The 56570-nt window shown below is 65.7% G+C and carries 54 protein-coding genes (2 of these 54 running past the window's edge); 25 read left to right on the top strand and 29 right to left on the bottom strand.

The features are described 5' to 3' along the window. From ACUN9Y_RS17500 to ACUN9Y_RS17480, 5 genes are all read left to right on the top strand, one after another. Window positions 1-388 carry the 3' portion of a dipeptidase gene (locus ACUN9Y_RS17500; protein ID WP_445462004.1) on the top strand. The gene continues 620 nt to the left of window position 1, outside the view, so only the last 388 of its 1008 coding nucleotides appear in the window; its start codon lies off the left edge, out of view; its stop codon occupies window positions 386-388. Window positions 389-493: 105 nt separating this feature from the next. Continuing rightward, a complete protein-coding gene (locus ACUN9Y_RS17495) occupies window positions 494-2095 on the top strand; it encodes a BCCT family transporter (protein ID WP_445462003.1) in 1602 nt (533 codons plus the stop codon). 1 nt (window position 2096) lies between these two features. Continuing rightward, window positions 2097-3878, top strand: coding sequence for a hypothetical protein (locus ACUN9Y_RS17490; RefSeq protein WP_445462002.1), 1782 nt, complete (start codon window positions 2097-2099; stop codon window positions 3876-3878). After that, window positions 3875-4690 (top strand): DUF3726 domain-containing protein, encoded by an 816-nt coding sequence (locus ACUN9Y_RS17485; RefSeq protein ID WP_445462001.1) that lies wholly within the window; start codon window positions 3875-3877, stop codon window positions 4688-4690. The genes ACUN9Y_RS17490 and ACUN9Y_RS17485 overlap by 4 nt, the downstream gene beginning before the upstream one ends. 147 nt (window positions 4691-4837) lie before the next feature. Then, the gene (locus ACUN9Y_RS17480; RefSeq protein WP_445462000.1) at window positions 4838-5218 is read left to right on the top strand and encodes a RidA family protein; all 381 of its coding nucleotides are present in this window, start codon (window positions 4838-4840) and stop codon (window positions 5216-5218) included. A 60-nt stretch (window positions 5219-5278) separates the two neighbouring features. Here the strand turns inward: ACUN9Y_RS17480 and ACUN9Y_RS17475 are convergent, their stop codons facing one another. The 4 genes from ACUN9Y_RS17475 to ACUN9Y_RS17460 are packed head-to-tail and all read right to left on the bottom strand — an operon-like array spanning window position 5279 to window position 9171. Further along, entirely contained in the window at window positions 5279-6043 is a 765-nt protein-coding gene (locus ACUN9Y_RS17475) for a transporter substrate-binding domain-containing protein (protein WP_445461999.1), read from the bottom strand. Window positions 6044-6100: 57 nt separating this feature from the next. After that, on the bottom strand, window positions 6101-7741 hold the full coding sequence (locus tag ACUN9Y_RS17470) for an FAD-dependent oxidoreductase (protein WP_445461998.1): 1641 nt from the start codon (window positions 7739-7741) through the stop codon (window positions 6101-6103). Next, a complete protein-coding gene (locus tag ACUN9Y_RS17465) occupies window positions 7728-8072 on the bottom strand; it encodes a (2Fe-2S)-binding protein (RefSeq protein ID WP_445461997.1) in 345 nt (114 codons plus the stop codon). Before ACUN9Y_RS17465 ends, ACUN9Y_RS17470 begins: the two co-directional genes overlap by 14 nt. After that, entirely contained in the window at window positions 8056-9171 is a 1116-nt protein-coding gene (locus ACUN9Y_RS17460; protein WP_445461996.1) for an NAD(P)/FAD-dependent oxidoreductase, read from the bottom strand. The genes ACUN9Y_RS17465 and ACUN9Y_RS17460 overlap by 17 nt, the downstream gene beginning before the upstream one ends. A 128-nt stretch (window positions 9172-9299) precedes the next feature. Here ACUN9Y_RS17460 and ACUN9Y_RS17455 point away from each other — a divergent pair, with 128 nt between their 5' ends. From ACUN9Y_RS17455 to ACUN9Y_RS17440, 4 genes are all read left to right on the top strand, one after another. Next, window positions 9300-10208, top strand: a complete 909-nt coding sequence (locus ACUN9Y_RS17455) for a LysR family transcriptional regulator (protein WP_445461995.1) — start codon at window positions 9300-9302, stop codon at window positions 10206-10208. Between the two features lie 496 nt (window positions 10209-10704). Further along, window positions 10705-11514 (top strand): 2,5-didehydrogluconate reductase DkgB, encoded by an 810-nt coding sequence (gene dkgB, locus ACUN9Y_RS17450; protein ID WP_445461994.1) that lies wholly within the window; start codon window positions 10705-10707, stop codon window positions 11512-11514. A 276-nt stretch (window positions 11515-11790) separates the two neighbouring features. Continuing rightward, window positions 11791-13047 (top strand): formamidase, encoded by a 1257-nt coding sequence (gene fmdA / locus ACUN9Y_RS17445; protein WP_445461993.1) that lies wholly within the window; start codon window positions 11791-11793, stop codon window positions 13045-13047. 12 nt (window positions 13048-13059) lie between these two features. After that, entirely contained in the window at window positions 13060-13392 is a 333-nt protein-coding gene (locus ACUN9Y_RS17440; RefSeq protein ID WP_445461992.1) for a zinc ribbon domain-containing protein, read from the top strand. Window positions 13393-13496: 104 nt separating this feature from the next. On the opposite strand, the gene nhaC is transcribed toward ACUN9Y_RS17440, so the two are convergent. The 15 genes from nhaC to phnC form a co-directional block, all read right to left on the bottom strand. After that, window positions 13497-14936: a Na+/H+ antiporter NhaC gene (gene nhaC / locus ACUN9Y_RS17435; protein ID WP_445461991.1), complete on the bottom strand. Its 1440-nt coding sequence runs from the start codon at window positions 14934-14936 to the stop codon at window positions 13497-13499. Window positions 14937-15190: 254 nt separating this feature from the next. Further along, window positions 15191-15895 carry a DapH/DapD/GlmU-related protein gene (locus ACUN9Y_RS17430; protein ID WP_445461990.1) on the bottom strand — a complete coding sequence of 235 codons (705 nt, stop codon included), beginning with the start codon at window positions 15893-15895 and terminating at the stop codon, window positions 15191-15193. 212 nt (window positions 15896-16107) lie between these two features. Continuing rightward, the gene (gene phnP, locus ACUN9Y_RS17425) at window positions 16108-16887 is read right to left on the bottom strand and encodes a phosphonate metabolism protein PhnP (RefSeq protein WP_445461989.1); all 780 of its coding nucleotides are present in this window, start codon (window positions 16885-16887) and stop codon (window positions 16108-16110) included. Window positions 16888-16934: 47 nt separating this feature from the next. Then, window positions 16935-17495 carry a ribose 1,5-bisphosphokinase gene (gene phnN, locus ACUN9Y_RS17420; protein ID WP_445461988.1) on the bottom strand — a complete coding sequence of 187 codons (561 nt, stop codon included), beginning with the start codon at window positions 17493-17495 and terminating at the stop codon, window positions 16935-16937. Continuing rightward, window positions 17495-18643 carry an alpha-D-ribose 1-methylphosphonate 5-triphosphate diphosphatase gene (locus ACUN9Y_RS17415; protein WP_445461987.1) on the bottom strand — a complete coding sequence of 383 codons (1149 nt, stop codon included), beginning with the start codon at window positions 18641-18643 and terminating at the stop codon, window positions 17495-17497. Before ACUN9Y_RS17415 ends, phnN begins: the two co-directional genes overlap by 1 nt. Continuing rightward, on the bottom strand, window positions 18640-19452 hold the full coding sequence (gene phnL, locus ACUN9Y_RS17410; protein WP_445461986.1) for a phosphonate C-P lyase system protein PhnL: 813 nt from the start codon (window positions 19450-19452) through the stop codon (window positions 18640-18642). The genes ACUN9Y_RS17415 and phnL overlap by 4 nt, the downstream gene beginning before the upstream one ends. Before the next feature lie 40 nt (window positions 19453-19492). Further along, on the bottom strand, window positions 19493-20314 hold the full coding sequence (phnK, locus tag ACUN9Y_RS17405; RefSeq protein WP_445461985.1) for a phosphonate C-P lyase system protein PhnK: 822 nt from the start codon (window positions 20312-20314) through the stop codon (window positions 19493-19495). Next, a complete protein-coding gene (locus ACUN9Y_RS17400; RefSeq protein WP_445461984.1) occupies window positions 20311-21243 on the bottom strand; it encodes an alpha-D-ribose 1-methylphosphonate 5-phosphate C-P-lyase PhnJ in 933 nt (310 codons plus the stop codon). Before ACUN9Y_RS17400 ends, phnK begins: the two co-directional genes overlap by 4 nt. Continuing rightward, entirely contained in the window at window positions 21240-22424 is a 1185-nt protein-coding gene (locus ACUN9Y_RS17395) for a carbon-phosphorus lyase complex subunit PhnI (RefSeq protein ID WP_445461983.1), read from the bottom strand. The genes ACUN9Y_RS17400 and ACUN9Y_RS17395 overlap by 4 nt, the downstream gene beginning before the upstream one ends. Next, window positions 22424-23134: a phosphonate C-P lyase system protein PhnH gene (phnH, locus tag ACUN9Y_RS17390; protein WP_445461982.1), complete on the bottom strand. Its 711-nt coding sequence runs from the start codon at window positions 23132-23134 to the stop codon at window positions 22424-22426. Before phnH ends, ACUN9Y_RS17395 begins: the two co-directional genes overlap by 1 nt. Window positions 23135-23136: 2 nt before the next feature. Next, complete coding sequence (phnG, locus tag ACUN9Y_RS17385; protein ID WP_445461981.1) at window positions 23137-23598, bottom strand: phosphonate C-P lyase system protein PhnG; 462 nt, start codon at window positions 23596-23598, stop codon at window positions 23137-23139. Window positions 23599-23672: 74 nt separating this feature from the next. Further along, a complete protein-coding gene (gene phnF / locus ACUN9Y_RS17380; RefSeq protein WP_445461980.1) occupies window positions 23673-24461 on the bottom strand; it encodes a phosphonate metabolism transcriptional regulator PhnF in 789 nt (262 codons plus the stop codon). 59 nt (window positions 24462-24520) lie between these two features. After that, window positions 24521-25315 carry a phosphonate ABC transporter, permease protein PhnE gene (gene phnE / locus ACUN9Y_RS17375; protein ID WP_445461979.1) on the bottom strand — a complete coding sequence of 265 codons (795 nt, stop codon included), beginning with the start codon at window positions 25313-25315 and terminating at the stop codon, window positions 24521-24523. Window positions 25316-25376: 61 nt separating this feature from the next. Beyond that, window positions 25377-26405, bottom strand: a complete 1029-nt coding sequence (gene phnD, locus ACUN9Y_RS17370) for a phosphonate ABC transporter substrate-binding protein (RefSeq protein WP_445461978.1) — start codon at window positions 26403-26405, stop codon at window positions 25377-25379. Between the two features lie 112 nt (window positions 26406-26517). Next, window positions 26518-27381 (bottom strand): phosphonate ABC transporter ATP-binding protein, encoded by an 864-nt coding sequence (phnC, locus tag ACUN9Y_RS17365; RefSeq protein ID WP_445461977.1) that lies wholly within the window; start codon window positions 27379-27381, stop codon window positions 26518-26520. Between the two features lie 837 nt (window positions 27382-28218). Between phnC and ACUN9Y_RS17360 the strand changes: the two genes are divergently transcribed. Both ACUN9Y_RS17360 and ACUN9Y_RS17355 read left to right on the top strand, forming a co-directional pair. Next, the gene (locus ACUN9Y_RS17360; RefSeq protein WP_445461976.1) at window positions 28219-29445 is read left to right on the top strand and encodes a DUF7482 domain-containing protein; all 1227 of its coding nucleotides are present in this window, start codon (window positions 28219-28221) and stop codon (window positions 29443-29445) included. 448 nt (window positions 29446-29893) lie between these two features. Continuing rightward, window positions 29894-30346 carry a hypothetical protein gene (locus ACUN9Y_RS17355; RefSeq protein WP_445461975.1) on the top strand — a complete coding sequence of 151 codons (453 nt, stop codon included), beginning with the start codon at window positions 29894-29896 and terminating at the stop codon, window positions 30344-30346. A 107-nt stretch (window positions 30347-30453) separates the two neighbouring features. Here ACUN9Y_RS17355 and ACUN9Y_RS17350 read toward each other — a convergent pair whose 3' ends face one another. After that, complete coding sequence (locus ACUN9Y_RS17350) at window positions 30454-30714, bottom strand: hypothetical protein (protein ID WP_445461974.1); 261 nt, start codon at window positions 30712-30714, stop codon at window positions 30454-30456. A 157-nt stretch (window positions 30715-30871) separates the two neighbouring features. Here ACUN9Y_RS17350 and ACUN9Y_RS17345 point away from each other — a divergent pair, with 157 nt between their 5' ends. Then, window positions 30872-31669, top strand: coding sequence for a redoxin family protein (locus ACUN9Y_RS17345; protein ID WP_445461973.1), 798 nt, complete (start codon window positions 30872-30874; stop codon window positions 31667-31669). A gap of 453 nt (window positions 31670-32122) precedes the next feature. Further along, window positions 32123-35065: an RNA polymerase-associated protein RapA gene (gene rapA / locus ACUN9Y_RS17340; protein WP_445461972.1), complete on the top strand. Its 2943-nt coding sequence runs from the start codon at window positions 32123-32125 to the stop codon at window positions 35063-35065. A gap of 172 nt (window positions 35066-35237) precedes the next feature. Here the strand turns inward: rapA and ACUN9Y_RS17335 are convergent, their stop codons facing one another. After that, a complete protein-coding gene (locus ACUN9Y_RS17335; RefSeq protein WP_445461971.1) occupies window positions 35238-35612 on the bottom strand; it encodes a bleomycin resistance protein in 375 nt (124 codons plus the stop codon). Then, window positions 35609-36520: a TIGR01777 family oxidoreductase gene (locus ACUN9Y_RS17330; protein ID WP_445461970.1), complete on the bottom strand. Its 912-nt coding sequence runs from the start codon at window positions 36518-36520 to the stop codon at window positions 35609-35611. Before ACUN9Y_RS17330 ends, ACUN9Y_RS17335 begins: the two co-directional genes overlap by 4 nt. A gap of 384 nt (window positions 36521-36904) precedes the next feature. On the opposite strand from ACUN9Y_RS17330, the gene ACUN9Y_RS17325 reads away from it, so the two are divergent. The 10 genes from ACUN9Y_RS17325 (at window position 36905) to ACUN9Y_RS17280 (ending at window position 46729) form a co-directional block, all read left to right on the top strand. Beyond that, window positions 36905-37939, top strand: a complete 1035-nt coding sequence (locus ACUN9Y_RS17325; protein WP_445461969.1) for an NAD(P)/FAD-dependent oxidoreductase — start codon at window positions 36905-36907, stop codon at window positions 37937-37939. 126 nt (window positions 37940-38065) lie between these two features. Further along, window positions 38066-38446 (top strand): sirohydrochlorin chelatase, encoded by a 381-nt coding sequence (locus ACUN9Y_RS17320; protein WP_445461968.1) that lies wholly within the window; start codon window positions 38066-38068, stop codon window positions 38444-38446. A gap of 253 nt (window positions 38447-38699) precedes the next feature. Then, window positions 38700-39605 (top strand): MerR family transcriptional regulator, encoded by a 906-nt coding sequence (locus ACUN9Y_RS17315; RefSeq protein WP_445461967.1) that lies wholly within the window; start codon window positions 38700-38702, stop codon window positions 39603-39605. A 36-nt stretch (window positions 39606-39641) separates the two neighbouring features. Further along, window positions 39642-41054 carry a deoxyribodipyrimidine photo-lyase gene (gene phrB / locus ACUN9Y_RS17310; RefSeq protein WP_445461966.1) on the top strand — a complete coding sequence of 471 codons (1413 nt, stop codon included), beginning with the start codon at window positions 39642-39644 and terminating at the stop codon, window positions 41052-41054. A 294-nt stretch (window positions 41055-41348) separates the two neighbouring features. Beyond that, the gene (locus ACUN9Y_RS17305; protein WP_445461965.1) at window positions 41349-41789 is read left to right on the top strand and encodes a nuclear transport factor 2 family protein; all 441 of its coding nucleotides are present in this window, start codon (window positions 41349-41351) and stop codon (window positions 41787-41789) included. A 112-nt stretch (window positions 41790-41901) separates the two neighbouring features. After that, window positions 41902-42735: an SDR family NAD(P)-dependent oxidoreductase gene (locus tag ACUN9Y_RS17300; protein ID WP_445461964.1), complete on the top strand. Its 834-nt coding sequence runs from the start codon at window positions 41902-41904 to the stop codon at window positions 42733-42735. Continuing rightward, a complete protein-coding gene (locus tag ACUN9Y_RS17295; RefSeq protein WP_445461963.1) occupies window positions 42732-44057 on the top strand; it encodes an NAD(P)/FAD-dependent oxidoreductase in 1326 nt (441 codons plus the stop codon). Before ACUN9Y_RS17300 ends, ACUN9Y_RS17295 begins: the two co-directional genes overlap by 4 nt. A gap of 32 nt (window positions 44058-44089) precedes the next feature. Next, window positions 44090-44947 (top strand): DUF1365 domain-containing protein, encoded by an 858-nt coding sequence (locus tag ACUN9Y_RS17290; RefSeq protein WP_445462041.1) that lies wholly within the window; start codon window positions 44090-44092, stop codon window positions 44945-44947. Continuing rightward, a complete protein-coding gene (locus tag ACUN9Y_RS17285; protein ID WP_445461962.1) occupies window positions 44944-46212 on the top strand; it encodes a class I SAM-dependent methyltransferase in 1269 nt (422 codons plus the stop codon). Before ACUN9Y_RS17290 ends, ACUN9Y_RS17285 begins: the two co-directional genes overlap by 4 nt. Window positions 46213-46222: 10 nt before the next feature. After that, the gene (locus tag ACUN9Y_RS17280; protein WP_445461961.1) at window positions 46223-46729 is read left to right on the top strand and encodes a DUF2878 family protein; all 507 of its coding nucleotides are present in this window, start codon (window positions 46223-46225) and stop codon (window positions 46727-46729) included. A 35-nt stretch (window positions 46730-46764) separates the two neighbouring features. Here ACUN9Y_RS17280 and ACUN9Y_RS17275 read toward each other — a convergent pair whose 3' ends face one another. Beyond that, on the bottom strand, window positions 46765-48642 hold the full coding sequence (locus ACUN9Y_RS17275) for a putative bifunctional diguanylate cyclase/phosphodiesterase (RefSeq protein ID WP_445461960.1): 1878 nt from the start codon (window positions 48640-48642) through the stop codon (window positions 46765-46767). Window positions 48643-48872: 230 nt separating this feature from the next. Between ACUN9Y_RS17275 and fabA the strand changes: the two genes are divergently transcribed. Both fabA and fabB read left to right on the top strand, forming a co-directional pair. Beyond that, entirely contained in the window at window positions 48873-49388 is a 516-nt protein-coding gene (gene fabA / locus ACUN9Y_RS17270; protein ID WP_445461959.1) for a 3-hydroxyacyl-[acyl-carrier-protein] dehydratase FabA, read from the top strand. Between the two features lie 13 nt (window positions 49389-49401). After that, window positions 49402-50619 carry a beta-ketoacyl-ACP synthase I gene (gene fabB / locus ACUN9Y_RS17265; RefSeq protein WP_445461958.1) on the top strand — a complete coding sequence of 406 codons (1218 nt, stop codon included), beginning with the start codon at window positions 49402-49404 and terminating at the stop codon, window positions 50617-50619. 368 nt (window positions 50620-50987) lie between these two features. Here fabB and ACUN9Y_RS17260 read toward each other — a convergent pair whose 3' ends face one another. The 6 genes from ACUN9Y_RS17260 to ACUN9Y_RS17235 form a co-directional block, all read right to left on the bottom strand. Next, a complete protein-coding gene (locus tag ACUN9Y_RS17260; RefSeq protein ID WP_445461957.1) occupies window positions 50988-51761 on the bottom strand; it encodes a lysophospholipid acyltransferase family protein in 774 nt (257 codons plus the stop codon). Continuing rightward, on the bottom strand, window positions 51758-52696 hold the full coding sequence (locus ACUN9Y_RS17255; protein WP_445461956.1) for a sugar nucleotide-binding protein: 939 nt from the start codon (window positions 52694-52696) through the stop codon (window positions 51758-51760). Before ACUN9Y_RS17255 ends, ACUN9Y_RS17260 begins: the two co-directional genes overlap by 4 nt. Before the next feature lie 243 nt (window positions 52697-52939). Further along, window positions 52940-54457, bottom strand: coding sequence for a tripartite tricarboxylate transporter permease (locus tag ACUN9Y_RS17250; protein ID WP_445461955.1), 1518 nt, complete (start codon window positions 54455-54457; stop codon window positions 52940-52942). A gap of 3 nt (window positions 54458-54460) precedes the next feature. Further along, window positions 54461-54952: a tripartite tricarboxylate transporter TctB family protein gene (locus ACUN9Y_RS17245; RefSeq protein ID WP_445461954.1), complete on the bottom strand. Its 492-nt coding sequence runs from the start codon at window positions 54950-54952 to the stop codon at window positions 54461-54463. Window positions 54953-54962: 10 nt separating this feature from the next. Beyond that, window positions 54963-56447 carry a sulfatase-like hydrolase/transferase gene (locus ACUN9Y_RS17240; protein WP_445461953.1) on the bottom strand — a complete coding sequence of 495 codons (1485 nt, stop codon included), beginning with the start codon at window positions 56445-56447 and terminating at the stop codon, window positions 54963-54965. 56 nt (window positions 56448-56503) lie between these two features. Next, window positions 56504-56570, bottom strand: partial view of a Bug family tripartite tricarboxylate transporter substrate binding protein gene (locus tag ACUN9Y_RS17235; protein ID WP_445461952.1) — the end only. 905 nt of this gene lie beyond the right edge of the window; only the last 67 of its 972 coding nucleotides appear in the window; the start codon falls outside the window, past its right edge — the gene reads right to left on this strand; the stop codon is at window positions 56504-56506.

The following is a 56570-nucleotide window of genomic DNA, read 5'->3' as shown; positions in this document are numbered from 1 at the left end:
GGCCTACCCGTTCCACCTGAAGAACGGCCCGGACTGCTCCCTCGCCGAGTACTGCGAGATGATCGCCCGCACCGCCGAATTGATGGGCGTCGAACATCTCGGCATCGGCACCGATCTGTGTCAGAACCAGCCCACCTCGGTATTGGAATGGATGCGCAACGGCCGCTGGTCGAAGGACATGGACTACGGCGAGGGCAGCGCCGCCAACGCCGGCTGGCCAACGCCCCTGCCCTGGCTGCGCGATAGCCGCGACTTCCCGAACCTGATTGAGGGCCTGCGTAACGTCGGCTTCAGCGAGGCCGAGGTGGCCGGCATCATGGGACTGAACTGGGTGTCGCTGCTCGAGCGCACCGCCACTCCCGAGCCGCGCATTCACTGCGCGGCCTGACGACGGACTCGATCGCCAGCGCTTCGCCACGCATACCAGTCAGCATCACAACAACCACAACAAGGCGCCCGCGACACGCGGGCCCCCACGCCAGAGGACACTCTCATGACGTCGTCCACCACCCCCGCCACGAGCGAGCTGCCCAAGGGGCAGTATCGCCTCGGCGATCCCGTCGTACTGATCCTGAGCATCGGCTTCATCGTCGCCTTCGTCGGCCTGTCGCTATACGACATCGACGCCGTGGCCGGCGCCATCGGGGTCGGCTTCGCCTGGACCGCCCGCACCCTGGGGGCGTACTTTCAGCTGCTGTTGCTGCTGACCTTCTTCATCGCCATCGGCCTGACCGCCACGCCCATGGCGAGCGCCAGAATCGGCAATACCCGCACGCCGGAACTGTCGACCTTCAAGTGGCTGTCGATCATCATGTGCACCCTGCTCGCCGGTGGCGGGGTCTTCTTCGCCGCCGGCGAGCCGATCTATCACTTCGTGGTCACCCCGCCGGCCTTCGCCGACCGCGCGGCCATCGAGGCCGGTACCAGCGCCGCCATTGCCCCGGCCCTGGCCCAATCGTTCATGCACTGGGGCTTTCTGGCCTGGGCGGTGCTCGGCAGTCTGACCGCCGTGGTGCTGTCCCACGCCCACTACGACAAGGGTCAGCCCCTGCAGCCGCGCACCCTGCTCTACCCGGTGCTGGGCGAGCGCGTGATGCGCGGTACGCTTGGCGGTATCGTCGATGCGCTCTGCGTCATTGCCGTTGTGGCCGGCACCGTGGGGCCAATCGGCTTTCTGGCCACCCAGGTCAGCTTCGGCCTGCATGAGCTGTTCGGCGTCGCCAACACCTACATGACCCAGCTGATCATCCTGATCGGTCTCGGCGCGGTCTACGTCACCTCCGCGGTCACCGGCATCGACAAGGGCATTCAACTGCTCAGTCGCTTCAATGTCCTGCTGGCCCTGGCCATTGCCGGGGTCATCATTGTCTTTGGCCCGACGCTGTTCATGGTCAACGCCTTCACCCAGGGCTTCGGCGAATACCTGACCTCGTTCTTCGCCATGTCGACCATGACCGCACAGAACGCTCCGGCCTGGTGGATGCAGTGGTGGACGGTGTTCTTCTTCGCCTGGTTCATCGGCTATGGCCCGCTGATGGCGATCTTCGTGGCGCGTATCTCCAAGGGCCGCAGCATTCGCCAGATGATCCTCGCCGTGGCGGTGATGGCGCCCATCGCCACCGCGATCTGGTTCACCCTGCTCGGCGGCTCCGGTATCTACTATCAACTGACCGGCGTGTTCGATCTGAGCGAGGCACTCAACAACTTCCAGTTCGACGTGGCCACCCTGACCGTGGCCCAAGCCCTGCCCGGCGGCACCGCCATGGCGGTGGCGATCCTGCTGCTGACCACGATTTTCGTCGCCACCACCGGCGATTCGATGAGCTACGCCATCGCCGTGGTCGGCGCCGGCCATGACGAGCCGAGCCCGGTGATTCGGGCCTTCTGGGGCATCGCCATGGCCTTGATGGCGGCCATTTTGCTGTACATGGGGTCGGGCCAGATCAGCGCACTGCAACAGTTCATCGTGATCACCGCGATCCCGGTCTCGCTGGTCCTGCTGCCGTCGCTGTGGACAGGGCCCCAGGCGGCTCTGGCCATGGCCCGCGCCCAGGGCATCGCCGGCCGCACGCCCGGCGCCCGGGAGGAGGCCTGAGATGAAACGCGAGGACCTCACCGGCCGCCTGTCCGACGTCGAACAGCGCCTGCGCCTGCGCATTCCCGACGAGGTGATGGGGCTCGAACGCCTGGGCAGCCTGCACGCCAGCCGGCTGAGCTTCGTGCGCAGCCTGATGCGCCAGATGGCCCGCCAACGCTGGCAGATCAGCACCGCTCGCTTCGACCTGGACGACGCCGGTCACGGCGTCGCCATCTACCGCCTGCAGACGCCGCGTGGCCGCTACCATGGGGTGATCTTCTCCCAGCCGCTGCCGGACGAGGCGCGCTCGGATCGCGTCATCGCCGAGGCCTGGGATGTGACCTTCGGCGTGGTCGAAGGCGATGTGGATGACGCCCTGCTCGAGCAGATGGCCGCCAACGTGCCGCTGCAAGAGGCCGGGCGCCAGCACCCGCGCCTGCTGGTGCTGTCCCGCGCCAATCGCAGCCTGCGCAACTTCGCCGCCTTTCGTGAGGCGCTGGCGGCGGGGCGCCAGCCCGACCCTGCCTGGCTGACCAGAGTCGGCTACCTGTATCGCACCACCGCGGTCTACGGCAACGGCAAGTTCGGCATCGCCGACTTCGACCGACTCAAGGACAATCCGGACTTTCAGCGCCCGTTTTCGGCCCAGATGCTGGCGGTGTATCTGTTGCGACATTTCTCCATCGAGCAGATCGAACACATCGCTCGCCGTCAGGCGCCGCGAGATGCCGTCACGATGGCGCCGGCGCTGCGTCGCTATCTCGGCATCGGCAACTCCACCGGGCTCGGCATGGCGCCCTTTTTGATCAACCACCCGCAGCTGATCCAGCGCTGGGTCGAGAGTCGCGAGCAGGCGCTGGCCCAGGTCAGCGGCCAGGTGCCCGGCGAGCCGGACCGGCGGCGCCTGGTCGCCCTGGTCGCGCGGGCCGAACGTCATTTGGCCGAGACCCTGACCGAGGATATCGAGCAGAGCGCCCGCAATGCCGACACCGCCGCCGCCCTGCCCGCGGTACGCGCCTGGCTCGAACAGGTCCCGCTGGACGACGGGCTATGGCAGGAGCTGATCGACTGGAGTCGCCTGACCCTCAGCCTGGAGGCCCAGGAGCTGATCAATACCCTGCTGCTGGAGCTCTACCCGGAGATCGTCGACCCTTTCGAGGACCAAATGGGCGTCGTGGAGGGGCTGGAGCTGACCCCGGACATGCCGCTGGTGAGGCTCAAGCAACTGATCGAGACCCACTACGACTGGGCCCTGCGCCACGACTTCGGCGATCCCGACGAGTGCCACTGGTTCTGGTATCGCTCGGTGGAAAAGGAGGAACCGCGCCTTGGCGTGCGCGGCGCCGAGCCCGGCGCCGACCGTGAGCTCAAGCTCGCCATCGCGCCCCGGGTCGCCGACACTCATGGTGTCATCGAGGCCTTTCTCGACGCCCATCCGCGAGCCCTGGTGGTGGAGTTTCTGATCCACCACCCGCGTCACAAGGACATCATTCGACGCATCCAGAGCATGGTCGAGACGCCCTTCGGCGAGATCCGCGCCAACCTCTGGGCCCGGGACATGAGGCCAATGCATCTGCTGCGCGCCAAGCTATCGTTCTTCGGCGCCAGCCGCTTCGATCCCAAGTCCGATCGCTGGGTGCGCATCACCCTGTTCCAGGGCGCGCCGCTAGTCGAGGAACTCAACGCCGAGCCCAGCGACCTGGTCGACTTCGACGACTGGAGCTTTCCACTGGAGCCCGAGCTTTCCCACGACGACAGCAACAGCAACCTGCTTTCCGGTACCCATGGAGTCGCATCATGAAGGTGTCCTACAACGAGCTTCAGGGGCTCTGCCGCAAGGCCTTTTGCGCCATGGGCTTCGAGGATGGCGATGCCAGCGACGCCGCCGACATGGTGGCCTGGATGCAGCTCTACGAACTCGGCGGACTGGCGGCGCTGGGTCGCGGCCTCGACTTTCTGCTCGAGGACCAGGGCGAGCAGCCAGCGGAGTTGATCTACGCGGATGGCGACCTGGCGGTGCTCGATAGCCACGGCGCCAGCGTACTCAAGAGCTCGACCCTGGCGCTGGAGCTGGGTTTCGCCAAGGCCCGCGCCCGGGGCCTGGCGGTGATCAAGATCCGCCACTGCCACAACCGCCAGCTGATCATGGGCTATCTGGCGCGGCTGGCCGGGCGCGGCATGAACGTCACCGCCTTCTGGCGCAATGCCCAGGCGCCTGCCACGGAGGCCCAGGCACCGATCGGCGAGCAAGCGCCTGACACCCCACTGATCGAGCAGGTGGTGGGCTTTCGCGCGGGCAGCTCGGTGCCGGAGATTCGCGTCTACGCGGTGCACGAGGTGCCCGAGGAAAACGAGCCCAATGACGGGGTGACGCTGATCATGGCCAACCACGTCGACCTGCTGCCGTCGCTGCGCTCCGAGTATCAGCTGGACCTGCTGGCCCGGCACCAGGAGTCCGACCTGCTGGCCTGCCGCGAACGCGCCATGGCGCAGGGCATCGAGGTCGACGACGCCCTGTGGGCACGGCTCAAGGCGCTGGCCACCCGGCTGCTGGTGGAGTCCTGCGATGCCTCGCGCGGGGGAGCCGGCGCCGGTACCCACGACAACGACTAGCGCTGGGCCAAAACCACCGCCGCTGCGCAGCGCCCCGACGCGATCGAACGACCGCCTGCCGAGAGATCACACCTAGCGGGCACTACCCAGGGCCGGGACGCGTCGTCTCGGCCTTCGAACACGACTCTCCCCCAGCAAGGATTTCCCATGGTTCACCCGATCAAGACCGAGCTATTCGCCTCCCGCGCGCCCCTGTCCTGGGCCAGCGTCGGCAACGGCATCCTGTTCACCGCCCAGATCCCCATCGACGCCAGCGGCGAGGTGGTCGAGGGCGGTATCGAGGCCCAGACCCGCCAGGCCCTGGACAACCTCGTCCATACCCTGGAATGCGCCGGTAGTGGCGTTGCGGACCTGACCCAGGTACTGATCTACGTGACCCGGCGCGAAGACCTGGCTACCGTCAACAAGGTCTACGCCGAGGTCGTCCGCGAGCCCTACCCCAACCGCGCGGCGGTGATCGTCTCGGGCTTCGCCCGGGAGGAGATGCTGGTCGAGATGCTGGCCTACGCGGCGGTAGACGCCGCCTGAGCGCGGCACAAGAGCCCTCCTGGGGAGGACTCGTGGGTCCTTCTCAGGCTCGCAATAGCGCTACTCCTCGAAGTAGCGCGCCCACAGCGCCTGATAGTCGCCGTCATCCTTGAGCCCCTGGATGGCATCGTTGAAGGTGTCGGCTAACGCCTCGTCGCGCTGTCGGAAGGCGGCGCCGATGCCAGGCCCGTAGATCGATTCGGGACCGGTCACCAGCTCGCCCTTGCGCGCAAAGCGCTGGTCTGTGAAAAGCCTCTGCTGGGCCAGCGGAAAGGCGGTGAAGACCAGATCCAGTCGGCCGGTGAACATGTCGTTGATCACACCGCCAGAGTCCGCGTAGCGCCGAATATCCGCATCGCCGTGGTAGGTGGTCACGTACTCGTCCTGGATGGTGCCTTGCTGCACGCCGATGGTCATGCCGGACAGGTCACCTTCGGGATCGACCTCCGCTCCTGCCTGGCCCACCCACACCGACGGCACCTGATAGTAGGGTTCGGAGAACAGCACCTGTTTCGAGCGCTCGTCGGTGATATTCATGGCCGAGGCGATCAGGTCGTACTTGCGCGCCAAGAGCCCCGGAATGATGCCGTCCCAGCCCTGCTCCACCCACTCGCATTGGCGCTGCATGCGCTCGCAGGCGGCCTCGACCAGCTCGACCTCGAAGCCGGTCAGACTGCCGTCAGGCAGCTTTTCCTGGTAGGGCGGATAGGGCACATCGACACCGATGCGCAGCGGACGATCGTCCGCTTGGGCGGTGGTGGTACTTGCCAGGGCAACGGCAATGGCCAGGCCAAAGGGGGTGGACAGCAGTGCTTGGATCTTCATGGTCGTTTCTCGCTCTATTGTGATTGTGTGTTATCAGAGGCAACCGAGGACACCGCGCTAGTGCTCAGGAGCGGCGCCCGGTTCGGCGCCAGAATCGAGTCCGGGGCCTTCACCCACACCGGAACGCCTCTCCCGCTCCCTCCCCAGACCCGCCAGCTCGCCCAAGGTGATGGAGGTCAACGGCGGGCGTATGTGGTAGTAGCCGACCTCATCCATGTCGCGTCCCTGGCCGCTGGCCATCAGCCGCGACACATTGGTGCCGCATAGCCGTCCCTGGCAGGGGCCCATGCCGCAGCGTGTGAAGGCCTTGAGCTGGTTGGGGCCGGCGGGCCCCGCCTCCAGCGCCGCCTCGAGCTGTGCCCGGGTCACTCCTTCGCAGCGGCAGATCAGGGTCTGACCGGGTTGGCGCTCGACCCAGTCCGCTGGCGGCGTGAACAGCGCATCCAGCAGGCGCCGGCCGGACAGGTCCTGGCGACATCGACGCTTAAGCTCGGCGCTTTCCTTCGCTATCGCCTGGCGGTTCTCGGGCCTGCCCACCGGCGCGGTGGCGTTTTCGGCCCCAGGCACCAGGTCATCCAGCAGCGCCAGGGCGGCCAGTCGTCCTTCCCGCTCGGCGTTCGCGGCGCCGCCGATGCCGCCGCCATCACCGGCCAGCCAAACCCCGGGGCGGACCGACAGATCATCGCGACGGACAGGCACGAACGCCTGCTGGGCCGCCTGCCAGCAATGGTCGATGCCCAGCCCTCGGGGGAGCTGCGGCTCGGGCACTATGCCCATATGGGTCAGTAGCCAGTCGGTCTTGAGGATGTGTTCGTTGCCATCGCCAAGAACGCGATAGCGCACTCCGGTCAAGCGCTCGTCGCCCTCGGCCACCAGCGACTGGACGCCGCGGATGATCGGCACCCCCGCCCGTCTGAGCGTCGCCAGCATGCGCGCGCCCTTGGTGAGGTAACCGCGTGCTCGCCAGGACCAGAGGGGATGCCGCAACATCCGACCAAGCCCCAGGCTCGGCGACGTGTCGAGGATCGCTTGGGGCGGGCAGCCGGCGTTAAGGTACTGCCAGGCGAGCAGGTAAAGTAGTGGCCCATTCCCTGCCAGCACCGGCGGCCCGTCGGTGACCAGCGCCCCCTGCTTCATCAGGATCTGCGCGGCGCCGGCCTGCATCACACCGGGCAGTTGCCAGCCGAGAAAGGGCCAGCCACGCTCCATGGCGCCGGTGGCGATGATCAGGCGATCAGCGACCAGTTCATGGCTGACGCCATCGCGCCCGCGCACGCCCAGTCGATGAGCGCCGTTGCCTCGATGGTCCTCGAGACTGTTCTCGTGCAGGTCTTCGTGCGGCTCTTCGTCCGCCCCCACGGCGTCGTCCATTGCCTCGACCCACCACACCCGTGAACCGGGGCGATAGTCGATCCTTGCCCGATCGGCTGCCTGCCTGAAGGCGCACACCAAGGAGCGCCCCCTGTAGTAGTCCTTGCCCATCACGGCGGCGTCGAGCTGAGACTCGAGCAGCTGGCGATAGACCTGCCCGCCGGGTGACTCCGCCTGATCCAACACCAGCGGTCGCAGGCCGGCACCGACCAGTCTCAAGGCCGCCGCCATGCCGGCGGGGCCGGCGCCGAGTACCACCACCCGGGCGCCTTCGCTGTGGCCCGGCGCTGCCTGGCGGGACTCGCCCCTCACTTCAGGTCTCTTCATTGCGCGGCTCCCTGGCAATGACGTCCGCCGGAGCAGCCCCAGCCGTCTCGCCGTCGATCTGGCGACGCACCTGCATGCCCTGTTCGACCCGAACCAGACACCCCTGGCGATTGGGCGCGTCGTCGATGGTGATCAGGCAATCGTGGCACACCCCCATCATGCACAGCGGGGCACGCCGGCCACCGGCTACGTGGTGGCGATAGCCTTCAGCTCCCTCGTGCAGCAGCACGGCGGCCGCCACGCTGAGCGTTGCGGGAACCCGTCGCTCATGGCCATCGATGGTGATGGTGACCTCGGGCGTGGCCGTGGCCCTTTCATACCGCTTGAGCATCGAAGCGCCCTCCCGAGAACAGCGGATAGCGTTCGGCGAGCCGGTCATCGTCCAGTGCGGCGGCCAGCTCATCGGCGTGGAAGGCGGCCAGGGTGATGCCGCTATGACAGCTCAGGTTGTAGGCGCCGGGCTGACGCAGCGAGGCCTCGTAGACCGGGCAGCCGTCCGGGGTCATGATCCTCAGCGCCGCCCAACTGCGCACCAGGCGCGCCGAGGCGAGCTCGGGATAGATGGTCACCGCCCGCCGCGCCAGGGCGTGCAGGGTCTCTAGCGTCACTCGGGTGTCGTGGCCGACGTGCTCGAGCACGTCACCGATCAGGTAGCCGCCGCTCGCCGTCTGGCGTATCTGCGGTGTCGGCAGGCGCCCCGACGCGGGCAGGCGCTCGCTGACCAAGACCTGCCCACGCACCGGCTCGACGCGGCCGCAGAGCCCCAGGGGCGGCGCCAGGCGCGCCGCCCCCAGCCCACAGGCAAGCACCAGACGCTCTGCACGGATCTCGCCCTGGGCGGTGTGAGCGGTAAAACCCGCCTCGCCGGATTCGATCGAGGCGACGGGATGATGGGGGCGGACATCCACCCCGAGCGCCTGGCAGGCGCTGTAGAGCGCGCGTAGCAGGAACAGTGGGTTGCAGTGACCGTCGTGGGGCGTCCAGATACCGCCGGGAACCTCGCGGCCAAGGCCTGGCAGCAGGGCACGCAGCCGCTCGCTCTCCAGATACTCCCAGCGCACGCCTGCCTCACGAGCCCAAGGCGCGTCGTATAGCGCCTGATACTCGGCGCGACGCTCGCGGGCCTCGTCTTCAGTCAGGCACAGATCGACGCCACCGGGTTGCTCGAATTCAAGATCCACCCCGGTGCGCTCGAAAAGCTCCTGGGCGAAGCGGGGCCAGGCCCGGCTGGCGGCCAGTGACATCGCCGCGTAGGCGGGCATGTCGGCGCCCTTGCCCTGGACCCAGACCAGTCCGGCATTGCCCCGGGAGGCCTTGAGTGCGGTGTCGTGTTCATCGAGGACACACACCCTGCGGCCACGACGCGCCAGCCCATAGGCCACCGCCATGCCCACCACGCCGCCGCCAATCACCACCACCTCATGCGCCATACAGGCCCCGGCTCGTCGCCCAATGTTAACCAATGACTCGACGATAGAAGCCTCAACCCATACGATCCAATACCAATCGATGGCCATTCCATGTCTTAATGGTATGAATCGAATCGACGGAGCTCCCGATGAACGGCCCCAGGCTCAGTGACCGCCAGCTAGAAGCCTTTCAGCACACCATGGACAGCGGCAGCGTCACCGCCGCCGCCAACCGCATGCGCATCGCCCAGCCGGGCGTCACCCGACTGTTGAAGCAGCTCGAGCACGACCTCGGCTTTGCGCTGTTTGCGCGGATCAAGGGACGCCTGGTGCCGACGCCGGAAGCGCGCCTGTTCTATCGCGAACAGCAGCGCCTGTGGCGGGGACTGGAACATCTCAGGGACAGTGCGCGGCGGATTCGCCAGCGCGAGCTGGGTGGACTCACGATCACCGCCATGCCCCTGCTCGGTCTGACCTTTGTGCCGGACGTCATCGCCGGGATGTCCAAGGATCACCCGGATCAGTGCCTGCGGCTATCCACCTATCGCTCCGAGCAGGTAGTGGAAGACGTGGTGACCCAGCGCTCGGAGATCGGCTTTTCTCTGCTGGGAAGCCAGGACGAACGCCTGAGCGCGAATCCCTTCGCCCTCGATAGCGTCTGTCTGCTACCCCCGGATCACCCGCTGGCAAGGCGCGAGAGCATCAGCCTCGAGGACCTCGACGGCCAGGCGCTGATCCACTACGAACCGGGAGACCCCAGCCGACAGACGCTGGAGCACGCCCTGGCGACGCGAGGCGTCACCCCCCGCTCGCGGCTGGAGGTCTCGTTGGCGCTGCAGGCGACCCGACTGGTCGGCCAGGGTGCGGGCATCGCCATCGTCGACGCCCTCAACGCTCGCACCATGGGAGGAGCCGACAGCGTGGTGCGGCCGCTTCGCGAGCCCCTGACCGAGGCCTTCTACCTGTTGACGCCCCGGGATCAGCCACTGTCCCGACTGGCCGAGGAGTTTATTCAGCGCTTTAAACACCAGTTTGCCGAGGCGACGGCGGGAGCATGAGCCTAATCGGAGCCTTCTCCTCGCAGTCGCTGGCCGGCCTATCCTGAACGACAGCCCCAGTCTCGGCGTGATCGTATTGCGCATGCTCCGGATGCAGACGATCAGGACGATGTTGCAACAATAGGTTGCAACAACAGGGCGACGCCGTGGCAAGAGCCCGCCGGCGATCCGTTCACCCACCATGGCACCCGACGGTGCAGCATGAAGGAACTGGCTAGGTACCACCCGGCTGATCAGCGCTGGTTCCCCGACGACCCGCGACAGCCACGAGACGCCCACGAACGCCCACGAACGCCCACGAACGCCGTGAGGTTGCTGCCATAACATTTCGCCTGCTATTTTTTATCCGACCCGCCCTTGAAGCATTGATGCCTCCCCCACATGTAGTCCTTTGCACATCGAAGCACGTATTGGCCAAGCACCGGCCTTGCCGGCGTTCAAAGAACCCACGGCCCCGGACGCATCCCACGGGCCTCGCCACGATCATGGAGCCAAGATGTCCAAGCAGATTCCCAACCCCGGCCTCGGGACCTTTCGCCTCACAGGCGACGCCCTGCGCCACGCCGTCACCACGGCACTCAAGCTCGGCTATCGCCACATCGATACCGCTCAGTTCTATGCCAACGAAGCCGAGGTCGGTTCCGCCATCGAAGCTAGCCGCGTGCCGCGTGACGAGATCTTCCTGACCACCAAGGTGTGGTGGGACCGCCTCGAGCCGATCGCGCTCAAGGCCAGCGTCGAAGAAAGCCTGTCCAAGCTCGGTACCACCTACGTCGACCTGCTGCTGATTCACTGGCCATCGCCGGACGACGAGGTGCCGATGCGCGACTACCTGACCGCGCTCAAGCAAGTGAAGGACGCCGGCAAGGCCCGCCATATCGGGGTTTCCAACTTCACCAAGGCGCACATCGATCAGGCGGTGGATATCCTCGGCAAGGGCGAAATCCTGACCAACCAGATCGAGGTCCACCCGTTCCTGCAAAACCGCGACCTGATCGCCCACTGCGAGCACCACGGCATCACCCCGACCGCCTTCATGCCGCTGGCAGTCGGCAAGGTGATGGAGGACGAGACCCTGAAGGGCATCGGCGAGAAGTACGGCGCAAGCCCCGCCCAGGTGGCCATCGCCTGGCTCAGCCAGCTCGGCATTCCGACCTTCCCCTCCTCGACCAAGGAGCAGAACCTCAAGAGCAATCTCGAGGCCCTGAAGCTAACGCTCACCGAGGAAGACATGGCCGCCATCGCGGAGCTCGATCGTGGCGAGCGTGTCGCCAGTCCCGATTTCGCACCGAAGTGGGATCAGTAGGCCGGCAGACGCGGTCTAGCATCACTGATCTCCTTACAGGCTGATCATCGATCAGGCCTGCCAAAAAGCGCCACCGGCGGTTGCTACCGCCGGTGGCGTCTTTTTGTGTTTCTTTCAACCTGTAGCCCACCGCACCACCGATGCTATTCATACGATCCGACAACCTACGCAATAACTCGCTCAACGCATGGTGAGCGCCTCAAATGTTTCCCATAGTGAAGTCACGGGTCGACCACAGGGTCCCTCGTCTATCGTCTTCACGGGAGCACGCGCATCATGGCCGATACTCTTATCAAGATCGATCTGCACCAATCCCCCTACGACAACGCCCAGGTCCACAACCGCTGGCATCCGGACATCCCCATGGCCGCCATGGTCAAGCCTGGCGACGACTTCATCATCGAATGTCACGACTGGACCGGTGGCCAGATCCACAACGACGACAGCGCCGAGGACGTGCGCGACGTGGACCTGTCCCAGGTCCACTTTCTGTCGGGTCCGGTGGGTGTGGAAGGGGCCGAGCCTGGCGACCTGCTGGTCGTCGACATCCTCGATATCGGCGCCTTTGGCGACAGCCAGTGGGGCTTCAACGGCTTCTTTTCCAAGCAGAACGGCGGCGGATTCCTGACCGAGCACTTCCCCCAGGCCCAGAAGTCGATCTGGGACTTCAACGGCATGATGACTTCCTCCCGCCATATTCCGGGGGTGGAGTTCGCCGGCCTCATCCATCCCGGCCTGATCGGCACCCTGCCGTCCCGCCCCCTGCTCGAGGAATGGAACCAGCGCGAAAAGACCCTCTACGACAGTGATCCGACCCGCGTGCCGGGGCTCGCCAACCTGCCCTACGCCGACACCGCCCACATGGGCCAGCTCAGCGGCGATGCACACGACCGCGCCGCCGCCGAGGGCGCCCGCACGGTGCCGCCACGGGAGCACGGCGGCAACTGCGACATCAAGGACCTGTCCCGGGGTTCGACGGTGTACTTCCCGGTCTACGTCAAGGAGGCGGGCCTGTCGGTGGGCGACCTGCACTTCAGCCAGGGCGACGGCGAGATCACCTTCTGCGGCGCCATCGAGATGGCCGGCTGGATCCATCTTAGGGTCAAGCTGATCAAGGACGGCATGGCCAAGTACGGCATCAAGAATCCCATCTTCAAGCCGTCGAAGATCGCCCCACGCTACGATGACTACCTGATCTTCGAGGGGATCTCCGTCGACGAGCAGGGCAAGCAGCACTACCTCGACGTCCACATCGCCTACCGTCAGGCCTGCCTCAACGCGATCGAGTACCTGACCAAGTTCGGCTACAGCCGCTCCCAGGCCTATTCGCTGCTCGGCTGCGCGCCGGCCCAAGGGCACATCAGCGGCGTGGTGGACGTGCCCAACGCCTGCGCCACGCTTTGGCTACCCACCGATATCTTCGACTTCGACATCAAGCCCGGCGCCGATGGTCCAAGCCGCCAGGTCGACGGCAAGGAGCTGCCCCTGGCGCCTGACAGGGCTTCGGACCAAACACCGGACCCGGACAATTGAGAGAGGTGACACATGCCCGTCTACGACTACAAGTGCCCAGAACACGGCCTGTTTCATGAACTGGTCGCGATGGATGCGAGCGCAGACACCCAGCCCTGCCCACAGTGCGGCGACCTGGCGCCGAGGGTGTTGCTGGTATCACCGGGGCTGCTCGAGATGGCGCCGGAACGTCGCCAGGCCATGGAGCGCAACGAACGCGCGGCCCACGAGCCCCGCCACGGCAACCACGCAAGCGAAGAGGACGCTGGCTGCCGGCATCGAGCGCGCGACAAGCCCAGGGTGTTCTACACCGCCGACGGTCACAAGACCTTTCCGTCTGCGCGCCCCTGGATGATCAGCCACTGACCTTCGACGTGCCGGCGGCAATGGAGGCGGTCACCGGGTGGTCCGGTATCGCCTTTACGTTCGCCGGGCCACTACCTGCCCTGCCATCATGGCGTGTGCTGACATCACCCCTTGGCGCCGGGTGCGACTGGCATGGCATCGTCCTCGGGAGGTGCCAGCGGCTTGATGGTCCAGCCGGTGTAGCCGTAGAGCACGGTAACCAGCGGCGACAGCCAGCAGAAGAAGTTGAACGGCAGGTAGGCGATGGTGGCGACACCGAGCGTTGCCGCCTGGTAGGCGCCACCGGAATTCCAGGGCACCAGGTTGGCGGTGACGGTGGCGGAGTCCTCCACCGCCCGGGACAGGTTCTCCGGTGCCAGCCCGCGGTCACGATAGGCCTCGGCGTAGGTGCGCGCCCCCATGACGATGGCCATGTACTGATCGCACAGCACCACATTGGCGCCGATCGAGGTCAGCACCGTGGACAGGATCAAGGAGCCCCGCGTCTTTGCCGCCTTGAGGATGGTCTCGGCGATGGTCCTGAGCTGCTGGGTGCGCTCCATCACCCCGCCGAACATCATCGCTACGATGACCAGGCTGATGGTGTAGAACATCGAATTGAGGCCACCGCGGCTGAGCAGGCTATCCACCGCCTCGACGCCGGTGTCGGAGGTCACGCCACCGAAGGCCACCTGCATCAGTTCGGCGTAGTCGGCCCCCTGCACCCCCAGCGCACAGAGCCCCCCGGCGATGACGCCCAGGGTAATGCCAGGAATCGCCGGCAGCCGCTTGTAGGAGACGAATAGCACCAGCAGTGGCGGCAGCAGCAGAACAGGGTTGATGACGTAGTTGGCCGCCAGCGTCTCCTGCATCACCTCGACTCGCTCGAGCCCCCCCGACGCCCCCGAGAAGTAAAGGCTCAGCGCCGCCTCGATCACCAGGGTCAGCGTGATGCTGACCCCGGTGGTGTAGGACATGTGCTTGATATGGGTGAACAGGTCGGTGCCGGCCATGGCCGGCGCCAGGTTGGTGGTATCCGACAAGGGCGACATCTTGTCACCGAAGTAGGCCCCGGACAGCACCGCCCCGGCCACCAGCGGCAGCGGAATCTCCAGCGACCCACCGATGCCCATCAGTGCCACTCCCAGGGTGCCGGTGGTACCCCAGCTCGATCCCGTCGCCAGCGACGAGATGGCGCAGATGACCACCGTCGCAGGCAGGAAGATCGTCGGTGACAGCAGCTTGAGGCCATAGGAAATCAGGGTCGGCACCACTCCAGCCTGTATCCACACCCCGATCAGCACCCCCACCACCATCAGGATAATCAACGCCGGCAGGGCGTTGTGAATGCCCCTCACCATGCCCTCCTGGATATCGTCCCAGCGATAGCCGCAGCGCAGCGCCACCAGGCTCGCCACGATGACCCCCAGCAACATGGGAATCTGCGGGTCGAGGCCGTAGACGACGATGGACACGCCGATGCCGACCACCAGCGCAAGCAGCGATATCAGCGCCTCCGCCAGGGTCGGGGGGCGCTGCGTACGGGAAAACAGGCGGTTGATCAAAGGGCGCACTCCTGAACGAACTCTCCTGAACGACACCGGATCACGGGCGGTGCCGAAAGCCCCTCGCACTGAGCCGGTGGCTCGACCGGCTCCACCCGACGAGTTCAGGAACACTAGGCGGCAATGTCAGGCACCGCCATGAAACTACGCCACACGTTCTACATCGGCACAGTTACGAGCAGAGCTCGTCATCTTCTTACGACAATCTCCCACCACCGTCGTCTCAGGGCCGCGCCGCCGCCCCCACGTCTGCCTCAGGACTCCCCCCGCTCGGCGTCGGCCAGAAAAGCCTCAACGCTGCCCTGAAAGCCCGTTAGATGGGCCTTGATGCGCTCATCCGACCAGTCCCACCAGGCCAGACGCTCCAGGCGCTCGATGATGCCAGGGTCGTCGAAGCGCGGGCGTAGCACCCGGGCCGGGTTGCCGACCACGATGTGGTAGGCCGGAACGTCCCTGGTCACCACGCTGCCGGCGCCGACAATGGCGCCGTTGCCGATGGTCACGCCGGGCAGCACGATGGCGCCATGGCCGATCCAGACATCGTGGCCAATGACCACGCGATCGGCTTCACGCCAGGCGAACACCTCCGCGTCGAGGGCCTCGTCGGCGAAACCGAACTTGCCGGGACGATAGCTGAAGTGGTGGAGCGTCGGCCGCCACCACGGATGATTGCTCGGGTTGATGCGCACGCTTGAGGCGATCGAGGTGAACTTGCCGATGGTGGCGAACATCACGTCGCCATCGCGCTCGATATAGCTGTAATCGCCCAGGGTGACGTGGTTGAACACGCAGCGACTGCCGACCTCGGTGAAGCGCCCCAATTCGCTGGTATGCAGGCGGGCGTCGGCGGCCACATTGGGACGCTCGGACAGACGCGGCGACGCCGGCTGGTCCAGCGCGCTGGGCGAGTCACTCGATGAGGTGCTGGCAGAAACCGATGGCGTGGGGATATCGGACATGATCAGGGGGACTCTCGCAGATAAGTCATCATGAAGGAAGGAAAGGCCACGACTGGAGCAGCGCCTTGTCAGGGCTTTGTACGAAAAATCGGCGAGCGATGGTTAGACAAGGCAAAAATCGGTGAGACAGTGCAGTTTACGAGGTGTAAATGAGCATGTTGATCCGATTTTTAACGCCGTATTACCGAGCGCAGGCACTTTTCCTGCAAGCCCTAGCCGACGGCATCCAGACGCGGCCAGTCCTCCAGGCTCTCGCCGTCCCGGGCGATACGCACCTTCGGCGGCAGCACCGGCGCCTGCGTCCGGCACTCGACATCCAGGTCGTGGCCGATATGGGTGAGATAGGCCCGGGGTGGGTCGAGGCGGGTGATGATGTCCAGCGCCTGGGTGATGGTGTTGTGGTTGCGCGGCGCGGCGTAAGACGCCGGGTGACAGGCGTCCAGTACGACGACGTCGGGCCTCCAGTCGCGCAGGAAGCGTTCGGTCTCCCGCGGCAGGCCAAGGGTGTCGGTGAGATACGCCAACCGCGTGCCGCCATCATCGAGGCAGTAGCCCAGGGTCGGCTTCGAGTGATAGAGGGGCACCGGCGTCACCGTCAGACTCTCGAGCTTGATCGGTTTGAACGGCTTGAGCCCGGGCTGAAAGTCCAGCACGCCGGCGTTTCGATACAAATCGGCACAGCCCTGGGCATCCTTGGGGCCGTAGACCGGAATCGGCTCGCCACCGCCCCAGCGCAGGTGAAAGAGCCCCTGAACGTGGTCGGCGTGATAGTGCGTGATCAGAAAGGCCGCGGGGCGCTGGATCTCGCAGCTATGGGCCAGATCCATGCGTCCGGCATCGAGCAGGTAGCGCTTGCCGTCGACATGGACCTCGGCCGAGCATGGCCCGCGCTGCAGGCTCGTGAAGACCCGCGCCCGATTGCAGGCCACGCAGTCGCAGCCAAAGCGCGGCACCTGGGCACTGTCGCCGGTGCCGGTAAATCGAAACTCCATCGATCGCTCCTGTGTCGATAGCTTCTCTGGCGAGAGGTCTTCGGCCCCTACCCGGCAGACGAGCAGCGCCCCTGGATCAGCGCCGTCAGTGCCGCGAGGCTGTCATCAAGACTCCCGCCATTGTCGATCCGGACGAGCCCGGAAAAGGATGCCAACAGTTCGCGCTCGACCGCGCGATGACGCGCCAACCGGCCCTCGATCTCCTCGGCCGATTCTCGCCCTCGCTCGACCAGCCGACGATGCAGCACCTCAGACGATGCGGTGATGACGACCGGGACCAGTGCCTCGCCGAAGCGCTCCCGCGCCCTCGGCAAGGCGCGCCGGCTGCCGTTGAGCAGTACCGTGGCGCCGCTCTTGAGCCACACCGAAACCTCCACGCCGACGCCATAGCTCAGGCCGTGGGCCTGCCAGTCCAGACACATCAGCCCGAGCTCGCGGCGCACCGTAAACTCTGCGTCACTGAGCGCCACGCAGTCTTCATCGACGCCACTTTCCCGGGTCAGGTAGCGGTGCGCCACCAGCCACTCGGGGTGGGCTCGGCGGGCGGCTTGAAGCAGGCTGTCCTTGCCGACACCGCTGGCGCCTATCAGATAGATCAGCCGTCCCATCAGTGCACCTGCCTGCCGTCGCACCACACCCGCTGCACCAGCGGATGGCCATCGATTTCCCGTACCCGAACGAGGTCGGCGCGCTGGCCCTCGGCGATGCGTCCGCGGTCGGTCAGCCCCACGGCGTCGGCGGGATGACGCGAGGCGCAGGCCACCGCCCGCGGCAGGTCATAGCCGTCTTCCATGGCGGCGATCCGAAACACCGCATCCAGCAAGGCGGCCGGGTAGTAGTCCGACGACAGGATGTCGAGCACACCGAGGCGCACCAGTTCGCTGGCGGCGATATTGCCGGAATGCGACCCGCCGCGAACCACATTGGGGGCGCCCATCATCACCGCCATGCCGTTGCGGTGGGAGGCATCGGCGGCCTCCAGGGTGGTGGGAAACTCCGCCACCCGGGTGCCGTACTCGAGGCTCTCCGCCACGTGGGACACGGTGGCATCGTCATGACTCGCCAGGGCCAGGCCGCGCTCGCGACAGGCCTTGGCGATCGCCTGACGATGGGCGCTGGAGTACTGGGCGCTGAAGGCTTGCTGGCGCTCGATAAAGGCCTCGAGCCCGGCGTCATCGAAGCCGTGCTTGCCCTTGTAGTACACCCGGTAGGCATCGAGGCTGGCGAACTGGCGCTGCCCCGGCGAGTGATCCATCAGCGACACCAGCCCAAGCTCCGGGGTCTCGGCCAGGGACTCAAAGCGCGCCAGGGTATCCGGGTGGCAGACCTCGCAGCGCAGGTGCAGGCGGTGATCGACTCGGGCCATGCCGCTGCGATTGATCTCGGCCAGGGCCTCGACCATCTGATGCAGGGCGCCGTGGCGCATGCTCTGGTCATCGACATCACCGATGGAGACGGCATCGAACACCGTGGTGATGCCGCTGGCGGCCATCTGGGCATCGTGGGCCAGGGCCGCCGAGCGCGCCGGCCACGACACCTTGGGCCGCGGCTGGAAGTACTTTTCCATATTGTCGGTGTGCAGCTCGATCAGGCCGGGGATCAGCAGGTCGCCCTCGCAGTCGATGGCGCCGGGCAGTGCGATAGGCCCCTGCTCAACGGCCTTGATCCGCCCCGCCTTGATCACCAGGCTGCCGGAGACGACCTCATCGTCGAGCACCAGGCGGGCATTGGTCAGAATCTGGTCGTTGGCGCTCATGACAGTGGCTCCTGGGGGGTACTGTGGCGGGTGCTCGGCGTGGCCGCCGAGCAAGACGCGGGTGTAAGGGCAGACGGCTCGGTCGAGGGTGCAGGCTCACCGGCACCGAGCATATGCCCCTCAAGCGGTAGCAGCCGGTCGGCGACGCGCTCGCGCACGTCTTCGTCGTGGAAGATGCCGAGCATCGCGGTGCCACGGGCCTTGGCCTCCTCGATCAACTGCACCACCACCTCGCGGTTGGCGGCGTCCAAGGATGCCGTGGGCTCGTCGAGCAGCAGCAACGGGTGCTCGGCGATAAAGCCCCGGGCGATATTGACCCGCTGCTGCTCGCCGCCGGAAAAGGTCCCCGGAGCCAGGTCCCACAGTCGCCGAGGAAGATTGAGCCGGGCCAGCAGGGTCTCGGCGCGCTGGCGGGCCTCGTCGGTGTCGATCCCCCGGGACAGCAGCGGCTCCATCACGACGTCCCGGGCCGAGACCCGCGGTACCACGCGCAGAAACTGGCTGACGTAGCCGATCACATCGCGCCTGAGCACGTGCCAGGCCTGGGCCGGCAAGTCGGACAGCGCAAGCTCGCCGTCGTCGAAGTGCAGCGTCAGCCGCCCGCCGGAGACGCGATAGTTGCCATTGACCATTTTCAGCAGGGTGCTCTTGCCGATGCCGCTGCGCCCGGCCAGCACCAGGCACTCGCCCGGCGCCAGGCTCAGCTCGAGGCCGCGCATCACGGCCAGTTGCTGCCCGCCCTGGGCGTGCAGCACGAAGGTCTTGTCGAGCGCCGATGCGCTCAGAAAGGGTTGCCTGATCGCCGTCATAGCGGGCTCCTGAAGAGGGAATCCTTGAGGGGTGCGCGGCTCATGGCGTCAGCACCGATGACACCAGTAGCTGGGTGTAGTCATGCTGCGGATCGTCGAGAATCTGATCGGTCAGGCCCGCCTCCACCACCCGACCGCGGCGCATCACCATCAGTCGATGGGCCAGCAGACGGGCGACCGCCAGGTCGTGGGTGACCAGCACCACCGACAGGCCAAGCTCTCGGGTCAGGGTGCGCAGCATGTCGAGAAGGCGCGCCTGGACCGAGACGTCGAGGCCACCGGTGGGCTCATCCATGAACACCAGGCGCGGCTCGGTGACCAGGGTGCGGGCGATCTGCAGGCGTTGCTGCATGCCGCCGGAGAAGGTTCGCGGGGCGTCGTCGATGCGCGCGGGGTCGAGCTCCACCCGGCCCATCCAGTCCTGGCCGGCGGCCCTCAGGTCACCATAGTGGCGCTGGCCGAGGGCCATCAGCCGCTCGCCGACGTTGGCCCCGGCGGATACGCCAAGACGCAGGCCATCGCGGGGGTTCTGATGCACCAGGCCCCACTCCATGCGCAAAAGCGCCCGGCGGCGCGCCTCGCCGATGGCGTAGAGATCGAGCGCTTCGTCCTTTCCGGGGCTGCCTCCCACCGAGCCGGACTCGCCGGCGTGATAGACCACCCGGCCGCGATCCGGCGCCTCGAGCCCCGACAGCACCCGCAACAGGGTCGATTTTCCCGAGCCGGACTCGCCGACGATGCCGAGCACTTCCCCTTGATGCAGGGTGAAGTCGATGTCCTGGCAGCCCTGGTCGGGGCCGTACAGTCGGGTGATGTCGCGCGCCTCAAGCAGGGCGGGACGCGTGAGCTGTGGGCACTTCATGCCACCTCCTCGCGACGGTCCTGGCAGTAGTCGGTATCCGAGCAGACGAACATGCGCCCACCGCGGTCGTCGGTGATGACCTCATCGAGGTAGCTATCGGTGGCCCCGCACAGGGCGCAGGGCTCGTCCCAGGTCGGGATCTCGAAGGGATGATCCTCGAAGTCCAGACTCTTGACCCGGGTGTAGGGCGGAATGGCGTAGAGGCGCTTCTCGCGGCCGGCACCAAACAGCATCAGCGCCTCGCTCATGTCGAGCTTGGGGTTGTCGAACTTGGGAATCGGTGACGGGTCCATGACGTAGCGTCCATCGACCTTGACCGGATAGGCGTAGGTGGTGGCGATGTGGCCGTGGCGGGCGATGTCCTCATAGAGCTTGACGTGCATGACGCCGTACTCCTCGAGGGCATGCATCACCCGGGTCTCCTCCTCGCTCGGCTCGATAAAGCGCAGCGGCTCCGGAATCGGCACCTGGAACACCAGGATCTGGTGGGGCGACAGCGCACGTTCGGGGATGCGGTGGCGGGTCTGGATCACGCTCGCCGCCTGGGTGCGCGTCGTCGTCTCGACCCCGGCCACGCGCTCGAAGAAGGTGCGGATGCTGACGGCATTGGTGGTGTCATCGGCGCCCTGGTCGATCACCTTGAGCACATCGTCGGCGCCGAGGATGCTGGCGGTGAGCTGCATGCCGCCGGTGCCCCAGCCGTAGGGCATCGGCATTTCACGGCCGCCGAAGGGCACCTGATAACCGGGAATGGCCACCGCCTTGAGCAGCGCGCGACGGATCATGCGCTTGGTCTGCTCGTCCAGGTAGGCGAAGTTGTAACCACCGTAGGCGAGCGCGTCGGTTCCGCCGCGCTCTTCGCGATGGCGCTGCTGTTCACCACGGTCACGGGGGCTGTTCGCGGCCTTGTCATCGATGCTGGCGTTCATGCCGGACTCTCCTGGGAACGCTGAGGGTCTGAGGGGGCGGGCGTCTGCGCACCCGCCGCTGCGCTATCGGCGTCGGAGCCCGGACCGGGCGGTGGCGGGGCTTCGCCCTCGGCTGCGAGACCGGGGGCGTGCTCACGCCGCAGGCGCCGCAGCAGTTCGAGTTCAGACTGAAAGTCGACGTAGTGCGGCAGCTTCAGGTGGGAGACGAACCCGGAGGCCTCCACGTTGTCGGCGTGGGCGAGGACGAACTCGGCCTGCTGGGCCGGCCCCTGGACCGGCTCGCCGAGCTCTTCGGCGCGCAGGGCACGATCGACCAGCGCCATGGCCATGGTCTTGCGCTCGTTGCGGCCGAAGGCCAGCCCATAGCCGCGAGTGAACTGCGGCGCCTTCTCGCGGCTGCCGCCGAACTGGTTGATCATCTGGCATTCGCTGATGACGACCTCGCCGATGCACAAGGGACCATCGAAGCCCTCCACCTCGATTTCCACCTCGACGGCACCCTGGCGAATCTCCCCGGCGAACGGATGGTTGCGCCCATAGCCACGCTGGGTCGAGTACCCCAGGGCCAGCAGGTAGCCCTCGTCGCCCCGCGCCAGCATCTGCAGGCGAGTGGCGCGGTCGACCGGGAAGTCGGGGGGATCTCGGGTGATGTCGTAGGGCTCGGCGCCGTCATCGATTTCCTGCTCGATCAGCCCTTCGGCGTCGAGGGCCTCGAGAATCTGCGGGCAGGCCTCGAGCGCCGCATCGGCCTTCTCGGGGGCCGGCGTTTCGCCGTCGGCGAGCAGCATGAAATCGAGCAGGCGGTGGGTGTAGTCATAGGTCGACCCCAGCACCTGGCCCCCCGGAACGTCCTTGAAGGTGGCGCTGATGCGCCGCTCGACACGCATGTCGGCGGTCCTGAGCGCGACGCTGTCGGCGAGCCTTGGCAAGGTAGTGCGATAGGCGCGCAGCAGAAACACCGCTTCGGTCAGATCGCCGCTGGCCTGCTTCAATGCCAGCGCCGCAAGCTGTGGGTCATGCAGCGAGGCCTCGGCCATCACCCGATCCACAGCGAGCCCCAATTGATCGCGCACCTGGTCGACCTTGAGCTCATCCTGGTCGCGGTCGCCGCGACGGCGGTCGGCCATCCAGCGATGGGCGTTGGCGATGGCCTGCTCGCCTCCTTTCACGGCAACGTACATCAGGCGTCCTCCTCGACACCAGATACCCGCTCGATGCGGGTACTGCGTGGAATGGCGGTCAGACGCCCTGCCGATGTCAGAATGGCGTCGAGACCGAGGGGGAAGCTGGCCCGATTGGCGGCCAGGCGCGTCATCAGCACCGCGGCCGTCGCATCGAGCTCCAGTATCCGGCTGTCGAGAATCCCGGGGCCACGCAAGCGCCACGGCTCGTTACCGGCGATGCGTCGCCTGTCGCCGACCTCGGCCAGGTCGTCGAGCACCACGACCAAGGTGGTGCTGCGATCCGGGTAGGTATCGCTGCCCTCGGCAAAGTCCGGCAGTTCCTGACAGCTCTGGGGGGTCAACAGCGCAAAATCGGCCTCACCGGCGTCGGTCACGATGCGCGAACCGGTGTGGAAGGCGATGGCCTCGGCCAGACCATCACGCTGGAGTTCGTCGGCGATCCACACCCGGGTATCCAGATCGCATAGCGCCAGCAGCGTCCCCCAGGCGGCGCTCGACATCGCCACGCCCTCGGGTAGCGGCGCCAGGCGCACCTCGGCGACGCTGCCGGGCTCGGCCATCGCGCCCAGCACCTGGCGAAACAGCCGCTGGCCGTGGTGGACCGCATCCTCCAGCGCCGGCCAGTCGTGGGGCCTCGGATGGCAGGCCGCTCCGTGAAGGGCTGAGCCTCGGCTCGCCGACCCTTGGCTTGCTGAAACATCGCTCATGGCTATTCCCCCCGAACCATGGTGAAGAAATCGACCCGAGTCGCCGCCGCCTGGCGGGAGCTCTCGGCGTGTTCGTCGGCAAGGACCCGAGCCAGCGGCTCGATCAGCTCCGCGTCGATGCGCCGCGTCCAGCGTTCCTGGCGCGCACAGGCGTCGATCAGGGCGATCAGTTCGGCGTGCTCGCGCCTGCGCCCTGCCACCCAGCCGTGGCCCAGCGTGCCGCCACCGGAGGTGCCGTCATCGAGGGCGACACTGGCCCGGGTCAGGGTCATCTCCCCCAGGTTGAAGGCATTGCCCGAGCCGCCCATGCGTCCGCGGACCATGGCCATGCCCGTCTCGGGACCGCGAACGCAGCGGTGGCCGACCTGAATACCGAGGGTCGCCCAGCTCTCGCTGAGGCGCTCGAAGGGCGTCAGCGCGAGGATGCGGTGACGCTGTTCTGGAGACATAGGTTCTGGAGACATAGGCTCCGGTGACATCGCTTCATGAGTCATGATGAGCCCTCATCGTTGTCGGCTTGGCAGACGCCGAAACCTCGTTAACCTTCATGTTCATCCGGAAAATCAAAGTGATAGGCGACGCGATCCGCCCTGGCGCGGCTGACCGATACCTCGACCAGCTGTCGCTTGTCATCGACGTTGTCACTGGTCAACACCAGCAGCGGCGCCAGATGCGGACACTGCAGCAGCCGGCTATCGTCACGATCGGCCTGGCTCGCCTCCAGGCGTACGCCGGAGCGGGTCAGGCGCAGGCCATAGTGCTGATCGAGCAGCGCACGGGTAGAGCCACCGCGATAGCGCTCGCACCAGCCCGGCACTCGCTCGGCGTGCAACCAGTGACGCAGGCGCAGTAGCGGCGCGCCATCCACGCAGCGCAGCGTATCCACGCACAGCAGTCCCTCGTCATCGCCGAGCCCAAAGCGCTGGGCGATGGCTTCGGGCGGCCGCACGACGCTCTGCGCCAGGCACCGGGTCTCGGTATTCAGCCCCAGCTCGGCAAGGTTGTGGGTGACCTTGCTGCCGGCGCTGACCATGTAGTCCAGCCGCCGGTCCACGACCTGGGTGCCCCAGCCCTGATGCCGCGTCACCATGCCCGCGGCCACCAGTTCATCGAGGGCCCGGCGCACGGTATGACGGTTCACCGCGAAGCGCTTGGCCAGGGCCGACTCGCTCGGCAGCTGGTCGCCGGCGCGGTGCTGGGTGCGAACCTCTCGAGCCAGCACGCCTGCCAACTGGCGGTAGCGCGGCTGCCCATCCTGCTCGATGGCGGTGTCACTGGCGGTGCGGCGATGCTGCTCATCGCCCTGCCGAATCAGTTGTCTAGACATGTTTGCTCCTGGAAAAAGCCCCCGTTCCTGGGGTCCGCTGGCCGGGTGCTCTCTCAAGACTAGATGAAACGCTTGCGCAGGCGCTGGGACGCCATATCGAGCACCGTCACGGCGACGATGATCACCAGCATGATGGTGGCGGTCTCGGCGTACTGGAAGCCGCGCATGGTCTCCCACAGCGCCACCCCGATGCCGCCGCCACCGACCATGCCAAGCACCGTGGCAGAGCGAATGTTCGACTCGAAGCGGTAGAGGCTGACCGAGATCCATAGCGGCAATACCTGGGGAATCAGGCCGAAGACGATTTCCTCGATGCGCCCGGCACCGGTCACGCGGATGCCTTCCATGGGACCGGCATCACTGGCTTCCACGGCTTCCGAGAACAGCTTGGCGAGCACGCCAGTGGTGTGCACGAACAGCGCCAAGGTACCGGCGAAGGGACCGAGCCCCACCGCCACCACGAACAGCATGGCGAACACCAGTTCATTGATGGCACGGGTGGCGTCCATCAGCCGACGCATGGGCTGATAGACCCACCAGGGCACCAGGTTCTCAGACGACAGCAGGCTGCAAGGCACCGCCACGATGATCGCCAGCAGCGTGCCCCAGATGGCGATCTGGATGGTGACCAGCATCTGGTCGATATAGTGGCCAAGATTGCCCAGCGCTGGCGGAAAGAAATCGCCGGCGAGGGTCGCCATGTTGTCGGCGTTCTCGACCAGCAGGCTCGGGCGCATCTCGACGCCTTGCCAGGCCCAGGTCAGCACGCTGATCAGCGCAAACCAGCCGATCAGCGACGTCCAACTGCGGCGCTTGGCCAACGTCAGAGGAAGGTGGGAAGTCTGAGTGCTCATGATGTCTCCGGACCGGGCGAGCGCCGCGCGCTTGCCCGGTCATGCAGGGGCTGTCGTTGGCTCAACCGGCGGTGGCGCTGGCATCGGCACCGGCTTCGGCGGCCTGGACCTCCTGCAGACGCTGGTCGAGGGCATCGAGCTTGGCATCCAGCTCAGCAAGCTGCGCCTCGCGATCGGCCTGCGTCAGGCTGTCGTCGTTGGCGATTTCGGCGCGCTGCTTGAACAGCGCCAGCTGACGAATCGGCAGCAGTTGGTCGTTGTCGGAGGCATCGAAACGAGCCCACTGCAGCGGCTCGAGAATCGCCTGTTCTTCGGCGTTATCGCCGTAGTTGAGGAAGAAGTCGCGCAGACGGTCCTTGGTCTCATCAGACAAATTGGTGCGCCACACCAGCGGATCGGACGGAATCAGCGGCGACTTCCAGATCACCCGAAGCTGCTCGGCCTTCTCCGGCGCGGTGATCTCCAGACGCTCCATGCCTTCGGAGTTGAAGGTGGCGACATCCACCTGATGATTCGCCACCGACAGGGCATTGGTCTCGTGACTCGAGTTCAGGGTGCGTTTGAACGCGGTCGTGGCATCGACGCCGTTCTTGGCGAACACGTAATAGCCCGGCACCAGATAGCCCGACGTGGAATTGGGATCGCCGTTGCCAAACACCAGCTCCGAGGCGGAGGCCAGCATGTCATCGATGCTTTGCAGGTCACTGTCCTGATTGACGATCATCAGGCTCCAGTAGCCCGGCTGACCGCCTTCTGGCACGGTCTGGGCGAAGATCTCACCGCCGGCGCGATCCACGGCCTCCATGGCCGACTTGTTGCCGTACCAGGCAAGATCGATCTGATCGAAGCGCATGGCCTGGATCACCGCGGCATAGTCGGTGGCGAAGAACGGCTCGACCTCCATGCCGAGACTCTCCGACATGTCATCGAGAAACGGCTGCCACAGCGGCTGCTGATTGGTGCTGGACTCGGTGGAGATGATGCCGAACTTGAGGGTGTCGGCATCGGCAGCGGCAAGCTGGGCACCGGCGGCGAGGCCGAGTCCGGCGATCAACGGCAGGGTCAGGCGGCGAAAGGAAGCGAAAGCCATGGCAATGTCTCCGAGGGTCGGGATGGGATGATGCGAACAGGTGGCGGTTGGGGGTGCCTTCGGCGCCGCCGACGAGTCGTCAACGGCCGCGGTCGTGGGCAAGCCCGCAGGGTTAGGCCATGACCGGCGTCGTCGGGGCTCGGGCGGTGCTCCCCTGGCGACGGGGGGGCGTGGTCTCGGCGCTCAGGGCTTCGCCGGCACGCAGCTCGTCGAGGCCAGCATTCTCGTAAAGCGACTGCAGTCGCGCGTCGGTCAACTCACCGATGGCGCCATCGAAGTACAGCCGTCCATCCTTCAGGGCGATGGCGCGGTGGCAGTAGCGCCGAGCCACATCGACCTGATGCAGGGTAACGACCACGGTGCGGCCGTCTTCGGCGTGAATGCGGCTCAATATCTCCATGACTTCACGGGCACTGCGCGGATCCAGGGAGGCAATCGGCTCGTCGGCCAGGATCACCTCGGCGTCCTGCATCAGGGCGCGGGCGATGGCCACCCGCTGCATCTGACCGCCGGACAGGGTATTGGCGCGCTGATCGACCATTCCCTCGAGGCCGACACGAGCCAGACAAGCCCGCGCCCGCTGGCGCTCCTGCTCGGTGAAGCGGCCCAGCAGCGCCCGGGAGCGTGGCATGCTGCCAAGACGCCCCACCAGTACATTGGCCAACACGCTCAGGCGCCCCACCAGGTTGAACTGCTGGAAGATATAGCCGGTGCGGCACCGCTCGCCGCGACTGGCGCGACGCAGGCGACCGCCGGCCTGCACCTCACGCCCCATCAACTCGACGCGCCCACCCCGCCCGCGGCTGCCACAGGTCAGGCCAACCAGGTGGCGCAGCAGGGTGGACTTGCCGGAGCCCGATGGGCCGATCAGCGCGACCATCTCGCCCGGCGCAACGCGAAAACTCACATCATCAAGCACCCGGCGCTGGCCGAAGGACTTGTGCAACTGCTCGACGATGATGGTGGGAATGGACATGACGCCTCTCCTCTAGGAATGGCGCCAGTCTGGGGCAGCAATGTGAAGGGCAGTTGTCTAGACAATGTCAGTCTGGTGACATTTTCATGGGTCGCTAGAGCGCAATGCGAGGCCTGCAGGGAGATCCCAGCCACCTATCAACGACTTGGCAGCTTCTGACTTATTTTTGTCATCGAAATGCCGTCGAATCGTCATTTTCACCGCCAAATGTCGACACATCGCGGACAATCTTCAAACACCAGGCTCGGAAGGCCACTCCAGGCACACCACCACCGCTACTTGGGCGGTCTACCTCACACCGTGCCTCCTCCTCCGCGCGGCCCTTTCTGGCTCTCGGCACAGCCCAACTTGATAGGGTCATACGTATCTGAGCAAAATTTTCACGCACCGCCGATGCGTAACATAATGAAAATAAGTTGATCTTCCCTAAGCAGGTGTACCAACAACCAAGCACAACCACGCAATACGATATATTTTTATCTTCAAGTTTTCGCATAAACACCACTACACGAACGCTTTAGACCAGGCGCCCGTTAAAGCACCAATTTACGCAGACAAGTTCCAATTCAGCAAAGATATTGATGGATATTCCTACGCCAATTAAAGAATTTACCTACACGCAGAAGAGAGTTTTCCTGCGCACCACTCCGAGAATCCCCGCATAGTCCGCGCTGGCACAATCAGACACAAAGGTCTAAATTTGTGAATATCTATGCTTTTACGTGTACCGGCGAAAAACACACTTTAACCATAACTTAACTAGGACCCAGAGCATCAACGAGACACGCAGCTTGCATACAAGCCCCACACAAGATCAAAAACGAGGGAGAAACCATTATGGCGATTTTGAACACAAAACCGTTAGATAAGATGCTGGTGGCGCTAATAACCCTCATGGGGTCATCCACTTTCATGGCAACACATGCCAATGCAGAGGTCATCGTCCGCGGCGAAGAAGGTGCGCCACTCGCCGAAGTTCGCCCGGCACCCGCTTCAATTTATCCTGATGAATATATCATCGCGGCATCCCCGTCACCTTCAGAAATCAATCCGTCATTCCTTGGGCCTGTGCTGTTGCTGAAATCGGGCCATGTCAACCTCGAAACCGGCACTGTTGAACTGCCATTGCGGCGTGGTGAAGTAAACGGTCTACCAGCCTGGTCGGTCCTAACTGATGTCTCCGACCAATATCTAGCCGATCTTCATGGGATCAATTTCTCACCCAAAATGGGGTATAGCTTCACGGGCAAGGCAACACGCACCGCGACTATCAACAAAGACGGCGTATTTGTCTTCGCCGGTGGTACCGTTGATTTTACGCCCGAGCATAGCGTGACCCCGGGTGAGGCACCAAATTTCTTCCCCCCTGCCGCCGCCCAAGCCGGTGCCGTGGGTGATACCGATTACAGCCCGATGGTTCAGGTCGAAGGCATGTCGGCAATCTTCAACATGCCGATGGTATCGATGGCGTCCGAGGACGAATTGAACGCTATGTGCGACGGCGAGATGGACTATAGCAAGGTCCACGATAAGGTCGTCAACATTTGCCCCGAAAAGGGCACAGTAACGATGCAGCTGACGCTGGGTTATACGTTCGGAAAACCGATCATCTACTTGTCAACCGAATCCAATGATCCGGGGATTGCAGCGCTCGAAGGTGCTATCCATACCCCCGCATTGAATGACCTGCCCTTTGCGCTCGAAGATGCCTCGCCGGGGGAAACCGCAGAGCGCATCTATGCGATTGCCAATGGGCCTACAGGTATCGACAACCCGTTCCGGCAAGGCGTCAACAGCGCACTTTCGGACGCTGGTTCGCATGGTCCACTAAATGTTCTTGGTGGCATCAACACCATCAACCTCGACTATTCTCCAATGTGGCGATTGTTTCCAGCCAAATGGACGGATGCCGCTATCGAAGCGGGCTATCGTACCAAATTGACCAACGCATTTGATATCGAGAACGCCGCAGAAAAAGGCCTGCTCGTCAGCATCATTGACGATGGCCCCTTGAAACCGGCTGGCATCATCGTCAACTGCCCGACGGTTTATCGCATAAACTAACTGTAGAGTCTCGGATGTTCCATTGAACATCCGAGACCCTACAGCGAGAAGAAAACCAACAATTCCCGCTGATCCGTATAACCCTCGTCAATGGAGACCTGCCTCCTCTTGAAGAGTCACACCATCGGCCCGAACAGGCATCACTTACTGACGCGGAGGCGATAGGCGTATGAGATGCGCTAACGCGAACCTTCCGCGCCCGTCTGAACGGCTTTTAAAGGCGACCATCGCCATTGTTAATGGCCATTGGCGGCCATGGGCGAGCGCTTTTCAAGCTCGCCACACCGGCGCGCTCGCGGGAGACCAAGCCTTGCGCGAAGAGATTCCGATAGCCTGCCGCCATCTTCTCGATTGACAGCGTCAAAGAGCGCCACGATTCGACCTCGCCCACACTGGGACAAACACGCAGGATACTGGTGTGAATGGCACAAAATCGCGAGGAGACGGGATGCAGTGGCTATCGCTGGAGCCGGCAGTGCTGGAAGTAAAAGACCTCGGCGCCATGGCCGAGGCGGTGGAGCGGCTGCTGGGACTCAAGCGCCTGGTGACTACCCCGACAGGGGTGACCTTCGAGCTTGCCGCCAGCCACCGCGCCAGCGCCGGCAACCCGCCCCAGGTGATGATGCTGGTGGCGGGTGTTGGGCCCTATCCACCACGCACACTGAGTCTGGAGGTCGACAGCCGTGACTATGCGACGCTACGCCAGCGCTTGATAACCGCCGAGGAGCCTGGCAACGGCGTCACGAGCTGGGAAAGCGACAACAGCCTGTCCCCCGGCTGCGCCTGGCGGGTGATCTGGTGCCGGTTACCGGAGGGCCACCGGCTGCGTATCGCGGCCATCGATCCACGCCGCTGCGGCGTGGCAACGGCGCCAGACCGGCGCCCTTCCCAGCCGACCTAGGCGCCCCCGATACGAGCTCGACCACACCGGCTGGGCCAGCGGACGCCGCCCCGTCCCCACCAGCCATTGGTGCTGCCGACCCCGCCCACACGGGCAAATGCCGCAGCCTAGCTGTCGGTGGAGTCCTCGTCGTCATCGTTCAGCAAACGCTCGCGCCGCTCGTCCAGGAACTTGCGCCGGCGGTTGTTGCGATAACGCCGGACGATGGCCACCACCAGGGCGATGGTCAACATCAGGGCGAGCGTCAGGCCCTGCCAGGGCCTTGGCGACTCGAGTGTCGTCCCGAGCGCGAAAATGACGATGAAGCCGATGGCCTGGCTGGCGATGGCCAGGGCGCGAAGGGGGTCGAAGGCGGTGTTTTGCGCCATGCACAGATCCAATGCCGGGGAGTGAACGCTCGACACGGCGAGCGGCAGGATGACAGGCCTCGACGCTGCCAGTAGGCTTGCCGGGTAATCGCCACCAAGTGTACCCGGTCGCGCCCCGAGGGAAACCCCGACGGCGCCCTCAAGGAGTTCGTTCCCCGTGGATGCCATCGCCGTCGGCCCCGTGCTGATCAGTCTGCCCCGTCTGTATGCCGTCGTTGTCGCCCTGGTGCTGCTCGGTGCCAGCGCCTTCCTCCTCGGCCTGCCGCGCCACCGCCACGGACGCTGGTTCAATGGCCTGATGATCAGTTGGCTGATCGGCGCGCGCCTCGGCCACGTGATGATGAACTGGAGCGCCTATCAGGACGCGCCGCTGACCATCGTCAAGCTGTGGTTGCCGGGGTACAGCGGCGTCTGGGGCCTGGCCATCGCGACCGTCTGGACGCTGTGGAGCCTGCGTGACCGTATCGGCGCCATGCTTGGCGCCGTCGCCCTCACCCTGGTGGCGTCCCTGGCCTGGCTCGCCGTGGTCACGATGGCGCCGCTCGGCGCGTCACCGGCCCCCCGGGAAGTCCCCGCCTTGACCCTCGAAGACGTCGACGGCCAGCCGATCGATCTGGCCTCGCTCACCGGCAAGCCGCTGATCATCAATCTGTGGGCCACCTGGTGCCCGCCGTGTCGCCGCGAAATGCCGCTGCTGGCCGATATCGACGGTCGCGACGATGTCCGCGTGGTGGTCGCCAATCAGGGCGAAGACCTGATGAGCGTGGCTCGCTATCTGGACGCCGAGGGGCTCGATTTCACCTATCCCCTGCTCGACCCGAACCAGCAACTGTTGGCGGCGAGTCAATCGCCGGGCCTTCCGACCACCTTGCTATTCGATAGCGAAGGCAAGCTGCTCGAGCGCCATGTGGGCGAACTGACCCCGGCCCTGCTCAACGACTGGATCGAGCACTGAGCGGCACCGCTTCCAGGAGATAGCGTCGGAACATCGGTCCCCCGCGGCCGTGCCTCAACCGGGAGAGCCCCCCTCCCTCGCCTGGACGACTGGTTGAGTCGCGGATTCGATGCCACGCTCAGCACATACTGCAGGTGAACAGCGCTTGCAGTCTCAGGATCGAGGCCAACACCCCGGCCTCGATCCGCCCACCGTTCTCGCTACCCCTTTATCGTGTCGTGCCGCCGCCTTGGGTGGCCCAGCGGGGCGCCCGCGACGCGGACATTGGCATAACGTTCGCGATGACGTATGCAGCCACACGCCGTGCCGCAACCTGTGCGACATCGCGCCCACCGGCGGCGCGTCGATGGCGCTTAAGCCACGCTGAAGTTTGCTGTAAGATACCGCGCCCTGCTGTCGGTGGGCCGCATCTGCCCGCGACACGAACCGAATCGACGCATCTCCCGAGGCATCATGAGCGATTTTTCTCCCGGCCAGCGCTGGATCAGCGACGGCGAGGCCGAACTCGGCCTGGGCACCATCTTAAACTGCGACGCCCGCAGCGTGACCGTGCTCTTCGGCGCCAGCCAGGAAACCCGCACCTATAGCGCCCGCCAGGCGCCCCTGACCCGGGTCGCCTTCGCCAGCGGCGACCGGATTCAGGCCGCCGAGGGCTGGCAGATGACCGTCGACGACACCAAGGAAGTCGACGGCCTGATCATCTATATCGGCGAAGATGATGCCGGCGAGCTTTGCGAGCTACCCGAGGCACGCCTCTCCGACAGCATGCAGTTCAATCAGGCCCGCGACCGCCTGCTGACCGGCCAGGTCGACCGCAACGACTGGTTCGACCTGCGCTTTCGCACCCTGCACCATCACCACCGCATCGAGCAGAACCCGGCACTCGGCCTGGCCGGGCCACGCATCGACCTGATCCCGCACCAGCTGTACATCGCCGACGAGGTCGCCTCGCGCCAGGCGCCGCGCGTGCTGCTGGCCGATGAAGTGGGCCTTGGCAAGACCATCGAGGCCGGCTTGATCCTGCACCGGCTGCTGCTCACCGGCCGCGCCGAGCGGGCCCTGATTCTGGTGCCGGCAAGCCTCACTCACCAATGGCTGGTCGAGTTGCTGCGCCGCTTCTCGCTGTCGGTGACCCTGCTCGACGAACAGCAGAGCCAGGCCAACGGCGACAGCAACCCGTTCGAATCCGGCCAGCTGGTGCTGGCGAGCCAGGATTGGCTGTTCGCCAATCCCAGCCGCCAGGCCCAGGCACAAGCCTGCGAGTGGGACCTGTTGATCGTCGACGAGGCGCACCACCTGTCCTGGAGCGAGGACGACGTCGGGCCCGGCTACGCCTGCGTCGAGCGCCTGGCAGCCACCACCGCCGGCCTGCTGCTGCTGACCGCGACGCCGGAACAGATGGGGCTGGCGAGCCACTTCGCCCGCCTGCGTCTGCTCGACCCGGAGCGCTACGTCAGCCTCGAGACCTTCCGCGAGGAAGAGCAGGGCTATGTCGCCGTGGCCGAAGCCATCGACGCCCTCGAGACCGACGACGACAGCGACCTGGATGCCGCGGCTCGCGATGCTATCGGTGCCGTCGCCGACGACGGCGACAGCCAGGCCCTGCTGGCCACGCTGTCCAACGCCGAATACGGGGTCGAGCAACGCGCGGCGGCGAAGGCCCAGCTGCGCGAACAATTGCTGGACCGCCACGGCACCGGCCGGGTGATGTTCCGCAACAGCCGTCGCCACGTCGGTGGCTTTCCGGAGCGCCGCCTGCACACCACACGCCTCGAGCTGCCGTCCTCCTACCGCCGAGTGTTGCGCCGCCTGGAACGAGACGAGGACTACCTCGACGAGCTGTTGATCGAGACCGGCCTCGACCATCCCGAGGTCATGATCTATCTCGACGGCATGTACCAGGCGCTCAGCGACGACCCGCTCAACGCCGAGCCCTGGTGGCAGTTCGATCCGCGCGTGACCTGGTTGCTGGAACAGCTCACCGACATGGGCAGCGACAAGGTGCTGGTGATCGCTCACGACCGCGAAACGGCCCAGGGCGTTGCCGACGGCCTGCGCGTGCTGGGGGGCGTTCAGGCGCCGGTGTTCCACGAAGACCTGTCGCTGGTCGAGCGTGACCGTGCCGCCGCCGCCTTCGCCGATGATGAAGACGGCTGCCAGGTGCTGGTATGCTCGGAGATCGGCTCCGAAGGCCGCAACTTCCAGTTCTGCCGTCACCTGGTGATGTTCGATCTGCCACTCCACCCGGACCAGCTCGAGCAGCGTATCGGCCGCCTCGACCGCATCGGCCAGCGCCATGCCATCGAGATCCATGTGCCGGTCTTCGCAGACAGCCCCGGCGAGAAGCTGCTGCGCTGGTACGAGGAGGGCATGAGTGCCTTCGCCGCACCTCACGGCCTCGGCAACGAACTATTCGACGCCTTCGGCGATGACCTGGCCGAGAGCCTGCTCGATAACGACGCCCTCGACGAGATCATTGCCGAGACCCGGGCGCTGTTCGACGCCAAGCTGGTCGAGCGGGATGCCGGGCGCAATCGCCTGCTCGAGCTCAACGCCTGTCGCGGCGAGCGCGCCGACGACGTCATCGCCGCCGTGGCCGAGCTCGACGACGACCGCGCCCTGCCCCGCTACCTGGACCAGGCCCTGGACATCTTCGGCGTCGACAGCCGCGATCTTGGCAACGGCCTGACCCTGCTGCAGCCCGGCCAGCATATGCTCGACGGCCTGCCCGGACTGGTCAAAGGCGAAGAGGGTTTTACCGCCACCACCTCGCGCCAGCGGGCGCTCAGCCGCGACGACGTCCAGCGCCTGTCCTGGGAGCACCCGCTGCTGCGCGAAATGATGGGTCGCATCCTCGATGGGGCCATGGGCAACACCGCCCTTGCGCTGCTCAAGCATCCGGCCATTCCCGCCGGCCGCCTGATGGCAGAACTGGTGTTCCGCACCCACTGTCCCGCGCCGAAGCGCCTGCACTTGAATCGCTTCCTGCCACCCACCGCGGTGCGCGTGCTGCTCGACGAGTCCGGCGCCAATCTCACCGCCAAGGTCTCGTTCACGGGCCTCTCGAAGAACCTGATGAAGGTCAAGAAGGCGGTTGCCCGGGACCTGATCAAGAGCCGCCACGACCAGTTGCGTGAGCTGATCGAGCGCGCCGAGAACGAGGCCCAGTGTGAGCTGCCAAGCATCGTCGAGGCCGCCCAGACTCGCATGCGCAAGAACCTGGACGCCGAGCTGACACGCCTGGAGGCCCTGGCCAAGCGCAACCCCTCGGTGCGCGAGGATGAAATCGAGGCGCTGCGCCAGGAGCGCCACGCGTTGGATAGCGCCATCGAGGGCACGCAACTGCGCCTGGACGCGGTGCGCGTCATCGTCACCGTGGACGACGACAGCCGCTAAGGCCAAGAGGCCAGGCCGGTACGGCGCCATCGAGGGCCGCCTTACCCCAGATTCACCCTGGCCCCACCGCTCGCACCAGACAACACGATCGCCCCGCCGCTAATCCGGCGGGGCGATCGTGTTTTAACGCGCTAACCCGAGCCTGCCAGGAGACCATCGAGCCAAGCGCGCTTCAGCCAATCTCCTGGCCGAAGGTGACGAGATTACCGTCGGGATCGAGCACATGGAGTTCCGCCATGCCCCACGGGCGGTCTTGCACCGGCCCGAGGTCGGGCAGCGTCAAGGCGAACTCAGCGTGAAGTGCGCAGACATCCGTCACTCTCACGTAGCACGAGGTGTTGCGCGCTATCTCGGCATCGTCGCAGGCCCAGAAGTGGATCTCGACGTCACCGCGCACGGCCATCCCATAGCGATGATCCGCCAGGTGGCGGGTACTAAACCCCAGTTGTTTCTCGAAAAAGGCCAGACTGCGCGCCAGGTCGAGCGAGGCAAGCCGTGGAATAGCCTGGCCAAAGACCGCGCCAACCTCACTCGTAGCGGCGCTCACAGGATGGCATCCAATGCCTTGTCCAGGGTCGGGTAGCGGAAGCCGAAGCCCTGTTCGGTAAACCGAGCCGGTACCATGCGTGCGCCGGTCAGCAGCAGCCGCGACATCTCACCGAGCGCCGTCTCCAGCGCCAGCTTCGGCGCGGGGATGAGCGTCGGACGATGCAAATGACGGCCGAGTGCCTGGGTGAACTGAGCGTTGGTCACGGGGTCCGGGGCGCTGCCGTTGAACGGCCCCTCGAGGTCCTCGCGCTCGAGTAGCGTCATGATCATCTCGACCAGATCGTCGCGGTGCACCCAGGGCATGTATTGCTCGCCGCTGCCGAGGCGTCCGCCGAGCCCCATCTTGAAGGGCGGCAACATCCGCTTGAGCACGCCACCGCCCTCATCCAGCACCAGACCGATGCGCAGAATCGCCAGCCGGACGCCATGCTCCTTGACGCCCTGGGCGGACTCTTCCCAGCGCCGGCACAGGCGATGAACGAACTCGTCGTGGGGCTCGGTCTCCTCGGTCACCGGTGGGGCATCGACACCACCACCCTGATCCCCGTAGTAGCCCATGGCCGACCCGGACACCATGACACCGGGTACTTTCGCCGTCTGCGCCAACTGCTCGCACAGCAACGAAAGTTCTCGAGTCGCGCCGACCCGGGAGTCGATCAGCTTCTCCTTCTGGTCGTCGCTCCAGCGCTTGTCGGCGATCGGCTCACCGGCCAGATTGACCAGCGCTGCCGGCGGCTTGTCGACGAAATCGAGCGCACTGCCGCTGATGTCCACCGCCGCCGGCAGACGCTCTGCCGCCGCCTTGGGGTCCCGTGACACAACCTGTACTCGGTGCCCCGCTTCGATCAGTCGGCGGCACAACCGCTGGCCCACGAAACCGCTGCCCCCGGTAATCAATACTCGCATCTGGACTCTCCCGTATCCTTGGCTGGACGACCCGCCGGCCCCCGGTTCGTCCGAGTCGACTCCCTTGAGCCTGACGTGGGCTGGGAGCAGGCGCAGAGCACGGCGCCTTCTCACCTCACAGACTAGTCCCAGGACGCCACCGCGGTCGAACGCGAGGTTCAACCATAGTGTTATACAGAGCTTATACAACTTTGCTACGATAACAGCAAAAGCGGCTCTTGCGGCAGAACGCCCGGCGAGCGCCCGCCCCCCGCTCCGCCGTTGGCTCACGAGACGCTTTCCCGAATCGCTCGTGCGATGGGCAACGGTGCCCACGCCGAGACAACCGCACGGCGTCGCGATCGTCGCCGTGCCCAAGCCCCCTGCCACCGGAGAAGGCTGACCATGAGTTCCCTATCGCGTATCGCCATCATCGGCGCCGGTATTGCGGGCCTGGCCTGCGCGCGACGCCTGACCGAAGCGGGTCACCCCGCTACCCTCTTCGACAAGGGGCGAGGTCCGGGGGGAAGGATGTCCAGCCGGCGGCTCGGCGACCAGGCCATCGACCTCGGCGCTCAGCATTTCAGCGCCCGAGACGCCGAGTTCACGGCCGCGGTCGAGCGCTGGCACGAAGCGGGTGTCATCGCCCCTTGGCCAGGGTGCCTCTACGACGTCGGCGAGCAGGGCTGGCTCCGGGTCGCAGATCGGACGCTGCGCTACGTGGGTAGCCCCCGCATGAGTGCCCTGCCTCGTCACCTGGCCCAGGGGCTGGACGTACGCACAGAAACCCGCATCGCGGGGCTCGCAAGGCCTGCGGGCGACTGGCAATTGATCGACACCCACGGCCACCACCACGGCCCTTTCGAGCGGGTCGTCGTCACCGCGCCGGGGCCCCAGGCCGAGGCCTTGCTGGCCGAGCACAGTCAAGCGCTGGGCCAGGCCTGCCAGGGTGTCGAGATGCGCCCCTGCTGGGTCGCCTGGGCGCACTTCGAGGCGCCATTACAGCTACCGAATATCGCCACCGACTGGCCGGCCGCACGCTTCCCGAGCGGCCCCTTGCGCCTGGCAATTCGTCAGGCCACCAAGCCCGGACGATGGCATCAGGAAGAACGGTTGACGCTGACGGCCTTCGAGGACTGGAGCGAGGCGAACCTCGAACAACCGGCGGACGACGTCGCTCAGACCCTGCTGAGCGCCTTCGTCAATGCGCTACCGTCAGGCACCGACATCCCCCGCCTGATCGGCGGTGGCGCGCATCGCTGGCGCTACGCGACAGCGCGCCGCCCCCTGGCCCTGTGTGATGGCTACCTGGATCCAAGCGGACTGGCGCTCGCCGGCGATGGCTGCCGCGGGGGCAGAGTGGAAGACGCCTGGCTATCCGGCCACCGCCTCGCCGGGCGCCTGCTCGACGCCTACGCCATCGACGATGCCCAGGGCTGACCATGTCGAAAAAGCCCAGGGCTGACCATGTCGACAAAGCCCACGGCTGGCCGCGTCAACTCCACGACAGCCCTTTCCCTACGACAGCCCTTTCCCTTTACCCTTGGCGTTTGTGAGGAGCCTCCCATGTCCTATGCCCTTGTTCTGCTCGCCCACGGCTCCAGCGATCCCCGCTGGCGTGCCCCCTTCGAACGCTTCCGCGACGCCTTGGCACCGCGCCTGGGCACGCCGATTCGGCTGGCCTACATGGAACTGTGCGAACCGTCGCTGGAGACCACGGTGGCGGACCTCACCGCCGCCGGCACCCGTCGCATCGACGTACTACCGCTGTTCTTCGCCGCGGGGCGCCACCTGCGCAAGGACGTCCCGACACAGATTGAGGCGCTACGAGGCCTCCACGATGGCCTCGAGCTGTCGCTGCTGCCCCCGGTAGGCGAGCACCCCGCCTTCATCGAGGCGCTGGCCAGCGCCGTGGCCGACCAGGTCGGCGAATCGCTGCGCCCTTGAAACGCCGAACCTTGCCAAGACTGGCGGCAAGGGCAACCGCGGGCACCGATAACCGCCAGGGTCGGCGTGGCCAAGGCGGCGCCTCGCCCCGTCAGCCACGTCCTCGCTGCCACGCGAGCCTGGCTTCTGGCGTTCAATCAGCGTGAGTGAATACAACCAAAATGTTGTACACTCCACCAGCATCTGTACAAATTAACGTTCCGGCGTCTTCCCGGCGCCGCGTTCTTCGCACTAGACCTGTCTCGAGGCACCCATGAGCGATACGGCGCCCCAGCCCACCGATAGCCCCCTTTACCCCATTCGTGAGGTCTCTCGCCTCACCGGGGTCAATTCGGTGACACTACGCGCCTGGGAACGACGCTATGGCCTGATTCAGCCGCGCCGGACGCCCAAGGGCCACCGTCTCTACGCCCGCGAAGACATCGAGCGTGTCGAGCGCATCCTGCAGTGGCTCAATCGCGGGGTGCCGGTCAGCCAGGTCCGCGAGTTGCTCGAGCAGCCCGAGGCCGTCGATCCGACGCCGCCCGCGGCCGGTGATTGGGTCAGCCAACGCCGTCAGCTACTCAACGCCGTCGATGCCCTCGATCTTGAGCATCTCGAGGGGCTCTATCAGCAGGCCCTGGCGCTGTACCCGGTCGCGACCTGCCTCGGCGAACTGTGGCAACCGACGGTACGCGAACTCGAAGAGCGCTGGGACGACCAGCTCGGGGCCGGCCTTCAGCGCCGCTGCCTGGAATCCTTTCTGCGCACCCGCATCGGCATTCGCCTGTTCCACGCCAATCGCCAGGCCCGCGGCCCCAGCCTGATCATCGACACCCTGCCCGACGACAGCGGGCCGTTGTGGACGCTGATGGTGGCCCTGGCCGCCAGCGACAACGGCTACCGTGTTCATTTGATGGATGCCCCGCTACCGTTCAGCGACCTGCCACTGGCGCTGGAACGCCTCCGCGCCGCCGCCGTCATCCTGTGCAGCGGCAAGGCCGAGCGTTCCGATGTCATTCGCCGCCAGCTGCCGCGCCTTGCCGAGCAGCTGGAGGCACCACTGGCCCTATGCGGACCGGTGTCTCGCATTCGTGCCAGCGAGCTCGGCGACAGCGGCGTCGAACTGCTCGGTGACGACATCCCTCAGGCCATGGACCGTCTGCGCCCGCTCACCTAACTCCGCGCAGAACGCGCCATCCGACTTGGAGGCAACATGCCACTTACCCTGGTGTGGTTTCGCAGCGATCTGCGCGTCCAGGACAATACCGCCCTGCACCAAGCCGCCCGCCGGGGGCCGGTGGTCGCTGTCTTCCTGTCCAGCGTCGAGCAGTGGCGCGACCACGGCCACGGCGCCAACAAGATCGCCTTCTGGCACCGCGGCGTCGCCGCCCTCGGCGACGAACTGGCCAAGCTCAACATCCCCCTGCTGGTGCGCGAGGCGCCCCGCTTCGACGACGCGCCAGAGACGCTGCTGCGATTGGCTCGCGACCTCGGCGCCGAGACCCTGTGCTTCAATCGGGAGTACCCGCTCAACGAGTGGCGCCGCGACCAGGCGGTGACGGCGGCGGCCGACGCTCATGGCATGACGGTTCACGCCTACCGCGACGCGGTGGCCTTCAGCCCCGGGGAGCTCAAGACCGGCAAGGGCGACTTCTACGGGGTCTTCACGCCCTTCGCCAAGGCCTGGCACAAGGCCATCGACGGCGAACGCCTCGGCCTTCTGGATCCGCCCGCTCCGCAGGCCTCGCTCGACATTGGCTCGGACCCGATGCCCGCGCCTGGGGACATCGCTGCCGCCGCCGTCGAGCCGTCGCGTTGGCCCGCCGGCGAGCACGAGGCCGCCGAACGCCTGTCGCGCTTCCTGCGCCAGCGCGCCCGCCGCTATGCGGACCAGCGCGACTTCCCGGCCATCGCCGGCACCAGCGAGCTGTCGCCCTACCTCGCCCTCGGCATGTTGTCCTATCGCCAATGCCTGCAGGCCGTGATGACGTTGAACGACGGCCACCTGACCGACGGTGACGCCGGCCTGACCGCCTGGGTCAACGAACTGGTATGGCGCGAGTTCTACCAGCATGTCGTTGTCGGCTTTCCCCGGGTGTGTCGTCATCGCGCCTTCCAGCGCCACACCGAGGCCCTGGCCTGGCGCGACGCGCCGAACGACTTCGCCGCCTGGTGCGAGGGTCGCACGGGCTACCCGATCGTCGACGCCGCCATGCGCCAGCTGACCACCACCGGCTGGATGCACAATCGCCTGCGCATGGTGACCGCCATGTTCCTCTCCAAGCACTTGCTGATCGATTGGCGGCGGGGCGAGGCCTTCTTCCTCGAGCACCTTGTGGACGGTGAGTTCGCCGCCAATAACGGCGGCTGGCAATGGGCCGCGTCCACCGGCACCGACGCCGCCCCCTACTTTCGCATTTTCAACCCCACCACCCAGTCGACTCGCTTCGACCCCGACGGCGACTTCCTTGCCCAGTGGCTACCGGCACTGCGAGACCTGCCGGCCAGGCAACGCCATGCCCCCTCCTCCGACCTGCTCACCCGGGCCGCTTATCCCGCCCCCATTGTCGAGCACAAGACCGCCCGTGCCCGCGCCCTGGACGCCTTCAAGGCGCTATCGACATAGCGTCGACCACGGCGCTATCGACATGGCACCAACCAAGGCGCTATCGACATAGCGTCGACCACGGCGCTATCGACATGGCGTCGACCAAGGCGCTATCGACATGGCACCAACCAAGGCGCTATCGACATGGCGTCGACCAAGGCGCTATCGACATGGCGCTAACCACGGCGCTATCGACATAGCACCGACCACGGCGCTATCCGACATGGCGTCGACCAAGGCGCTATCGACATGGCGCTGACCACGGCGCTATCGACATGGCGCTGACACCGCCTCGACCGACTGGAGCCTTCGATGTCCCAAGACCCCGCGTTGGCGGCCTTCTGCCGCACATTCAATTTTCTAGACAAAACATGTACAGAAAAGCTGTACGAGTTATATACTGACGACATAGCGTTCACCGACCCGGTTCATCACGTGGAAGGCGTAGAAGCGCTATTGACGTACTTCAACGAGTTGTACAACAACGTCGATTCGTGCCAGTTCGAGTTCCCGCATGCACAGCGACAAGGTTCTACAGCCTTCGCCGTATGGACCATGACCTTGCGCCACCCTCGGCTCGACCGAGGCGCCCCGATTCGCGTCGATGGCTGCTCGCACCTGATCTTCAGCGAGACACAACCCGACAAGGTCTGTGTCCACCGCGACTACTTCGACGCTGGCGCCATGCTCTACGAGCGATTGCCGCTGCTGGGCACGGTGATTCGTCGGATCAAGCGCCACGTCGCCGCCTGATCGCATCCAATCGTCGAGCCGCGACGTACCCACTACCAATGCCCCCGTCGCCCACCGGTGGCTAGCCGAATGCTCGACCCGACACTCCGCCGCCAGCAGGAGGCTCTTGCCCATGGCCCGCCACAAGCCGCATCCGACGACCGCCACCAAGGGGTCACACCGCATCTGGCTCACCGGCGCCACGTCTGGCATCGGGGCCGCCCTGGCTCGCCGCCTGCTGGCCGAGGGCCACAGGGTCGCTCTCAGCGGGCGACGCGAGGAGGCCTTGAGGGCCGTCGCCGGGGAGGCCGACCATGCCCTGCTGGTGCCGGTGGATGTGACCCGCCGCGAGGCCATGGCGGAGGCGGCGCAGCGTATCGACACCGCGTTCGACGGTCTCGACATGGCCATCCTCAATGCTGGTACCTGCGAGTACCTGGAAGGCGGCAGGGTCGATGCGCCGCTGGTCGAGCGCGTATTCGCTGCCAACCTGTTCGGTGCGGTCAACGGCATCGAGGCTGCCCTGCCGCTGCTGCACCGCGCCCGCGAGCAGGGCTCGCGCCCGCTGCTGGCCGCCACCTCCAGCGCTTCGGCATTCTTCGCCATGCCCCGTGCAGAGGCCTACGGCGCGTCCAAGGCCGCGCTCAGCTACTTCATGGAATCCTTGCGTCTGGACCTGGCCCACCAGGGCATCGACGTCAGCGTCATCCACCCGGGCTTCGTCAAGACGCCCCTGACCGAGCGCAATGACTTTCCCATGCCCATGGCCGTAAGCGCCGAGAAAGCCGCCACCCTCATCATCGAAGGCCTGGCGGCGAGGCGGCGCGACATCCACTTCCCGCGCCGCCTTACGTGGTCGATCAAGCTGCTGGGGGCGCTCCCGCTCAGCGCGCGCATCGCCATCGGCAAGCGCCTCGTTCGGCGTGACGACAGCGCGGATCGCGATACCCCGGAGTCCCGCCAATGACCCGTCCATCAACGCCGGTGCCAGCACAGCGCGTCGCCGTGATAGGAGGCGGCATCAGCGGCATGACGGCCGCGCGCTACCTCTGTGCCCGCCACCGGGTCACGCTGTTCGAGGCCGGTCCACGGCTCGGCGGGCATACCGCCACCGTCGATGTGCATCTCGATGGGCGAGACTACGCCATCGACACCGGTTTCATCGTCTTCAACGATCGTACCTACCCGCACTTTCAGCGCCTGCTCGATCGCCTGGGCGTGGCCTACCAGCCCACCGAGATGAGCTTTTCGGTGCACGAGACCGCTCGCGACTTCGAGTACAACGGTCACACCCTGGCCTCGCTGTTTGCCCAACGCCGCAACCTGCTGCGACCGAGCTTCTACCGCCTGCTGCGCGATATCCTGCGCTTCAACCGTCGCGCCATCGCCGACCTGGAGCAGGACCGCCTGATGCCGCAGCAGTCTCTCGGTGAGTACCTCGCCAAGGCCGGCTTCGGTCACGATTTCCAACGCCATTACCTGCTGCCCATGGGCGCCGCTATCTGGTCGGCGAGCCTGGCCGAGATACAGGCCTTCCCGGCGCTGCTGTTTCTGCGCTTCTTTCACCACCATGGCCTGCTCGCGGTCACCCACCGCCCCCAATGGTTCACCCTGGTGGGCGGCTCGCGGTCGTACATCCCCGCCCTCATCGCCCCCTATGCCGATGCCATTCGCCTGGCGACCCCGGTACGCGGAGTGCGCCGCCGGGAAGATGGCGTCGAGATACTCACCGACCACGGCATGGAGACCTTCGACCAAGTCGTGCTGGCGACCCACGCCGATCAATCCCTGGCCCTGCTCGAAGACGCCAGTCGCGATGAACAGCAAGTGCTGTCGGCGCTGCCCTACGCCGACAATGAGGTCGTCCTGCATACCGATAGCACGCTGCTGCCTCGCCGCCAGCGCGCCTGGGCCAGTTGGAACTACCGTCTCGACGGTCGTGACGGAGCCGAACGTGTCAGCGTGACCTACGCCATGAACGTACTCCAGCGCATCGACAGTCCCCATGTGTTCTGCGTAACGCTCAATGACGGTGCCAGCATCGAACCCGCCAAGGTATTGGCACGCTTTCGTTATGCACACCCGCAGTTCAGCCTAGCCGGCCAGGCCGCCCAGGAGCGCCACGCCGCCATTTCCGGCGCCTCAGGCAGGACCCATTTCTGCGGTGCCTACTGGCGCCATGGGTTCCATGAAGACGGCGTATGGAGTGCGCTGAGGGTGGCCGAGGCACTCGGCTGCCAGGAGGACGATCACCTGCATCTGGCGAGGGCCACGGAGGTCCAGACGTGAACCAGGACCGGCACACGAGCTTGCATCAGGGCATGAGCGCCGCCTGCGACGACGCCGGGGGTCAGCCGCGGTCTCGCATCTACCGCGGCACCCTGAGCCACCGCCGCTTCAGCCCTCGCGACCACCGCTTCACGGTGGCGCTGTGGATGGCCTGGCTGGACCTGGCCGAGCTGCCGACGCTGTTCGATCGCGTACCGGGATTCAGCGCGCGTGGCGCAGCACTGGCACGGTTCCGTCGCGAGGACTACCTGGCGCCGACCGATCTCGATCTGTCGGCGGCCGCCAGGAGCGAGGTCCGCAACCAACTGGGCGAGGCTCCGGCGGGGCGGGTCTGCCTGCTGACCCAGCTACGCACGCTGGGGCTGGGGTTCAATCCCATTTCCCTCTACTACCTCTACCATCCGCCAGGGCAAGATGGCACCGAGCATCTCGGTGCGGTCCTCGGCGAGGTGACCAACACTCCCTGGGGAGAGCGAACCTGCTATGCCACGGCGGTGACGAGGGAGCGCCGCCGGCACACGGCTAGCTTCGCCAAGGCCATGCATGTGTCACCGTTCATGGCCATGGACATGACCTATCGCTGGGCCTTCAACAGCCCCGGCGATCGGCTGCTGATGCGAATGGAAAACTGGCAGGACGACAAACGCCTTTTCGACGCCACCCTGACACTCACCGGTCGGCCCGCCACGCGACGCGTGCTGCTCACCACCCTGGCGCGTCAGCCCTGGATGGCCGCCAAGACCCTGGCCGGGATTCACTGGCAGGCGCTGCGCCTGTGGCGCAAACGCGTGCCCATCATCCGGCACTCCGCCCCCCGGGGCACTCCTCGCGACAACGCCAGTCGCCACGTTTCACCACCCGCCCCAGCCCCGGAGGAGACCCCATCGTGAATACGCTCAGGAGCGTTCCCAACAAGCGGGTGCCCCCCGAACAAGGTCGCCTGACGCGATGGCTGAAGCCGCGCCTTCTCGCTCAACTCGGGCGCCTGGAACACGGCGAAATCACCCTGATCGACGGCCACGAGCGACATCTCCTGGGGGCGGGCGGCGTGCTCCGCGTGACCCTGGTGATTCGCCACCCCCAGGCCTGGAAGCGCATGGCGCTCGGCGGCACGGTGGGCGCCGCCGAATCCTACATGGATGGCGACTGGGACGCCGACGACCTGGTCGCGCTGGTGCGCCTGTTCGCTGCCAACCTCGAGCGGGTCAACGCAGAAATGGAAGGCGGGCTTGCGAGCCTCGGGCGTTGGCTGCTGGCAGCGGTACACCGCCGTCAGCGCAACAGTCTCAGCGGCTCGAGACGCCACATCGCGGCCCACTACGATATCGGCAATGATCTGTTCGAGACCTTCCTCGATCGTCGCCACTGGATGTACTCCAGCGCGGTGTTTCCATCGCCTGACGCCTCCTTGGAGGAGGCGTCGACTCACAAGCTCGATGTGATGCTCGACAAGCTCGACGTGCGTGCCGAGCACCACCTGCTGGAGATCGGTACCGGTTGGGGTGGGCTCGCCATTCATGCCGCCAAGACACGTGGCTGTCGAGTGACCACGACGACGATTTCCGAAGCTCAGTACGCCCACACCGCCCGGCTCATCATCGCCGAAGGGCTCCAGGACCGCATCACGCTGCTCAAGCAGGACTACCGTGAGCTGGTGGGCCGCTACGACCGCCTGATCTCGGTAGAGATGATCGAGGCCGTTGGCCATCAGTACCTGCCGACCTACCTGGCCACCCTCGACCGCCTGCTCAACGCCGGCGGCCAGGCCATGCTTCAAGCGATCACGGTGCGCGACCAGCGCTACGAATCGGCACGCAAGGAAATGGACTTCATCAAGCGCTACATCTTCCCTGGCGGCTTCCTGCCTTCGCCCACCGCCATTCTCCAGGGACTGACGCGTCACACCTCGCTAAACCTGCTGGCACTCGACGACATCGGCCCTCACTATGCACGCACCCTGCGTGAGTGGCGCCACCGCTTCGAGGCCAATCTGGACCGGGTCGCACGACTGGGCTATGACGAGCGCTTCATTCGCATGTGGCGCTACTACCTGAGCTATTGTGAAGGCGGCTTTCTGGAGCGCAGCATCAGCACCTGCCACCTGCTGCTGGCCAAGCCCGGGGCACGCCCGGCGCCGCTGATCGGCCAGCCGTGAGCGCGGCGCGATGACGGCACCGCCTGTGCGCTGGCACCGCGCGACACTGAATGTCGTCGCCTTCCAGCTCGGCTGGTTCGCCTGCGTGCTGGGCGGTGGTGTGATCGGCACCGCCGCCGCGGGCGCCATCCTCACTTGGCATCTGAGGGTGATGGCCCGCCCCGGAGAGTGGCGCTGGCTGGTCGGTTTCGCGGCACTGGGCTTCGCCGTGGAGGGCGGCCTGGCCCTGGCCGGCGGCTATCGTTTCGCCCCGGACACGCTCAGTGTGGGCCCGCTGGCCCTGTGGTTGTGGTGGCTGTGGCCTCTGTTTGCCACCCTGCTCATGCACTCGCTGAACTGGCTGTGGTATCGCCCATGGCTCGCCGCACTGGGCGGTGCCGTCAGCGCTCCGCTGTCCTACGTCGGCGGTGCCACCCTCGCCGGCGTCGAACTGGCACCCTGGCTGCTGCCGGTCCAGGCCACGTTCTGGGCATTGCTGTGCCGAGCACTGTGTCTACGCCTTGCACCACCACGCTGAGACGGCACCGGCCATGCTCAGACGCCCACCCAGGCTCAGGCAAGCGCTTCGCTCTTGGCCGCAGGGCGCCGCTCCGTCACGGCGCCGGAAGTGACCATGTCCACGCGCCATTGCGCCTCCAGCTCCGCCGCCGGTATCGGTCGGGCATAGAAGTACCCTTGCACGATGTCGCAACCCGCCTCGCGCAAGTAATCACGCTGCACGGCCGTTTCCACGCCTTCTGCGACCACATCGAGGCCGAGGCCACGCGCCATGGACATCACCGCCGTCACGATCGCCGCATCGGCCTTGTCACCGGGCAGGGCGCGTATGAAGGCGCGATCGAGCTTCAACTTGTCCAGCGGCAAGTGCTTGAGATAGCCCAGCGACGAATAACCGGTGCCGAAGTCATCGATGGCAATCTGGTGTCCCTGGCCGCGAATGCGCTGCAGCCGTGGCACGATGTCGCCGGCCCGATCATCCAGCAGCACGGATTCGGTAAGCTCGAGCCCCAGCAGCCTGGCCGGCACATCATGGCGCTTGAGCGAGGTGGTGAGGGTCTGTTCCAGGTCGCCCTGAAACAGCTGCATGGCCGAAATATTGATCCACACCGGGATCTCGGGCATACCACGCCCACGCCAGTGGGCGAGCTGCGCCAAGGCCTGATTGATGACCCAGTCGCCGAGCGCCGCCATCAATCCGTGACGCTCGGCCAGACCGATGAAGTCACCGGGCGGAATCATGCCTTCCCTGGGATGGCGCCAGCGTAGCAACGCCTCGAGGCCGATCACGCCATCGTCACTGAGACGGTGCTGGGCCTGATAGAACAACTCCAGCTGATCGCCACTGGCGAGCGCCGCACGCAGGTCATTGAGCAACACAAGCCCAGGGCCATCGCCGACATCCAGTGCCGGCCTGAAGCGCAGGCACTGGTTGCCCCCCTGGCGACGAGCGGCGAACAGTGCCGATTCCAGGCGCTGGAACAAGGCACCATCGCTGTCGCCATCCTCGGGGGCACGACAGCTGCCGATGGTCATGCCGAGACGCAGCGTCGCCCCATCGATCTCGAAGGGCTTGGCCAGGTGCTCCTGGAGTCCCGTCACCCAACGATCATGGTCATCATAGGTGGTGGTGCGCAGCACCATGAACTCGTCGCCCCCCAGGCGCCCTACCACGCCTCCCGCCACGTGCCCCGCCAGGCGTTTGCCGAAGCGCGCCAGCAGGCGATCTCCGGCATCGACCCCGAGGCCGTCGTTGACGTCCTTGAAGGCGTCAATATCGATCAACGCCAGGTCCAGACTTTCCCCGGCGCGTAAATGACGCAGTCGCGTGGCCAGCAGTTCGTGCAGACGGCGCCGATTGGGCAGCCCCGTCAACGGGTCCTCCAGACCGATCCGCCGCAGGTCATGCTCACGGGCCTTGCGCAACGAAATATCGGTGAAGACTCCGACATGGTGCAGTATCTCGCCGCGCTTCCCGGTCACCGCCTTCAGGGACAGCCATTCGGGAAACTCGTCGCCGTTCTTGCGTCGTTGCCATAGCTCACCCTCCCAGCGTCCGCTCGAGGTCAGGGTATGCCAGAAGCGCTCGAAAAAGGCACCGTCATGGCGCACCGCCGCGAGGCTCACCGCACTGACACCGGTGACTTCATCGGCCGCGTAGCCGGTAATCGCAGTGAAGGAGGGGTTGACCCACTGGATACGGTATTGGGCATCGGTGATCATCACCGCTTCACCGCCTAGCAGGATCGCCTGCTGGGCCAGACGGGTGCGCTCGTTGGCCTGGTGCCACAGGCGCCAGGCATCGAGCAGGCCGACCCCCACCAGGCCCGTGGCCGCCAGGCGCAACCACACGCTCGGCAGCCAGACGCTGGCGGACAGGGCCACAAGGCCGATCCAGATGAGCGGCCGGTTAAGAGAAAGACTGGGCCACATGAGGGGCGGGTCTCCAGTATTGGGACAGGGCGGTGGGGCCGAAACCCCCACTCGCTCGCTATCGGCCGAGACGGCAAAAACTGTAATGGCATCGCCCACCAGAGGTACCCCGCCACGCCAGCCTTGGCGATGGCGTGCATTCAGACAGCGTGAACAGTAGACTAGGCAAGGCCGCGTTGCGGCACGGAGCCGTGCGCGGCCTACAACATTTCGACTCTCGGAACGATCCAGTGACCAAGCAACACTCTTTTGATCGCGATGAACTGCTGGCGTGCAGCCGCGGTGAGCTGTTCGGCCCGGGCAATGCCCAGCTGCCGGCCCCCAACATGCTGATGCTCGACCGCATCGCGCACATCCATGAAGAGGGTGGCGAGTACGGTAAGGGCGAGCTGATCGCCGAGCTCGATATCAGCCCCGACCTGTGGTTCTTCGACTGCCACTTCCCGGGCGACCCGGTCATGCCCGGCTGCCTCGGTCTCGATGCCATGTGGCAGCTGGTTGGCTTCTATCTGGGCTGGCTCGGCCACCCGGGTCGCGGACGTGCGCTCGGCTGTGGCGAAGTCAAGTTCAGCGGCCAGATCATGCCCGACGCCAAGAAGGTGACGTACCGCATCAACATCAAGCGGATCATCACCCGTCGACTGATTCTGGGCATGGCGGATGGCACCGTCTCCGTCGATGGCCGCGATATCTATCAGGCCAACGATCTGCGTGTCGGCCTGTTCACCTCCACCGCGAATTTCTGATCAGGAGGCTTCCATGCGACGAGTGGTAGTCACCGGCCTGGGTATCGTGTCTTGCCTCGGCAACGACCGACAGCAGGTCCTCGAGGCGCTCCAGAGCGGTCGCTCCGGCATTCGCCACAAGGAAGAGTACGCCGAGCACGGCTTCCGTAGCCATGTGGCCGGCGTAGTCGATATCGACCTGGACACCCTGGTGGATCGCAAGCTGCGCCGCTTCATGGGCGATGCCGCGGCCTACGCCTACGTTTCCATGGCCCAGGCCATCGACGATGCAGGCCTCTCCCCGGAGCAGGTCTCCAACGAGCGTACCGGCCTGATCGCCGGCTCCGGCGGCGCGTCGAGCGCCAACCAGGTCGAAGCCGCCGACATCCTGCGCGACAAGGGGCTGCGTCGGGTTGGCCCCTACCGGGTCACCCGCACCATGGGCAGCACCGTGTCTGCCTGCCTGGCCACTCCGTTCAAGATCAAGGGCGTCAACTACTCGATCTCCTCGGCCTGCGCCACCTCGGCCCACTGTATCGGCAACGCCATGGAGCAGATCCAGCTCGGCAAGCAGGACGTGGTCTTCGCCGGCGGCGGCGAGGAAGAGCACTGGACGCTCTCGTGTCTGTTCGACGCCATGGGCGCCCTGTCCACCAGCTACAACGATGCACCGGAAACGGCGTCACGCCCCTATGACAAGTCCCGCGACGGCTTCGTCATTGCCGGTGGCGGCGGCATGCTGGTGCTCGAGGAGCTGGAGCACGCCAAGGCGCGCGGTGCCAAGATCTATGCCGAAGTGGTTGGCTACGGCGCCACGTCGGATGGCAAGGACATGGTTGCGCCCTCGGGTGAAGGCGCGGTGCGCTGCATGCGCCAGGCCATGGCCAGCGTCGACGGCGATATCGACTACATCAACACCCACGGCACCTCGACGCCGGTGGGCGATGTTGCCGAGCTCAAGGCCATCCGCGAGGTGTTCGGCAACACCACGCCGGCGATGAGCTCGACCAAGTCGTTGACCGGTCACTCGCTGGGCGCCACCGGCGTGCAGGAAGCGATCTACTCGCTGCTGATGATGGAGCACGACTTCATCGCCGCCTCGGCCAACGTCTCCGACCTCGACGACCAGGCCGACGGGTTCGATATCGTCACCAGCCGTCGCGATGACGTGAAGCTCGAGCGCGTGCTGTCCAACAGCTTCGGCTTCGGCGGCACCAACGCTTGCCTCGTGCTGCAGCGCTACGCCGACTGAGCGGGGCTCTGGCTAGCACCGGACTCAAGCAGGGCAGCGCTTGCCCTGCTTGAGTCCGGTGGCGGCCCGCTTGAAATGAAGGCCGCTCGGGATGGGTGGCCGAGCCCGCTTGCCGAGCCCGCTTGCCGAAACAGCCCAGCCAGGCCGTCGAGACGCGGACTCTGACCGGCAGGCCGGCACGACTGCAGTAATCAGAAACGGCGCCCCCCGGGGCGCCGTTTCTGATTTGCTGCCTGGTTGCTGCGACCTGGATCGATCGCCACTTTCCACTGTCTCTCTACCTCTTCTCTCTACCGTCGCTCCACCGCCTCTCTCCACCGCCTCTCTCTACCGCCACTGTCCCCGCGCCGAAAGTAGCACGAGCGTGCTCAGCCGACCGGGGTTTCGACACGCTTGGCGTTATCCCGCGGCGGCGCCTCGGCAGGACGCGGCACCGTAGAGATCTCCTGCAGCCGCGCCTCGATCCAGGCTTCGGTCTCAGCCAACACCTCTTCCGGCGTGCGCCCCGCGGTGGGAATGGGGTCACCCACCACCAGCGAGATACGCCCCGGCCGCTTGACCCAATGCCTGCCCGGCCAGCACTCACCGGCGTTATGGGCCACCGGTATTACCGGCACACCGGCGCGGCAGGCGATCACGGTGCCGCTCTTGTTGTAGCGGCGACGCTTGCCGGGCTCCACCCGGGTCCCCTCAGGAAAGATCAGTACCGACAGGCCTTCCTTGAGACGCACACCGCCCTGGGTCAGCACTTGTCGCATCGCCCGAGAAGGCCGTGAGCGGTCCAGCGCGATGGGGTGCAGCAGGCGCAGCGCCCAACCGAAGATGGGGAAGTTCAACAGCTCTTTCTTCAGTACCGTGCACACCGGTGGTTTGACCAGCTGCAGGTAGACCGTTTCCCATTCGCTCTGGTGATTGGAGAGGATGACCGCGGGTCCCTCGGGCAAGCGATCGAGCCCGCTGAACTCATAGCGCACGCCACAGGCAAGGCGAAACCAGGCAATGATGAAATGGTTATAGAGATTCAACAGCCGGTAGCGGGAGCGCAACGGCAAGAAAGGGGAAGGCGGCAAGAACAGCACGCCGCACACCAGCATGGCGGCAAAATAGCCGATGTAGAAGATGACGCTACGCACCAGGTTCATGCCGTGGCCTCCCCGTCGTCTGTCTCGACCCGGCCTTTGGCGTCGCGCTGCGCTCTGATGTCGGCTTGCGCCTGGTCGTCGTCACGGGAAAGGCACCAGGCGTCCAGCATCCGCCCGACCTCCAGGCGCCAAGGCTTCTGGTGCACACCGAACACATCCAGCACGCGCCGGCAGTTGAGCACCCGGCGCAGCGGCTGGTCGTGGTGGTGCCTTAACGCCTTGACCTCACCGAGGGCAACGCTCTCCCCGCGCCCCTCGAGACGGGTACCGAGTTGGGTGCGCACCATACACACGAAGGTGTAGGCGCTGACCGGCTCCACACCGGCCAGATGATAGCTGCCCCAGGCATTGGCACCGCAGGCCTGCTGCTGCAGCATGCCAATCAAGGCCATGGCCACCGAGTCGGCCGAGGTCGGGCACAGGATGACATCCGACTCGGCCCTGACGGACCCGCCATCCACTAACGTATCGAGCAGCTCGCCGAGCCAGGCATGGCTGCCTTCCAGCGCGAAGAGCGGCCCCAGGCGCACGATGAGGTGCTCCGGGCACTCGGCACGAATCCGGTCGCCGGTCACGACCAGACGACGCAGCCCTTCATCCCGCGGGGCAGGAATCACGTGCTCGTCGATGGGCGTCTCGTGGCCATCCTCGTAGAGCTGATCACACACGCACCACACCAACGGTACCCCGGCCTCACGACAGGCTTCCATGCAGGCTTCGACCGCCTCGGCATGCCACACCACCGCGGCGGGCGGGACGCTGAACGGGCGCGACAGCGGGGGAACGATCAAGGCATCCGGTGAAAGCTCCTTGAGTGTCTCGGCGTCCACGCGGATATCGGGTTCGATCATCAACTGCGTATCGCTGCGCCGGTTGCTCTCGCGCGCCAGCGCCAGCGACAGGCAATGCCCTGCATCCAGAATCAGCAGCTTCACGACGACTCCTCGTCCTTGCAGGGGCTGGCCAGCACGGGTCCTGGCCGAGCGCCCCGGGGCGTTACGGCGAGCGCCCCTCTCAGGAGGCGCCAAAGGGCCATATTCTACACCAAGGAGGGTCGATCAGCGCCCCTCTCGAACGCGGCAACGGACACGGGTCATCGCGCGACGAATGCCGCACCGCCCTCGTCCATCGAATGACGCCGGACCGCGCGGCGAGGCTCACCTTCTTCGTCGCCCTTGTCAGCGCCGCGGCTCGCCCTGCCGACCGCGCCACGCGCTCATGCGCGGACGTATCGACATGCCGAGCGCGGCGACAACGATGACCAGAGCAAGCCCCAGAAAGCTCGCACTGATGGGGCTTGCCACGAAGGTTCCCCAGTCACCGCGCGCCAGCAGCATGGCCCGACGGAAGTTCTCCTCAAGCATCGGGCTCAGGATGAAGCCGAGGATCAAGGGCGCGGGCGGGAAGCCCAGACGAATCAGCCCATACCCCACCACGCCGAAGAACATGGCCAGGAAGATGTCGAACGTGGAGCTATTGATGCTGTAAACACCGATACAGATCAGCGTCAGTATCGCCGGATAGAGGACCGCGTAGGGGATCTGCAGGAGGCGCGTCCACAGCCCGATCAAGGGAATGTTCAGCACCAGCAGCATGGCATTGCCGATCAGAAAGCTGACCACCAGCCCCCAGAACAGGTCGGGGTGTTCGCTGATCAATCCCGGCCCGGGATTGATGCCGTGGATCATCAGGGCGCCGAGCATCACCGCCATTACGGCGTCGCCCGGAACCCCCAGCGTCAGGGTGGGAATGAAGGCCGCCTGGGCGGTCGCATTGTTGGCCGACTCCGGCGCGGTCAGCCCCTCCATGGCGCCATGGCCGAAGCGCTCGGGCGTCTTGCTCAAGCGGCGCTCGACGGCGTAGGCCAGAAACGACGCCATGGCCGCCCCGGCGCCCGGCAGAATGCCACACCCGGCACCGATACCGGTGCCCCGGGCCATCGAACGCCAGGAGCGCGCCAGATCCTCGCGATCAGGCAGCATGCTCTTCAAACCGAAGGCCTGGGGCTTGCCGCTGCGCGCCTGGTGGGCGGTGGCCATGACCTCCGACACCCCAAACAGCCCCATCGCTACGGCGACAATATTGAGCCCGTCGGCAATAAACGGGAGATCGAAGGTGAACCGAAACTGGCCGGAGGTCACATCCTGCCCGACGATCCCCAGAAACAACCCCAGCACCACCATCGACAGCGAACGAAAGAAGGTGCCGCCACCGATCGCCGCTGCGCCCAGCAGCGCCAGGATCATCAACGAGAAGTACTCGGACGCACCGAACTCCAGGGCAAAGGAGGCCAGTACGGGGGCGAAGCCGCCGACCAGCAGGATGCCGAAGAAACTCCCGACGAAAGACGCGATAGCCGTCATGAACAGCGCAACACCGGCTCGCCCCTGCTGCGCCATGGGATAGCCCTCCAGCGCGGTGACTGCGGCGGCGGGCGTCCCCGGCAGGTTGAGGAGAATGGACGCCGTCGAACCGCCATACTGTCCGCCGTAGTAGATGCCGGCCAGCATGATGATGGCTTCTGTCTGCGGAATGTAGAACGTGATCGGCAGCAGCATGGCGATCGCCGGTAGCGGCCCAACGCCCGGCAGCACGCCGACGACCATGCCGAGCGTCACCCCGATGAAGCAGTACATCAGGGCGCTCCAGGTGAAGGCGATCGTCGCGCCTTCGGCAAGATTCGCGAGCAACTCCATGACCTAGCCCCCCACCAGCGTAAACGGCAACCCCAGCCCTACCACGAAGATCAGCACCACCAGCACGGGCACGCCAAGGCAGAGCCCAACCAGACGACGCAGGCGAAAGGACGGCGCCGCCAGCGAGCTGACGATGACCAGCGCCAGGCAGGCGGGAATCAGCCCGGCGGGCTCGAGCAAGGCGCCGAAGAGAACGATCGATAGCGGCACCAGCACCGCGGAGCGCAGCCTGCCGAAATCGATGCGCCGCCGGGATCCACTGACGGGGCCAGAGTCGTCGTCGACGCCAGACCGGCAGCCGGTGGCGAGAATACCGACCCCGAGCAGCACCAGGGCCACGCCCAGCAGCATGGGATAGTAGCCGGCGCCCATCTGACTGGCGCTGCCCAGCCGGTAGCTGGCGGCCTCCCAGCTCACCAGCAGGCCGATCGTGACCATCATCAGCCCCGAGACCAGATCCTTGGCACTCAGACGAAAGACATTGAACACACGCATCAGGACCTCCTCACCAGGAGCCAACCGCCACCGAGGGATCGGCCTTGGGCAGTTCGGGATAGTGAAGGCCACGCTGGCCCGACAGCTGCCGGTTATCGTGGCGCTCAGGCAACGGCGCTTCGACCCCAACCAGGCGCCCCCCATCGATCCACTCGAGGTCGCTGCCATACAGGCGGGCACGCAACTCGTCTTTCAATGCCGCCACCACCGCTTCAAGGCCCACATCCGCGATCCGGTCGACGCGTTCCTGCGGGTCCTGCTCGAGGTCGAACAACTGAAAGTGATTGCCCGCGGGGTACCAGATCAACTTGTAGCGGGCATCTCGGACCATGCGACTGGCACGAACGCCGGTCAGGGACTCGCCATAGAAGATGCTTCTGCGCCTATCACCGACCACGCTGAGCCCATCGATGCCCTCGGGCACAGGCAGGCCAGCCAGGTCCAGCAGGCTGGGCATCAGGTCCTGCAGGCCCATCAAGCGCCCATCCTCGTCGCCCCCCTTCAACCGAGTGCCATGCCGAACATCGACCAGAATCATCGGTACCTTGGCCGACCCTTCGTACATCAGGCGCTTGGCGTACAGGCCGTGATCGCCCAGCATGTCACCGTGATCACCGGTAAAGCAGAGAATGGTGTTATCCAGCAGTCCTTCTTCTCGCAGGGTGCCGATCAGAATGCGGATCTGGTGATCGATGTGGGTGCACAGCGCCAGAAAGGCCCTCAGCATGTCGGCGTGCTGGATCGGAGGCAGGCTTCGCCAATACTCACGGACGGCTCTGAGCACATAAGGCAGTTGCTCGACGTCGTGAGACCAGCCGGAGGCCAGCGGTGAGGGCATGTCGCGACGAGTGTAGCGTTCCATGTAGGAGGCCAGCGGCACGATGGGCGGATGCGGCGGTGTGTACGAAACATGCCAGAAGCCCGGACGCGTGGGATCGCGGCGCTTGATCATGCGCGCGGCGGTGCGTGTCGTCCAGGAGGTCACGTGGGTGTGTTCCGGCAGGTGCCAGGTGCGCCATTCGTACTCGTTGTTGCTCATGCCGTGCAGAAACTGCTGGCCCACGAACCCTTCATCGGCCAGGAACATCTCATAGTCATCGGGACCACCGAGCTGCCCGCGTCCCTCCTCGGAGAGCCAGACGTCGTCGAAGCCGATGCGATCACGCGGGGGGTAGACGTGGAGCTTACCCACCGCGTAGGCCTGGTAGCCCTGATCGCGAAAGCACTGCGCCAGCGTTGGCAGATGCCGGGGCATGGGCAAGTCGGGCTGGAACTCGCGGTCACCGTGCAATCGAGAGCTCGCTCCTGTCATCATCGAACGCCGCGAAGGGATACAGATCGGCGTTTCGGCGTAGCAGTTGGTGAAGCGCGTACCGACCTCGGCGAGGCGGTCCAGGGTAGGGGTCTCGATGGCCGGGTGCCCTGCACACCCCAACAGATGAGCGGGCCATTGATCCACCGAGATAAAAAGCACATTGGGCGTGTGGGAAGACATACGGCGACTCCGGTAAAGAACTCACGATTACGCGTCTGGATGGCGCAGGTTACGCCTCAGGGCGCGCCGGCACCGGCCAGCCCCACCAACTCACCCAACTGCTGTGATTGCTGATCGACGTGG

The sequence above is a fragment of the Halomonas sp. V046 genome (genome assembly GCF_052645355.1).
This window is presented reverse-complemented; position numbering and strand designations above follow the sequence as displayed.

Excerpts from the sequence above, each read along its gene's own strand:
- ACUN9Y_RS17430 (WP_445461990.1), bottom strand. The coding sequence starts at position 15,895 with ATGTCCGATATCCCCACGCCATCGGTTTCTGCCAGCACCTCATCGAGT.
- ACUN9Y_RS17395 (WP_445461983.1), bottom strand. The coding sequence starts at position 22,424 with ATGTACGTTGCCGTGAAAGGAGGCGAGCAGGCCATCGCCAACGCCCAT.
- phnN (WP_445461988.1), bottom strand. The coding sequence starts at position 17,495 with ATGGGACGGCTGATCTATCTGATAGGCGCCAGCGGTGTCGGCAAGGAC.
- ACUN9Y_RS17260 (WP_445461957.1), bottom strand. The coding sequence starts at position 51,761 with ATGAACCTGGTGCGTAGCGTCATCTTCTACATCGGCTATTTTGCCGCC.
- ACUN9Y_RS17495 (WP_445462003.1), top strand. The coding sequence starts at position 494 with ATGACGTCGTCCACCACCCCCGCCACGAGCGAGCTGCCCAAGGGGCAG.
- ACUN9Y_RS17460 (WP_445461996.1), bottom strand. The coding sequence starts at position 9,171 with ATGGCGCATGAGGTGGTGGTGATTGGCGGCGGCGTGGTGGGCATGGCG.
- ACUN9Y_RS17290 (WP_445462041.1), top strand. The coding sequence starts at position 44,090 with ATGAGCGCCGCCTGCGACGACGCCGGGGGTCAGCCGCGGTCTCGCATC.
- rapA (WP_445461972.1), top strand. The coding sequence starts at position 32,123 with ATGAGCGATTTTTCTCCCGGCCAGCGCTGGATCAGCGACGGCGAGGCC.
- ACUN9Y_RS17330 (WP_445461970.1), bottom strand. The coding sequence starts at position 36,520 with ATGCGAGTATTGATTACCGGGGGCAGCGGTTTCGTGGGCCAGCGGTTG.
- ACUN9Y_RS17300 (WP_445461964.1), top strand. The coding sequence starts at position 41,902 with ATGGCCCGCCACAAGCCGCATCCGACGACCGCCACCAAGGGGTCACAC.
- ACUN9Y_RS17240 (WP_445461953.1), bottom strand. The coding sequence starts at position 56,447 with ATGTCTTCCCACACGCCCAATGTGCTTTTTATCTCGGTGGATCAATGG.
- ACUN9Y_RS17275 (WP_445461960.1), bottom strand. The coding sequence starts at position 48,642 with ATGTGGCCCAGTCTTTCTCTTAACCGGCCGCTCATCTGGATCGGCCTT.
- phnG (WP_445461981.1), bottom strand. The coding sequence starts at position 23,598 with ATGTCTCCAGAACCTATGTCTCCAGAACAGCGTCACCGCATCCTCGCG.
- phnL (WP_445461986.1), bottom strand. The coding sequence starts at position 19,452 with ATGACGGCGATCAGGCAACCCTTTCTGAGCGCATCGGCGCTCGACAAG.
- dkgB (WP_445461994.1), top strand. The coding sequence starts at position 10,705 with ATGTCCAAGCAGATTCCCAACCCCGGCCTCGGGACCTTTCGCCTCACA.
- phnH (WP_445461982.1), bottom strand. The coding sequence starts at position 23,134 with ATGAGCGATGTTTCAGCAAGCCAAGGGTCGGCGAGCCGAGGCTCAGCC.
- ACUN9Y_RS17360 (WP_445461976.1), top strand. The coding sequence starts at position 28,219 with ATGGCGATTTTGAACACAAAACCGTTAGATAAGATGCTGGTGGCGCTA.
- ACUN9Y_RS17280 (WP_445461961.1), top strand. The coding sequence starts at position 46,223 with ATGACGGCACCGCCTGTGCGCTGGCACCGCGCGACACTGAATGTCGTC.
- ACUN9Y_RS17245 (WP_445461954.1), bottom strand. The coding sequence starts at position 54,952 with ATGCGTGTGTTCAATGTCTTTCGTCTGAGTGCCAAGGATCTGGTCTCG.
- ACUN9Y_RS17315 (WP_445461967.1), top strand. The coding sequence starts at position 38,700 with ATGAGCGATACGGCGCCCCAGCCCACCGATAGCCCCCTTTACCCCATT.
- phnE (WP_445461979.1), bottom strand. The coding sequence starts at position 25,315 with ATGAGCACTCAGACTTCCCACCTTCCTCTGACGTTGGCCAAGCGCCGC.
- phnC (WP_445461977.1), bottom strand. The coding sequence starts at position 27,381 with ATGTCCATTCCCACCATCATCGTCGAGCAGTTGCACAAGTCCTTCGGC.
- phrB (WP_445461966.1), top strand. The coding sequence starts at position 39,642 with ATGCCACTTACCCTGGTGTGGTTTCGCAGCGATCTGCGCGTCCAGGAC.
- ACUN9Y_RS17455 (WP_445461995.1), top strand. The coding sequence starts at position 9,300 with ATGAACGGCCCCAGGCTCAGTGACCGCCAGCTAGAAGCCTTTCAGCAC.
- ACUN9Y_RS17325 (WP_445461969.1), top strand. The coding sequence starts at position 36,905 with ATGAGTTCCCTATCGCGTATCGCCATCATCGGCGCCGGTATTGCGGGC.
- phnP (WP_445461989.1), bottom strand. The coding sequence starts at position 16,887 with ATGGAGTTTCGATTTACCGGCACCGGCGACAGTGCCCAGGTGCCGCGC.
- ACUN9Y_RS17355 (WP_445461975.1), top strand. The coding sequence starts at position 29,894 with ATGCAGTGGCTATCGCTGGAGCCGGCAGTGCTGGAAGTAAAAGACCTC.
- ACUN9Y_RS17465 (WP_445461997.1), bottom strand. The coding sequence starts at position 8,072 with ATGCTCAAGCGGTATGAAAGGGCCACGGCCACGCCCGAGGTCACCATC.
- ACUN9Y_RS17415 (WP_445461987.1), bottom strand. The coding sequence starts at position 18,643 with ATGAGCGCCAACGACCAGATTCTGACCAATGCCCGCCTGGTGCTCGAC.
- ACUN9Y_RS17250 (WP_445461955.1), bottom strand. The coding sequence starts at position 54,457 with ATGGAGTTGCTCGCGAATCTTGCCGAAGGCGCGACGATCGCCTTCACC.
- ACUN9Y_RS17490 (WP_445462002.1), top strand. The coding sequence starts at position 2,097 with ATGAAACGCGAGGACCTCACCGGCCGCCTGTCCGACGTCGAACAGCGC.
- ACUN9Y_RS17350 (WP_445461974.1), bottom strand. The coding sequence starts at position 30,714 with ATGGCGCAAAACACCGCCTTCGACCCCCTTCGCGCCCTGGCCATCGCC.
- fabB (WP_445461958.1), top strand. The coding sequence starts at position 49,402 with ATGCGACGAGTGGTAGTCACCGGCCTGGGTATCGTGTCTTGCCTCGGC.
- phnK (WP_445461985.1), bottom strand. The coding sequence starts at position 20,314 with ATGAAGTGCCCACAGCTCACGCGTCCCGCCCTGCTTGAGGCGCGCGAC.
- ACUN9Y_RS17320 (WP_445461968.1), top strand. The coding sequence starts at position 38,066 with ATGTCCTATGCCCTTGTTCTGCTCGCCCACGGCTCCAGCGATCCCCGC.
- ACUN9Y_RS17295 (WP_445461963.1), top strand. The coding sequence starts at position 42,732 with ATGACCCGTCCATCAACGCCGGTGCCAGCACAGCGCGTCGCCGTGATA.
- fmdA (WP_445461993.1), top strand. The coding sequence starts at position 11,791 with ATGGCCGATACTCTTATCAAGATCGATCTGCACCAATCCCCCTACGAC.
- ACUN9Y_RS17400 (WP_445461984.1), bottom strand. The coding sequence starts at position 21,243 with ATGAACGCCAGCATCGATGACAAGGCCGCGAACAGCCCCCGTGACCGT.
- ACUN9Y_RS17480 (WP_445462000.1), top strand. The coding sequence starts at position 4,838 with ATGGTTCACCCGATCAAGACCGAGCTATTCGCCTCCCGCGCGCCCCTG.
- ACUN9Y_RS17440 (WP_445461992.1), top strand. The coding sequence starts at position 13,060 with ATGCCCGTCTACGACTACAAGTGCCCAGAACACGGCCTGTTTCATGAA.
- ACUN9Y_RS17305 (WP_445461965.1), top strand. The coding sequence starts at position 41,349 with ATGTCCCAAGACCCCGCGTTGGCGGCCTTCTGCCGCACATTCAATTTT.
- phnD (WP_445461978.1), bottom strand. The coding sequence starts at position 26,405 with ATGGCTTTCGCTTCCTTTCGCCGCCTGACCCTGCCGTTGATCGCCGGA.
- phnF (WP_445461980.1), bottom strand. The coding sequence starts at position 24,461 with ATGTCTAGACAACTGATTCGGCAGGGCGATGAGCAGCATCGCCGCACC.
- ACUN9Y_RS17485 (WP_445462001.1), top strand. The coding sequence starts at position 3,875 with ATGAAGGTGTCCTACAACGAGCTTCAGGGGCTCTGCCGCAAGGCCTTT.
- ACUN9Y_RS17470 (WP_445461998.1), bottom strand. The coding sequence starts at position 7,741 with ATGAAGAGACCTGAAGTGAGGGGCGAGTCCCGCCAGGCAGCGCCGGGC.
- ACUN9Y_RS17475 (WP_445461999.1), bottom strand. The coding sequence starts at position 6,043 with ATGAAGATCCAAGCACTGCTGTCCACCCCCTTTGGCCTGGCCATTGCC.